We start from the raw sequence: 57,671 nt of genomic DNA, 5'->3' as shown, positions 1-57,671 counted from the left end.
ATTTCGCGTATTCCACTGCATAGCAGTGGCTGACGGTGAACCGTTAATACGCCATCCTATAAAGAAGGTTGCGCGCGAGAGTAACGACGTACAAAGATCAGAGGCTGTTCAATACCTTCTTCATCCTTGCTATGCCCTCTGTGATGTCATCCTCACTTGCGGCATATGACATCCTGAATGAACCTTCTCCGCAAGGACCGAATGCCCTTCCAGGTGTTACTGCGACATGACCTTCCTGCAACAACTTCTTCGCTACAGTGTTCGAATCAACGTCCTTGTCCAATCTGGGGAAGAGATAGAATGCCCCATCAGGCTTGTTGCACTCGAGATCCTTGATCTCTGACAGGAGATCCAATGCTAGGTCACGGCGTTTCTTGAATTCCTTGACCATGGCATCCCTGGCTTCCTGCGGACCCTCTATCGCCTCTATGGCAGCTTGCTGTACGAATGATGTGCAACACGTGATGGAATGCGTCTGCAATTTATTGATGGATTTGATGTCATCGGCGATGAGCCAACCTATCCTCCACCCTGTCATGGCATACGTCTTCGATAGACCGGATACGGTGTATGTGCGCTCCCACATGCCTGGCAAGGATGCCAATGACACGTGCTTTCCGCTGTAGATGATGTGTTCATAGATCTCGTCCGCCAGGACTATGATGTCCTTTTCTACACAGATCTCCGCTATCGCTTTCAACGTGTCCTCGGGTTGGACCGCACCAGTCGGATTCGATGGTGAGTTGATTATGATCGCTTTCGTCTTCGGAGTGATCGCGGCACGTACCCTCTCGGGGTCGATCACATAGCCCTCGTTGAAATATGTGGGCACATAGACAGGTTTAGCACCTGCCAGAAGGACCACCGCCTCATACGACACCCATGCTGGATCAGGTATCAGGACCTCGTCCCCGGGATCCAGATATGCCAGTGCCCACATGAATATGGCCTGTTTGGTAGGCGTCACAAGGACATTCTGCGGTCCGCAAGGTATGCCGTTCTTGGCCCTTGTAGAATCTGCGATATCCTTCCTGAGTTCGGGCAATCCCATAGAGGGAGTATAATGTGTGAATCCTTTGTGTAGCGAATCGACAGCTGCATCAATGACATTTCCTGGCGTGGTGAAGTCTGGCTCCCCCAGAGAAAATGAGATGATGTCATCGATACCGCTTGCTTTCATCTCGCTAACGAGATTTGATATTGCCACGGTACCCGATGGAGGGACCGCCTGTAGCCTCTGCGAAACCATGATCTCACCGTAATTACTACTGTGTAATCATATCAGTGATAAATAACCTTGAGCCACAATATCGCTATTTTATAGCGTTGGATGGCATATCCATACTGACAGGATCAGGTCATGAGGTCCTTGAGGTGTCCGTTCTTTATCGAATCCCTGATCTCCATAGCGATCCTTCCGCCTGTACTCAGGCCGGGATAGATCAGATCGGCATACGGTGAACCTGAGATGAACGGGTTCGTACCTGCGACGATTCTTGTCGAGATCTCGAAGACCTTGAATTCCAGCTTATCGTTGACGACTGTTTCGAGACAGAATGGTCCCCACATTCCGCCGAACAACTCATATGATCTCTCGACAGCATTCTCCGCCATGGCGAACGCCTTCGGAAGGAGTGATTCCCTTATAACCGCAGGAGTGTTCCCTGTGACCACGAATGATGGATAGAGGCCGTGACGTTTCGCATCCTCGATCGAACCCAGTTTGTACATCTCATCGATGTTACTCTCATCACGCCTGTCGATCGATAGCATCTCCAACGATCCACCTCTCTTCAGCTTGTAACCATCATCCTTGAACGGCGAGTAGAAGAAGTGCAAATAGTACCTGGTACCGAGACAGTATTCCTGGATCGAATATGGCATACTGTTATCGATGGACATCTTGAAATCAGGATAATCCTTAGCGATGAAGTAACCCATTCCCCCTTTGGCTCCATGGTATTTGACCATCACAGGTTCGGTTATCTCCCTAGCATCAGTGAAGATGCGTGGCATGTTGATCCCTGCGGAGGTGAGCCATTGTCTCTCCATGTCTCTGTTCGACTCCCATTGCAGGACGGAACGGTTGCAGTAGACGGGCACCTCATAGTCTTCGAATCTCTTCGGACCCATGTATTCGACGAATGAACCGTGAGGGATGATGATGACATTCTTCTCGTAGAGTTCATCGACCCTCGCCTCCATGTCCTCGAAATCCTTGTACTTGATTATCTCATCGGGCTTCGCCAATGGGAATGCGTCATAATATTTGGTGTCGTGTTTTATGGTGAGACCCAAAGTCTTGAATCCCATCTTACGTGCCCCGTGGAAGATCTGCAAGGACGAATGCGAACAAAGCGTCGCTATCGTAATATCATCAGGATCATAAGTGTCCAAAATCTCGTCGATTCTCTTCTTTGGGACCATGACGTCTTATCGTGTTCATCAATATAAACGTAATCGTTCATGGATTCAACGATCGAACGCGATTATCGGCCCCTTATGAGAAGTATTTGTCCAGTATCTCTTGTACGCCATCGGACATTTCGCCCTTGGATACTATATCGGCGACATCCTTCAATTCATCAACGGCATTCGCCACCGCAACACCCGTACCAGCCCATTCGATCATCGCGATATCGTTCTTGTTATCGCCGAACGCGATGACGTCCTCACGATCGATATCGAGGTGCTCGCATACCATCCTGAGTCCGTGTGATTTATCCACGCCTTTCGGCATCACTTCTATGACATATGCGCTGGATTGTGTGACAGACAAGGATGGGTGCATCGCAGAAATATCATCGATTATCCCTGATGTCTCCGATGGATCGGCGATTATCACGATCTTAGGTGCGGGACTGAGATCCATCTTCAGAAGATCGCCGAAACGTATCTCGGCGGATCTTGAATCCATATCGCTCCTGAGCATGGGGCTGTCACGATCCGTGAGGATCGTATCACCATGGTATGTCTGCACATAACGTCCGTGATCATAGCAATATCCGATCACGTCCCTCATAATGTCGACATCGATATCGATCTCAACAGAAGAACCATCCTCCTGCACGACTACGGAACCGTTGTAAGATATGATCGAACAATCCAACCCCATATCTTTGATGAGATCCCTCTGCGTACATGTCATCCTCCCGGATGCTATCGCAATATGTGCGCCCTGTTCATTTGCACGTCTTAGTGCATCGACCACGCCCTTGGTCGGCCTCTTATCGACACCCAAAAGAGTACCGTCAAGATCAGTGGCGACGAGTCTGTACCCCACCATGTTCACACCTAGTCTATGGATGCGATTAAACCGATCGGATATAAATCGACGACCCCTCAAAATTCTTTATATATTGATAAATGCAAAGCGGTATCGAGCATAGCACAATGCTTCTCTGAAAGGAGTCGATACAATGGAGATTGAAGAAATAACACCCCACATAGAAGAGATCAAAAGGGTGCTGAATGAGAAAGTCGACGATGAGGAACTCATAAAGGAGTTCAGAAAATACACTGAGACATACCGTATGTCCCCAGAAGAAGCTAAGAGAGGGATTATCAGGAAGCACGGTGGACCGACGATCGAATTCGTTACCGCCGATGCGGTCGTCAAGAAGATCGGTGATCTCACAGGCAACGAACAGAATGTGGACATAGTGGCGAAGGTGCTCACCTCCGAGAAGAGAGAGATCAACGCCAGAGGCTCGGTGAAGAAGATCGTTTCCGTTTTCATTGGTGACGATACCGGAAAGACATCCTTGACCATATGGGATGGTAATGCCGATCTCGAAAAAGGTGAGACGTACAGATTCAAAGGCTGTTATTCGAAGAAATGGAATGACAGGGTACAACTGAATCTCGGACAGAAGGGAGCTGTAGAGAGGTCGGATGTGAAGGTTGATGTCATCAACGATATGCAATCCGAGGATACGACCCCGCAGGAGAAGAAGATCGGTGATCTCACAGGCAACGAACCCAATGTCAATATCGTTGCCAAGGTGGTCTACGTTGAGAAGAAAGATATCACCGTCAAGGGCGTGCCCAAGAACATATCATCAGGGATAATCGGTGACGAGAGCGGTAGCGCATCGTTCACCGTCTGGGAGAACCCTCCGGAACTCGAGAAGGGAGCGGTCTACAGATTCAATGGGTGCTATACAAGGAAATGGAACGATAAGGTCCAGATAAACATAGGACAGAGGGGCACCATAACAAGGGCCGATGATGTCAAGATCGACCTTCCAGAAAGGAATCTCTCCCTTTCTGTTTCAGAGATAAAGATCGGAGAGATAAAGGAGAATTCAGGAAGCGTCACAGTCACAGGACGCATACTCACATCTGAATCAAGACAGGTGACAGTGAAAGGAGAACCGAAGACAGTATACTCCGGACTAATCGCCGATGACACCGGCAAGATACAGTTCTCCGCATGGAATGATTATGGTCTGAAGGAAGGAGAGACCGTCTGCGTCAAGAACGCGTACATTCGCTCATGGCAAGGCATACCCCAATTGAACCTCGGGGACAGATGTGAGGTCTGCAGAGTGGATGATACATTCGATGACACTGCCATCGGAACAAGCACAGAAAGGACGATCGGGGACATACTCAAGAATGGAGGCGGATTGGACATCACGCTCAGAGGTACGGTCGTCGACATAAAGGCAGGTAGCGGATTGATCAAGAGATGCCCCATCTGCAACCGTTCGATACTTGATACAGGGTGTTCTGCGCACGGGATGCAGGACGAACCGATCCCCGACCTCAGGATGAAACTCTCCGTAGATGATGGAACGGGTTCGATAAGTGCGATAATGAACCGCGATATAACTGAAAAACTTACTGATATCACGCTAAAAATGGCCATCGACCTCTCAAAGGCACGCGGCCCTGGTATGGTCGCTACAGAGATGGCTCCAAAGATCCTTATGAAGAGGATAAAGATACGTGGCAATGTCAAGATAGATGACTTCGGCCCTACGATGATCGTCACCGAGGCAGAACCCGACAAGGTGGATATCGAGGCGGAAGCGACCAAACTCCTCAAAGAAGTGGAGGCTAAAATATGATGGCTAGAGAAGCTGCGTGGAGAATATTCCCTGGCGAATTGACAGCATCCACGATAGAGAGGAAAGGGAATGATGAGAAATCACCGACATACGTATTGAGCCCTCTCGGTGCGATGATCAACAGAGTCATGATCGCTGGTGTGCTCACAGAAGTGGAGAACAAAGGCTCAGAGGATGAACCTCTTTGGAACGGAAGGATCAATGACCCGACCGGCAACTACTACATAAGTGTCGGTAGGTACCAACCTGAGGCTGCCGCCACCATGGCAACGTTGGAGACGCCATCGCTTGTCGCTGTCGTCGGCAAGGTGAGGACATACACCTCGAATGATGGTCGTGTGTTCATATCCATACGTCCCGAGCGTATCGTCAACATCACAGAAGAGGAACGTTATGCATGGATGCTCGATGCGTCCAAGTCATTATGGGAGAGGCTGCTCAACATCAAGAAGGCACTTTCCGATCCGAATGCAAGTGTGGATTCGCTCAAGCAGATGGGATTCGATGATCATGATGCCGAAAGCATCACGATGGCACTCGACACCTATGGTGTGCCTGATTCGTCAAGATATCTGAAGATCATACAGACCGCACTCAGATTCCTGTTGCCGAACAATGAGGTTGACTTCGGACTTCCAGAGAATGAGAGTGACATACCCGATGAGATCGACATCCCCAACAATTCGTTGAAATCTTCGGACTTCGGGAACGATGCCGAAAGCAAAGAGGACATCATACTGAGGATATTGCAGGAACTCGACAATGACTCACGTGGTGTTCCTGTCGATGAGATCAAGAGACGTGCGGAGGCCGAAGGCATCACGGAAACAGAGGTTGAAGAACTCTCCAGCGCACTCATGGATAAGGGGTTGGTGTACGAACCCAATCTGAATTATCTTAAGATAATCTGAACCGATGGGGCTCTATGCCCCATCACAACAATTCATAATCCGAGAATTGATCGCGCGAAGTATAGAGTATGACGGATATCGCCACACCTATCAGGAATTGTGCGACCGAAATGAACATTATTATCGCATTTTCAAGTCTTGGTACGAATAGAGGGCCGATCAATATCGTGAATGAAGAGGCCAATGCAAAAGAGAATGCCCAGACGAAATGTGAGCGGTGAAGACAAAGATACATGGACATCAGAGAGAACACGCCGGTTATCAGGTGGCATGCTCCAACGTTCTGAAGCGAAAGCACGAAATCCAATCTCGTAATACCCAGTGTTTTGATGATCTCATCCCAACGCTCTTGACCGGCAAGGAACTTGATGACATCCGCAACATTATCTGAGAAGAATAACTCTGGTACCGATAATAGTATCGAGAATACGCCATACATCCCAAGGAGTACCGTCACCCAATTCAGCCTGATCTCGGATGATGTGTGGAATAATGGTCTAAAATCATGGATGTTGGTATCATAAACTATCCTTATGCCGCATTCTGGACAGTATTTGTAATATTTTGACAGCTCCTTCCCACAATTCGAACAGAAAATATGGGTCCCGTCATCATCATCCATGCTTAGCACTAGAACATTTATTGAATAAATATTGTCTGACAAATATCCTATTTAAAGGAAGAAAAATGAGAGAGGGTTGCTCTCTCAAAATGTTTGTTTCTTGAACGCGTCACTACACGAACAATACAGTACTACGAACACCACACCTATGATCAATCCTATTACTGAAGCGGCGGATAAGGCTGTGGAAATCACCATTCCCACCAGACCGGGTATGTATGCCTTCTTTGTGAAGCATGAGTATGCTGGAATGATGGTAATTATGCCGATGATCACACCGAAATAACCCATGTAGGTGAATACATCTCTCATAAAACTCTCCGCACCAGCCAAATCTGTTACAACACCCATGTCTATGAGCTGTTGTGCCGTTTCAGGCCAACTTGGATCCGTAATCACCTGTTCCATTAACGAATCGATGGACACTAGGAATACGATACCTCCGATGATTGCTAGCACCGCATAGACGATGCAACAAATACCGATGACCTTCAAACGGTTATTCATCGAGTTCTCTTTCATAGAAGCATATGGATTCATAGTTACTGGAGCATCAGACCTTTCGACCTGCGCACCGCAACTCTTACAGAACATAGCCCCATCATCTAATTCAGCACCGCAATGGACGCAAAATTTCAGATCACTGTTATCTGTCATGATAGATATCTCATGCAAATCCTTGGAAATATAATTTATCACATATCAGATTCAATAGAATATCGCCGAAGCGTAACCGACAACGGATTCCTTTTGATAATTCAATGCATCATATGAATCGGAATAACAAAGTAACTTGCCGTTTGCAGGAGATATCGCTTCGATCATCGCTGAGATGGGGCCGTATCCACAAGCAGTGACACCACTTCTTATCACATCGTATATCCCGTTGATATCCATAGAGCAGATGCGATCGATCAACGCGTGATCGTTCACAGATGCTATCGGTTTGGGAACATAATGGGACATATCACTCGATGCTATCACGATCACATCCATACCCTTACATGCCTCACGTACCAATCTCCCGATACGTTTGGCAGATTCGATGCTTTGATCGCTCATTATCAACGGAACGATCTTTGCATTTGGATCGATATATTGGATGAACGGTACTTCCACCTCGATCGAATGTTCGAATCTGTGTGCCTCTGCTACCACAGGGATGTCCTCTGACAGCTTATCTATGATACGAAGATCGACATCGCATTCCCCGAATGGTGTGAGATAAGGTTCATCACATAACGCACTATCGAAAGGTATCCCGTAATGATCCGGACCGATGATCACGTATGCATCCGGCAACCCATCCTCTGCGATCTTTCTGTAGGCATGGGCGGCATTCATACCGGAACATGAATATCCTGCGTGAGGGACGAGCGCACCTTTTATCATCCTTTTATCATCAGAACTGCCTATTTCCCCAGGGCCCAACTCGTGGCGAAAACAACCAGAGATACTTTCCTTTAATGCTGATTTATCTGCTGGATAGAATTTCCCAGCAACTGCAGGATACCTCATAGAATGAAAATATGGTTTGAGAAGGAAAAAGTTTGTGTGCTCTGACTTCAAAGCTTGGATTCGAAATCTTCGATTTCCATTGTGAAGTCAGCAGGATCTTTCAAGTCTCCCCTTGCGAGAAGTACTTCCCTTGTAAGGACCCAATAGATGCATGCGAGTGCACGCCTTCCCTTGTTGTTCGTAGGGACGACGAGATCGACATTCCTTGTCTCGTTGTTTGCATCGCACATTGCAATGATCGGGATTCCGATATCGATTGCCTCTTTGAGTGCCTGTTTGTCTGCTGCGGGATCGGTACAGAGGATGACCTCGGGCTCAACGAATCCAGCGTTCATAGGGTTTGTGAGCGTTCCAGGGACGAAACGACCTGCGAATGCGGGTGCTCCGATTGCCTTTGAGAATTCTCTTGCAGGCCTCTGTCCATACTGCCTTGCCGATACAACGAGGATTCTCTTGGGATCGAAACGTGCAAGGAACTTTGCCGTTGCCCTGATCCTGTCGTCCGTTTTCTTGACGTCAAGGACATAAAGTCCATCCTGCCTGACCTTGTAGATGAAATCCTTCATGTCAGCGCTTTTCTGCTGTGTGCCGATGTGTACGCCGGATGTCAGATAGATATCCTCTGCGACCAATAAGTCGGTGTTCTCCGCTTCACTCATGTGTAAACCTCATTCTCTAATGACTGTGATAGGGACCAAGTCCTTATCGTATTCCAGCATGGCGATGTCGATTGGATCCAGCATACCTGCTGGAACATCTACGAGAACGGGTGCACCGAACGAAATTTGAAGCGCTCTTGCACCGATAATCCTTGCCTTCTCAAACCTAGTGTACTTCATAGTTCACCATACCGGAGTATGTCAGATATTAGGGTCTTACTTATAAAGCTTACTGTATTTACAAGCGCCCCATATCCTTATTACTCTATTAGTAGTGAACAACACATCCGATAAAACTGTGTCGTTATCGGAGAACTGTGCGACGGATTATTATCTTATGAGACACTGCAAGGTCGATGACGAGTGAACTCACCGTTTGTGCAGCGGCCTTCTTGAGGAATAAAGGGAAGACAGTGGTCGCAGAGAACGAATTCCTGATGGGGATGTCCATGGACTACCACTGGATGCCGTACGGTGACGCCAAGAAACTATTGGATATACTCATCAGATCGGATATATTCAAGAAGAATGGTGAATATCTCAAAGCTTCGTTCGAATTATCAGATGTGGATGTGCCTGTGGCATATAGGCCATCCGAATCGTTGATGGAGAGCATCAGATCATCGAAAGTTGTTACGACTCCCAAGAAAGAACCCCCTAAGAAAGGGCCGGTGCCCGAGAATCTACTACCCTTGTTGATCTCCGAAGCTATAGATGCCCATATGGATAAGAGGGATTTCATGTCGGCGGCCAACGCACTTCAAAAAGGATTGAACATCGACATCCTTGCCGCAGGACTGATCATACTCAGGGATGTCGGTGTCGATATAGGTCATCTGACCGACCGCGTATATGCCGCGGTATCGAAGAAGTGAATCACTTCTTCTTGATGAAATCGCTCAGCGTCATCTTGGTGTTCTGACCGCCACCGATCCTTCCGCCCGTCGATACGGATTCTGTAAGTTTGATGTCCAATGCCTTCTCAAGCTTCTTGAGCATCTTGTCATCAGGCACGAGGTCATTGGATTCGATCTTTGCGAGTGTACCTTTCTTCTCAAGTATAGAGGCTGCGAACTCCTCGAGATCCATGCCCTTGGCAATGCGGGCCTTCCTTATCTCGCCGCCATAGTCATCGATCAGTTCGACCGATTCAGAACCACGATAGACGTCCTTGACCTGCATGCGCTGCTCACGTCTCTGGAGCCTCTGTTCAATGACCTGTGCACTTGGAGCAGGTGCTGACCCTCTTGTAGGCGAACCCCTGCGTTCATCACCGAACTTAGAACAATTCGGACAGACTTCGAGCTTGGTACCTTCGATGAATACCGGTTTTGTGACCGGCACTTCCTTGCCGCACATTTCACAGATCATGACCTCACCTATGTGCCAACTTGTAATTTAATACTACGGTCATACACATCGGGGATTTAGCAATACTATTATAATGGCTTACGGATAGACCGTTGCTAGAACGGTGATATCATGGGTGATCTTCAGGCCGATGAATTGACGTCCGAATTGAAAGCGAAGATATTGACTCTCGAAGAGAAAAATGTCAGACTTATGGAGGACCTTCAGAATGCGGAGAACGACAAACGCTTCGCAGAAAGTGAATTGTTCAGGACACAGAAGGATCTCACTAAGGTGAGGTCTGAACTTGAAAGGATGAAGACCCCTCCGCTGATAATCGGTACGCTGAAGGATGTCCTTCCGGACAACCGCGTGGTAGTGAAAAGCACCACAGGACCTGATTTCGTCGTCGGCGTATCCACATATTGTGCGCAGGAGGACCTTATCGCAGGTGCAAGGGTTTCACTCAACAAACAATCACTTGCAGTGATGAATGTCCTTCCACAATCTTTGGATCCTGTCGTCACAGGTGCTGAGATCATCGATAAACCGAACATCACCTACTCCGACGTTGGAGGTCTTGATAAGCAACTCCTCGAATTGCGTGAGGCCGTGGAGGATCCGTTGCTCAGACCTGAACTCTATGCCAAGGTCGGTATAGAGCCGCCTAAAGGAGTATTGCTCGTAGGTCCACCGGGAACTGGTAAGACCCTGATGGCAAAGGCTGTCGCGAATGCGACCCAAGCCACATTCATCAGACTTGTGGGTTCGGAACTCGTACAGAAATACATCGGAGAGGGTGCAAGGCTCGTCCGTGAACTGTTCGAACTCGCGAAAGAGAAAGCTCCAAGCATCGTTTTCATCGATGAATTGGATTCTGTAGGTGCGAAGAGGCTTGATTCAGCCACATCCGGGGACAGAGAGGTGCAGAGGACACTCATGCAACTCCTTTCCGAATTGGATGGATTCACTCCGATGAGCAATGTTAAGATCATCGGTGCAACGAACAGACCCGATATACTCGATGACGCATTATTGAGACCGGGAAGATTCGACCGTATCGTTGAGATCGGACTCCCTGACATCGATGGAAGGGAACAGATATTCAAGATCCACATCGCACACATGAACATCGAAGGCGACATATCAGCAAGGAATCTCGCTGAGGCCACAGAAGGTGTGTCTGGTGCGGAGATCAAATCCATCTGTACAGAAGCAGGTATGCTGACGATAAGGGATGGTCGTGATTGCATCACGATGTCCGACTTCATAAAGGCTAAAGAGAAGGTCTTGGAAGTCGGAAGGAACAAGGTCAAACAGGCTCCAGCATATATGTTCGGATGAACACATATCGATGGGGTCCCGAGATAGATTCTCGGAATCCCATTATATGCTGGTATCAATCATTATCCTCGGGATCGATATCCTCTCCGCCGAAGAATTCCAACTGTGTGGCGGAATAGATCTCTTCCAATCCCGTATTCTCCACTGCGGACACAGCACGTATCTGTCCGAATATACCAACACTCTCCACTGCCTTGAACAGCTCCATGCCAACGACGGTCTGAGGATTGGCATCGTTGTCCAAGAGATCGTCATATAACGAGTCGGAATTCTCGAACCACGAGATCATCCTGTCCCTATCCTCATCCTTCATGAGATCCGCCTTGGTCAGTATATTGATCACAGGCAATTGAAGTCTGAACTCAACAAGTGATGATAACACCATATTAGATACGAAACCATTCGATGTCTTGCAGAGCATGGGATCGGAAAGATACACGACCATCGATTTCTCTTTACCGAATGCCTCTACGATGACATTCGATGACTCACGGAATGCGAACAGCTCCAATTGACCCGGCGTGTCCACCAATACGTACTCCGTTCTGACACCATCCAACAAATCCGTGATCTTCTTAATGTTTACAGCCATCAGATCCGCTGCAACGATCTGTGCTCCATTCGGTCCAAGGTTATACTCTCCCATGACCTCATCCAAAGCCACCCATTCCCTGATGTCTATGTCCGCGTCATACGGTAACATATCCACTCCGGGATCGAGATTTATCGTCATGCAGTCGATGCCGTTGTTACCAAGCCAATCCCTGTATGATTTGACCAGTGTGCTCTTTCCGCTTCCCGCTGTACCAACGAAATAAACGAATCTCAAAACCATCACTCCTTATGTTTGATCTGTCTTCTCAACCTTCTTCCAGGTATCGGTTTGGCAGCCTGTGAGGATAACATGTCTATCTTGGTCTTCTTGGAATTCACATTACCGATCGTGCCTCTGGATGCTCTGTCCAGATCACTTTGCGATATTCCCAATTCCATGAGTTCCTCACGGACCTCCTTGGCCCTGTCATGATCCTTCATGTTCAATAATACAAGATATGAGTGCGCAACGGACATCAGGAACATCTCGTTGACGTCCCCCATCTGAGCGACTGTGTAGAGATTGTCATATGCGCCTTTCAAATCATCCAGAAGATCATCGTAATCGTTCGGATCGCGCGTCATCGACCTGAACATGTATGCCTGCGCCAGATTCTCACATGTTCTCTTGTCCTTGATCGCCACGGCATCCAATGCAGGGATGATCACATTCATCTCCTCAAGGAATCCCTCTGGGATCTCTGGACTCTTCGTCTGACGGTATTTCGCACGGTTCAATAATGCGTACGCATATGCATCCTTGTGCCCTTCATACCCTTTAATGATGTTCACAGCCTCATCCATAAGTGCTGATGCTTCCTCGGGATGGTTCTTCCTCTCCTCCGATTCTGCTACGAACCCCATTGAGTCGGCCAATTCGATGAGCCTTGCCGATGTTATAGGTGCCGTCTTAAGGAGCCTTCTCCTCTCCTCCAATGCGGATGACATGTATTCTTCCGCTTCCTGCATCCTGTTGTTCTTGGAGACAATGAGTCTGAGCGAATCGTATATCGTTGCGAGAAGATATGGATCATCACCGACGTCACCTCTAGCGAAACATTCCTTGGTAAGTTCCAATGCCTCCTTGAATGCTTTCTCGGAATTGATGAGATCCTTCCTCATCATGCATATGAAACCGTAGTTGACCTTCATTGAGGCTACTTCCACCGTCCTACTGTCACCGACCTGATCCAAGCCATTGGAGTAGATGTCCATGGCTTCCTTGTTATCACCACGTGCTATGGCGAATGCAGCACAGATGGATACCTGGTTGAAGTATCTCGCACGCATCCGCTCATCCCCGTCATTGGCAAGTCTGAGCATGAGCGAAAGGACCTCCTTGGCAAGGTCCTCGGCCTTGATCTCCCTCCCCGTTTCGCTGTATCTGTCCGAAAGTAATGATAATGCATCTACCTTCGCAAGATCATCGGTGGCTTCACCCACAGCCTTCAATGCGCTTCTCACAGACGGTTCCAGCTCATAATACTCGCCTGTATCCGAAGTGACCGTCTCTATGTCTCCATTCGATAGGAAATTCATTATGATCTTGGTCTCTCCGCAATCAGAACATATGACGGATGTCTCATAGCCGGATCTAAGTTCTGCGACCTTTCCGCACTTGGGGCATGTAAATTCAACCTCTTCTCCGCTCATCGGTTGCAGTAATACGACAGAACATTAATAGTTATCACAAAAGTGAGTATGAGCCTCTCTTGATGGTCGAGAGGACCACTGCCCAGTAGGGCAGTAAGATGTTTCATCCGAAGATCTTCTTCTTCCTTCCGGTCTTCTTCTCAGAAGTACCTGCCGTATCGTCGAGTTTCTTCAGAAGTTCCTTCTCCATCTCAGACACCTTCTTAGGGACATCGATCCTGACGCGGACGAACATGTCTCCGCGCATGGTACTGTTGATCTTCGGCATACCCAATCCAGACATCCTCAGGACCGAGTTGACCTGCGTACCAGCAGGGATCTTCAGCATGACAGCCTCACCATTTATGGTATTGATCTGAACCTCTCCTCCGAGAACGAGTTTCGGATATGTCGTGGTCACACCGGTCCAAAGGTTGGAACCATCACGTTGGAACATGGCATTCTCCTTCAGATGTACGACCACGAACAGATCTCCGGGCCTTCCTCCGAGATAACCTGCATCACCGGCACCAGCGACACGTATCCTCTGGTCATCGTCGATACCTGCAGGCACCTTGACCGAGATTTTCGATTTCTTGGAGATGCGCCCCTGTCCGCGACATGACGGACACTTCTCTCTAGCGGACTGTCCCGTACCATTACAGTTCGGACACTCGGATATCGATGACATCTGACCGAAAGGCGTCCTCTTGATGGATTGGATCTGTCCTCTTCCGCCACACTGCTTACAGGTCTCCGTCACACCGCCCTTGGCCCCCGTGCCGTTACACTCAGTACAGTTGACGGTGTGCGGTACAGTGATCTCGACCTCCTTCCCTTTGAACGCGTCTTCGAGAGATATCTCGATATCGTATCTGAGAGAATCCCCGGAGCGGGGCCCGGTACGCTGTTGTTGCCTACCGAACCCGCCACCGAAGATGGATCCGAAGATATCCCCGAAGATATCGTTGATATCGTCCTGGTGAGTGAAGTCTCCCCAGCTGAATCCGCCCTGTCCGAATTGCCCGTTGACACCTGCATGACCGTACTGATCATACATCTTACGTTTCTCGGAATCCATCAGGACCTCGTACGCCTCGGATATCTCCTTGAACTTCTCTTCAGCGACCTCTTTCGGCTCCTTGGATACGTCCGGGTGATATTGACGTGCCAACTTACGGTAGGCACTCTTTATCTCGTCTGGCGTTGCGGTCTTCTCGACACCCAATACTTCGTAGTAGTCTCTTGGCATATTCTTCACTGGTCGTCCACTATCTTATAATCGGCGTCGACGAAGTCCCCGTCCGATTTCTTGGCATCAGATTCCTGACTCTGCTGTTGTTGCTGAGCACCGCCACCGCAGTTGCATCCGCCCTGCTGCTGTTCTCCAGCCTGCTGGTAGACCCTCTGCGAGATCGGCTCCATAGCCTTGTAGAGATCGTCGAGTTTCTTCTTGATCTCTGCCGCATCTCCGGATTTGTCAGCGTTCTCGAGATCGCTGATCGCGGATTCGACCTTCGACCTCTCCTCGTTCGTGACCTTGTCACCGAGTTCATCGAGTGTCTTCTTCACTGAGTAGATTGCTGTCTCAGCCTGATTCTTGACCTCGATCTCCTCACGCTTCTTCTTATCCGCATCTGCGAACTGTTCAGCCTGCTTGACCATCTCATCGATCTCTTCCTTCGAGAGCTTGTTGGATGATGCGATCGTGATCTTCTGCTCTTTACCAGTACCCTTGTCCTTTGCAGAGACGTTGATGATACCGTTCGCGTCGATATCGAAGGTCACTTCGATCTGAGGTACACCGCGAGGTGCTGGGGGTATTCCATCGAGAGTGAATCTGCCGAGTGATGTGTTGTCGGCGGCCATCTCCCTCTCACCCTGGACCACGTGGATCTCGACAGAGGGCTGATTGTCCTGTGCGGTCGAGAAGACCTGTGATTTCTTCGTTGGGATCGTCGTGTTCCTGTCGATGAGCTTCGTAGAGATTCCACCGAGTGTCTCGATACCGAGTGACAACGGCGTGACATCGAGAAGGAGAACATCCTTCACATCTCCGGAGAGGACTGCTCCCTGGATAGCTGCACCCATACTGACACACTCCATCGGGTCGATACCGCGCTGGATCTTCGGTCCTACGATGCTCTCGACGAAGTTCTGCACGATAGGCATCCTCGTAGGTCCACCTACCATGATGATCTTGTCGACATTATCGACTGTAAGTGATGCATCATTCAATGCCTGCATGATCGGGCCTTTACAGCGTGATACGATCGGTGTCACGATCTCCTCGAGCTTTGCACGTGTGATCGTCTGGACCAAGTGCTTCGGTCCGCTTGCATCGGATGCGATGAACGGAAGGTTGACCTCGGTCTGCATCGTTGTGGACAGTTCGATCTTGGCCTTCTCACATGCCTCACGTACCCTCCAGAACGCCATGTTGTCCTTCGTGAGATCGATTCCGGATTCCTTCTGGAATTCCCCGATGACGTATTTGGTGAGAGCCTCATCCATATCGGATCCACCGAGTTTGGTATCTCCTGATGTGGACATGACCTCGAAGACTCCGTCACTGAAGTCCATGATCGTGACATCGAGTGTTCCTCCACCGAGATCGAACACGAGGATCTTCTGTGATGTGTTACCCTTGTCGAGACCGTATGCGAGTGCTGCGGCCGTCGGCTCGTTGATGATACGTACGACATCCAATCCTGCGATCGCACCAGCATCCTTCGTTGCCTGCCTCTGATTGTCATCGAAGTATGCAGGTACGGTGATGACTGCCTTGTCTATGGTCTCACCGAGATATGCCTCAGCATCCCTCTTGATCTTCTGGAGGATGAATGCGGAGATCTGCTGAGGGGTGTACTCTTTACCGAGTGCAACGACCTTCTCGGATGTTCCCATCTTCCTCTTCACGTTCTTGATCGTACCGTCTGGATTAGTTACGGCCTGTCTCCTTGCGGGTTCTCCGACAAGAAGCTGACCATCCTTTGTGAATGCTACATATGAGGGGAAAGCTTTCCCTCCAACGCTTGCTCCTTCTGCGCTAGGGATCATGCTCGGCCTTCCGCCTTCCATAACAGAGGCGGCAGAGTTGCTTGTTCCCAAATCGATACCGATTATTCTTGACATCTTACTCACCTTCTATTTTTTCTTCTTCTTGTTTTTTCTTGGTCACTTTGACCTTGGAGTACCTGAGTACCTTGTTCCCAAGGCGATACCCCTTTTGGAATACCTCTGCGATATTCCCATCCTCATCACCATCGACGACACAGAGTGCCTCGTGGCAATTAGGGTCAAATTTCCCGTCTGTAGGAATCTCTGTCAGTCCTTTGGATTCGAGGGCCTTCATCAGATTCTGGCGTATACCTCTGACACCTATCACGAAATCGTTTTCTCCGTCCGCGTGTTCGAGAGCGCGATCCAGATCGTCCACTATCGACAACATGTCCGTAATTAGGCCTGCTGTAGCGAAGGTCCTGAACTCCTCGTTCTCACGCTGAGTCCTCTTACGGAAGTTATCGTAGTCTGCCTGTAGCCTCTGAGCCAACTGGAGATACTCGCCGGACTTGTTCTCGGACTCCTCCAGCTTCTTCTTTAGCTCTTCGACCTCGTCGACAGCCTTCTCTTTCTTCTCTTTCTTTTCCTCCTTTACAGTCATCCATTCACCTTTCAATGTTGAGATAATGATACAGGGGGCTCGAAGCCCCCTATGGAATATGTTTAATCGTCTTCCATTTTGGGCATCGAACCTGCTGCTCCCGGAGGACCTGCAGGTGCAGGCATGCTGCGTGATGCGATGACGTCGGCGATCCTGAGGATCATGACGGCTGCGTCCGTTGCGGAGTTGATTGCCTGTTTTCCGATCCTGTATGGTTCGATTACGTTGAGTGCGAACATATCCTCCACCTTTCCGGAGAAGGGGTTCAGTCCTGCATACTTGTTGCCTGCCTTGTGCTGTTTCCTCATCTCGATGAGTATATCGATCGGATCGAGACCTGCGTTCTCTGCAAGTGTTGTGGGGATTGACTCCATAGCAGATGCGAATGCATCGATTGCGATCTGCTCCCTTCCACCGACGGACTGAGCATAGCTCCTGAGCTGCATTGCGATCTCGACTGCTGTCGAACCGCCACCCGTGACCATCATTCCATCCTCGATTGCGACCTTTACGACGGACCATGCATCGATGAGTGATCTCTCGATCTCGTCCACGACGTGCTTGGTTCCACCTCTGATTAGGATTGTGACGGATTTTGCATCCTTGAGATCGCTGACGTATGTCATGTCGTTGTCACCGACTTTCTTGACCTCGACGAGTCCTGCTGCTCCGAGATCGGATTTGTCGAGCTCTGAGATCTTGTTGATGATGTTAGCACCGGTGGATGCTGCGAGCTTCTCCATGTCGCTCTTCTTCACACGCCTTGCTGCATAGATTCCCTCTTTTGCAAGGAAGTGCTGTGCAAGGTCGTCGATACCTTTCTGGCAGAAGACGACGTTTGCTCCGACCTCTTTGACCTTCTCGACCATTCTCCTGAGCATGTTCTCTTCCTCGAGGAGGAAGTCATTGAGCTTGGATGGGTCTGTGATCTGGATCTTTGCATCGATCTCTGTCTTCTTGACCTCGAATGCTGCATCGATGAGTGCGATCTTCGGGTTCTTGATGGATTTGGGCATTGCTGAGTGCACAGGCTCCTTGTCGATGATGAGTCCTTTCACGAGCTCTGTCTCATCCATTGATGAACCGGTCTTCTTGACTGTCTGAATGTTGTTGAGGTCGACTGTGTATCCGTCCTTGGTCTTCTCTGCGATCGTCTTGACTGCGTCTACGACGAGATCGGAGAAGAAGTCCTTGGATGCGTTGACCTGTTTACTGTTCATCGAGACCTCTGCAATCTGCTTGAGCAACTTGTCGTCGTCGTATGAGACCTTCTTCGAGATGTCGATCAGGATCTTCTGTGCCTCTGCGTTTGCAAGCCTGTATCCGCTTGCGATGATCGTCGGGTGAACGTTCGCATCGACCATGTCGACTGCTTTCTTGAGGAGTTCACCTGCAAGGATGACGGACGTTGTCGTACCGTCCCCTACTTCCTGATCCTGTGTCTTTGCGACCTCGACGAGCATCTTTGCTGCGGGGTGCTGAACATCGATCTCTTTGAGGATGGTCACTCCGTCATTTGTGATGACGACATCTCCCATCGAATCAACGAGCATCTTATCCATACCCCTGGGGCCCAAGCTGCTCCTGACTGCATCGGAGATCGTCCTTGCTGCTGCGATATTGTTGAACTGAGCGTCTTTTCCTTTGTCCCTCTTGGTTCCTTCCTTGAGGATCACGATAGGTGTGTTACCCATTCCCATGATTGATTGCCTCCATATTTTGGATTACTAATTGTGGTTAAAGTTTGTTCTTCTATATAAGGATTGCTTACTATAACATCATACATGATGATAGATGTTCAACATGTAGAATTGGTCAAGAGAGTGGCGATCTATACAATGATCTGATGAACTTGCGACCACTCATTCTATAATGGGATCGCGTATATCTGACCATGGATTCCATCCCCTTCCAGACCGAAGGATTCACCTTAGAGAGAACGGATGACAAAGGATACATCCTTGATTGCATGAAAGGGACGATACTATCATCCGTCAACGAGACCGAGAGAGAATTGAATGCGTTATGGATACAGAACACATTGATGGTCGTCGCTTTCAATCTGAAGGATCCGAGGAATGAAGCATTCATACTCATGCATGGGAACAAGAGAGCAGGTATGTTATGGCTAGGAAGATCCAACGATCAGTTCACGTGTGAACCCATAGGATATGTGCTCGGCGTGTTCATAGAAGAGGGATTCAGAAGGAAAGGGTTGGGAAAGGAATTGATCGCATCCGCAGAGATATGGTGCAAGGAGAATGGTCTTCTGTCCCTCAGCCTCAATGTGAGCGCGACCAACACCGCAGCCAGAGCGTTATATGACGATTGTGGATTCTCAGAGCAATCCGTTGTCATGAGGAAAGAATTGTACAAGAAGTGATGGATGCGCATCCCATCATTTTCCATTCTGTACGTTCACTGCTTCGGATAAACAGAATTACCCTGAAGTTACAGAACCGAATCTGATGATTCGTTCTACAAAACTATTATAAAAAGAAAGTCCAATGCTGTGGCAGGTAATATAAATGGACGGCAGACCAAATATTGTCATCGCAACCTCAGCACTTGCCATCATAGGCGGCATCGTTGCGATCGCATCATTTGTATGCGGTTTCTACGACCATACTGATAACCTGTTCGGCAGCATGGGACTCGGACTCTTGATAACAGTCCTCTTCTTCGCTGAGGCAGGATTCCTTTATTCAGATGGTAAAGGGAACCACTACTCATTCCTGTTTATGAGCTTTGCCAATGCTATCGCAATTATTGCGGGCATATACTTCGGAGCAATCAATCTTTGGTTCGGTGTCGCACTCGTGATATTGGCTATCCTCACCATCATCCTCGGATCCGGAAAGGCGACCGAGAAATGGATGGCGCTTGACAGGATCTGAAACCCATTCATCGATTCCATCCGACGGATGGAATCGATACAATCTTCTTTACAACTATTATTGTAGAATAATAGAAAATGCGTAATTGTTTTATCAAGGATATTCAATCGACATCCGATGGATGAGAAATACACATTCGCATTAAGGAAAATCGCCCTTTTAGGCGGTATCGACGACTTAATCGCGATATCCTCACGTGAATTGGGTGACGCACTGAACATGAGTCAACAATCCGCTTCTAAAAGGATTCTAGAACTATTGGATGAGAAACTCATAACGCGTGACCTAGGTGCAAGGAAACAACGCATAAAGCTCACGGAGAGAGGTGTTGATGCCCTCAAGGAAGAATATAACGAATATCGTCGTATCTTCGAATTGGAGGACCATATCTTCATCCATGGTGCGGTCACATCCGGAATGGGCGAAGGCGGATACTACATCTGCCAAGAAGGCTACATGAAACAGTTCGAGAGCGTGCTCGGATTCAAGCCATACGAAGGCACGTTGAACCTAACCATAGACAAAGAGGACATTGGGAAACTGGACCTCATTCGCAGTACGTCCGGATACGTCATCCATGGATTCACAAGTGATGGCAGGAGTTTCGGAGATGTCATCGCATACAAAGCGAAGATCAAGAACATAGACTGTGCAGTCGTCGTTCCTGAGAGATCACATTACAAAGAAGTGATAGAGATTATCTGTCATTATCATCTCAGAAGGACATTGAGCCTCGTCGATAACGACCGTATCGATCTTAGAGTGGAATTATGAATGGATGGGCGACAGCCCACCCATGATCAAACGAGTTTCTTCATGACGGACCTGAACAGACAGAGTCCGTCGCCTTCCTCGGAATCGTATCCTCTGGTCCAATCCGGATGCGTGAACCTTGTGAGTACACGTTCAGGGTGAGGCATCATACCGAGCACATTACCTGCAGGGTTACAGATACCTGCGATGTCTGACGGCGAACCGTTGGGATTCCATGGATATTCAGCATCCTCTCCGTTCTCGCCCACGTATCTGAAGACGATCTGATCGTTCTCCTCCAATCTGTCGACGAATCTGGGATCCATGCTCAACAATTTACCCTCAGCATGTGCGGACGGTATCATGAGCACCTTCTTCTTCGGGATCTCCGATGTGAATATGCATTTTCCGCGATTGTCGTTCCTCAACAACGTAGGGCGACATTCGAATCTTGCAGAATCATTGGTGTACAATGCGGCAGTCGGTTCTGGTGACATTACATCATCCAACGCTGGGAGCAGACCCAATTCCACAAGGATCTGGAATCCGTTGCATACTCCCAACACAGGTTTCTCGGATTCAACGAATCTCCTTATCTGCGGGCCTATGGCGGACCTTATCCTGGCAGCGAATATCGCGCCTGCCCTCACATAATCCCCGGCAGAGAATCCTCCAGGGAATGCGAGTATGTCGTAATCCTCGACATCCCTCTTGAGCTCGGATGGGGATTGGCCTGTCAATTGTTTGAGATGGACCTTCTCAGGCGAGGCTCCGACCATCTTGAACGCCTCATACATCTCATCCTCACAGTTCGTACCCTCGATCCTGAGGACACATACCCTGACATCTTCTGGCCTCATTGATAACCGCCTCCCATAAGATTCCACATGGGTTCATTCCATGCTCTGCTGATCTCATCCAATGACAGATCTATCTTCGAATCGTTCACGATGAACCTGTCGCCACCTGTGATTCCGATGCATACGGCATCCGGACCCATGATACTCTCGAATTCCTTGGCATCCTTCTCGGACACCTCGGCCAACCAACGGGTGTTGCTCTCTGAGAAGAGTTTTCTCTCCATGCACATGTCCCCCATAGCAGTGAGGTCGAGTCTCAGACCGATGCCTCCGGAGATGCACATCTCTGCTGCGGCCACTGCGAGACCTCCGTCCGAACAGTCATGACATGCTTTGACGAGTTCTTTGTCCATGGAGTCCAGCATCTTATCCATCATGAGCTTCAGATGATCGGCATCGACACCAGGCACATCCCCGCCCTTACCTCCGAATTTACGGAAGAAGAGTGATGCGCCCATCTCATCCTTCGTCCTACCTACGAGATACAATCTATCTCCTTCGGACTTCATATCCGCGGTAACAGCTTTCCTGATGTCATCGATGAGCCCACAACCCAATATCATCGGTGTCGGCAATATGCCCACTCCTCCGGGCGCCTCGTTGTAGAGACTGACGTTACCGGATGGTATCGGGAGATTGAGATCCCTGCACAACTCTCCGAGACCTCTTACGGCCTCTCTGAACTCCCCAAGCCTCTCAGGCTTCTCGGGATTTCCGAAGTTCAGACAATCGGTGAGAGCATTAGGTCTCGCCCCCACTGCTATGATGTTACGGCATGCCTCATCCACTGAGGCCCTTCCGCCGTTGTATGGATTCTCGGCCGTAAACCATGGGTTGCAACCCACTGCGGCAGCCAGACCCTTGTATCTTCCAGGGACGGGCATGAGCACGGATGCATCTCCAGGCCCTGTCCTGTTCAGTTTTCCTACCATCGGATGTATGACCGTGGATGCTCTGACCTCATGATCGTATTGACGGATCGCCCATTCCTTGGATGCGATGTTGAGATCGGACAGCATCGCTAACATCGTAGCGTTATCAGCCCTCGCGGATGGGAATACCTCATCATCCTTCGTTGACACCTTAGGGATCGTGTACGGCCTGTTGTATACCGGCCCTCCGGTGAGGAATTCGAGATCCATGTCGAATATCATCTGACCGTTCCAGAACAGACGCGTATGCTTCGTATCGGTGGTCCTGGCGATTGGTGTTGCAAGGACATCCCACATATCAAAGATCTCGAGCACTTTGTCCACATTCTCAGGTTTGCAGGTGACCATCATACGCTCCTGGGATTCCGAGACCCAAATCTCCCATGGCGCAAGGCCGTCCTCCTTCAACGGGACCTTGTCGAGATCGACATCGGCTCCGCATCCTCCTGCGTCCAATGACATCTCTCCGACGACGCAACTGAGCCCTCCTCCTCCAAGATCCTTCATGCCTGTTATCAGACCTTTCTTGTTGACCTCGAGACATGCGTGGATGGTCGGTTCCTTCGTTATCGGATCGCCGAGCTGCACAGCACCCCTTGAATCCTCGTCTGATGTCGATGTCAGATCCGCCGATGCGAATGTGACTCCGTGTATGCCGTCCCTTCCGGTACGTCCGCCGAGGAGTATCATCACATCCCCGGGCCCGGAAGCGTAGTTCACGCCCAACTCATCCCTCTTGACTATGCCCAAACATGCTACGTTCACCAGGCAGTTGCCTGTGTATCTATCATCAAAGAAGAAACCACCGGAGATTGTCGGCACACCTACGCGGTTACCATAATCCCTGATGCCTGATACGACACCATTCACCAGATAGTGAGGGTGTTTCATCCCTTTCGGGATCTCCTTCTTCGTGTCTATCGGCCCGAAGCACAATGGATCGACGAGACCGATCGGTTGTGCTCCCATACAGACGACATCCCTAAGGATACCTCCGATACCTGTCGCGGCACCGCCATAAGGCTCTATCGCTGATGGGTGATTGTGACTCTCGATCCTCAACGCATAACCATAATCGTCATCGAAGACCATCACTCCGGCATCTCCTCTCGAAAGGATGTCCGGACGGTCGATGGAGAATATGAACTCCTTCAGTATGGGTTTGGAGCTCTTGTAACAACAGTGCTCACTCCATGCCTGTCCCAATGATTGGAGCTCCACATCCGTTGGGTTCCTGCCTTCTTTCTTGAAATAATCCACGATCGTCCTCATCTCATCCACTGAAAGGGCCAACCCCATCGTGGACGATATCTCCTGCAACTCCTCATCCGTCGCATCAAGTATGTTGACGTCGAAGAGCGAGAATGGAACATCACGTTTGGTCATCAATCTCTCAACGGACATCTGATCATCTCAAAATGACTCTGTAATTCTGAATGACCGGGTTCGCAAGAAGTTTCCTGCACATCTCCTCACCGGCCTCGACCGCCTTCTCTGGGGTCATGTCAAGTTCGATGTCGAAGACCTTGACCGATCTAACGGACTCCACTCCCTCGAAACCTAGGGATTCCAGGGTCTTCATCGTGTTCTTACCTTCAGGGTCGGCAACCCCTTTCTTCAATTCGATTCTGATCTCGATTTGGGCCATCGTGTAACTGTACGCGTGCGATTATAATAATGATTTGTGCCCAAGGCACACTCATATGGCGCCTGGATTCGTCTTTATGAAGAACTCGGACACGTCCCAATCATTATCCTCCTGGACCCTCTGATCCTTGTCCAACCTCACGCCCAGCGATATCGCCACTTCCTTGAGGTAACGCTTCGCCTCAGGAGAGCCTTCGAATTCCTCGACCTTCGCTCCGGATATGGTCATCTTGCCCTTGAACGAGCCGATTATCTTAGTTCCTCTGAATATGACGTTGCTCGTGGAATTCATGTCACGTTTGATCATATCCCTGAGATAGACGTGCAGGTTGTCCTGTGTGTTGAGAAGGAACATATCGTTACGGATCATGTCGATCGGCTTTCCGCAATCCTCCTTCAGCATCCAATAGACTGTCGGACTATCGCGCATGAAGAATCCCTTCACCAGGAATCCCTCATCCTCCAATCTCTTCAATATGCCCCTCACGATTGGCATCCTCTGACCTATCATCGATGCCAACAGTTCTGCACTGAATATCCCGAAGTCGGAGAACATCAGCTTCACTATCTCCGTCATAGCCTCGTTCTTATCCATCTTCGGTTCCTTCAGTACGTTGTAGGCCGACGATGAATCCTGATATATCACGGATGCATGGAACAATGAATTGATCGCCTCCACAGTCCTCTCCTCGGAGAATGGGGAGTTGTTCACGATCTCCTTCCTCGATACAGGCTGACGATCCTCTATGATCGCCAATATCGCCCTCATGGTCTCATCCACTGGACTGTCCTTGGCGGAACGGTACATAGCTGCGAACCTAGGCATGGTGTATCCGTTGTATGATGGGATCAGGAACGTCCTTATGATGTCCCCGCGTTCCATCTGCTTCTTCATGGATGTCCTGTCCTTCACTCTCGTCAACAGTTCCGCATCCGTCCTGATGTATCCGCGAGCCTCTATCGCACTCGATACCGTGAGATATTTCTCACCCTGTACCACATGCTGTTTCCTGAATACATAGCTCAAGAGCTGTGCTTCGCTCAATGTATGGTCGTTGAAACGTCCTTTCGCGTAGAAACCATTGACGAAACGGTATCCATTCTCCTTGAGGGCCTTCTCCATATCCCTATCGATATCCGCCACATCCTTGGAGAGGATCTCTCTGATACGGACTATGTCCGTGCCCTTCATATTGAAGAATCTCATGAAATTGTCAATACCTTTCAAAACGTCAGATAGCATCGATGGATCGTCCATGTCCATGGATCTGATCTCCACACATCCGGACATCTCCCAGACCTCCAAAGCCCCGACCACGTGACTGTCCCTCACGAGAGGATAGATCCACTTATCCCCATAACGTGAGGATATCTCCGCCCATTTCGATGCGAGATCCGGATCGAATAGCGAATAGACGCGGATGCTGTCATCGATCGGGATCTGATCGCTTATCTTCGGTATCTCCTCGGGCATGATCAGCATGGGCGTCTGTCCCTCTCCGACGAGGATCGTCTGTGCGCCTATCGATGTGGCGATCGATGTTGCCTCATCCATCGGCACGCCTGTCATATATCTCAATGCTGAGGCGGGCATCGGGCCGTATGCGCGTATGGCCTGCATTATCAATTTGGGGATCGGATCCGAATCCACCTCGGCGGGATGGTATACCTCATAATCGTTCTCGGTACCCCAATCCTCCTTCTCACCGAATGCACGAATGACCTTCAGCGCCTTATCGAGACGGAATATGGATGCTTTCACCATCTCCTTGTCCTGTCCCGTCTCGCTGACCAGTTGACGGAGTGTTGCCGAGCCCATCCCTGATATGGTCTTCAACAACTGTTCATCCTCTGGGAGTATGGGTTCGTGATTCAGACTTGCCAACATGTCGCCTGTCTCCGCCTTGACGTATCTGACCTTACCTCTCAGGAATCTTCCGAGCAGGACCTCTCCGCTCATACGCATCCTGTACCATTCCTTGAGATCGAAATCATCCACCCTGTTGAACACATCGATCTCGCTGCCGGCTGAATCGTAGTATTCGAAGAACTCGGATATGTCCTTGAACCTCGGGCATTTGTAGAATCTGTATCTCTCTACCGTTTCGTAATCGTATACATTGTCCTTTCCGGCCTTCAATCTCATGTGGTCGATCTTTCTCATGTACTGATCGTTCTCAGAGATCAGGAATCTCCCGCAGACCAATTCCTCATCAGCTACCAAAGCTTCCAACGACCTCTTCACACGTGATTCAGACATCGAGAGCGCATATGCGATCTCCTGCATCGTTGCAGGTGCGAAACAATCTAGGAATCTCACTATTATGCGATCGGCCGATTCGTCCTCGTCGGCGAATCCGTCAAGATATCTTGCGAATTCCCACTTGTTGTTGCCTGAAATATCCACCCTCGTTATCAGATACATCGATTCCAATTTCCTCATGCATCTGAATGCGATGTCCTCATCGACACCAGATTTCATCGAGATCTCGCTAAGCGATAGGGCCTCGTCCGTCAATGCTCCCAAGACCTTCTCGTCATCCTCTGTGAGCTCCTTCTGTTTCCTCGTTGCAGTGGCATAATATGGGATCTCTTCTGACAGCATTATGTGCGGATCGTCCAAGAACACCGTCCCTATGCTGCCCTCTCTGAACAATTCCCTGATCCATCCGTCCACCGTCTTCTTATCCACGTCAGAGTAGGAGTAGATGTTCCTGCCTCTCTCCCTCATGGCCTGTAACGGCCCGGTACGCGATAGGACGGATAATATGTCGGATTTCTCTGTGATGCGCCCGACCTTCTCCCTGAAGTATGGGACGACCTGATCCTCATCGAACTCGAACTCTCTGATGCTATCTCCCATCGCACGATAGAGCACTTTCCTGTGCAACTCCCTCAGCAACGCTGAACGATCCTCCATCAGGACTATGTCCGAGAATCCTGACAGTATGACGGAGTGTGCGAATGGGGATGGTGTGCCGTTGTATGAGACGGTGGAGAGACGCATCTCCCCATCCTCGATCATCTTCAGGACGACCTGTGCATTCTTTATGTCCATGTCATCCTCGAGCACTTCCCTATACGTCTCTTCGATGACAGGCATGTTATCCATATCAGCCAATGCCTCCAACAGATAGGATGACCTTGTCTGCTGTCTGTTCACTGAGATCGGACGGCCCATATAGTTCCTCAGGATCATGAAACTCCTTGCGGCGGTATGCCTGAATCTAAGTTTGAATATCTCAGAATCCTTAATCGCTTTCCTGAGTATCACTTCGATGTCGTTGGATGATAGCATCGATGGGACCTTGCTTATGTCTATCTTCCTTGACATGCCGATCATGAAGTTGTCATCAGACATGGTCACGGATACGTTGACGCCTATGGCATTGGATATCCTGTATGCGTATCCCCTGGAGAGGGCATCGTTCACCCTCCTGCCGAAGGGGAAATGGAATATTAGTCTCTGATTGTCCGATGGGTCGATGTACTCCTCGATGATCAGATTCCTATCATCTGGTATGCTTCCTGCGACCGCTTTCTGTTCCCTGAAGTATGATATGATGGATCTCGCACATCCATCATCTATATCGAAATCGTTGACGAGTTCCTCTTTCAGATCATCCTCGTCCCTCCCAAGGTTCTCGACCATCTCTCCTCTGAACCTTGCTACATCCATGGATAGGTCGAAACTTCTCGGAAGCATCTCGCCCGCCCATGACGGTACCGTTGGCTTCCTTCCTATGGCTTCCTTGACGTATGCGGTCATCCCCTTGGAACGGACGAATTCGAATGACCTGCCCCCGAGAACGAATATATCTCTTGCAGATAACCTCTCTACGAATTTCTCAGATAGTTCTCCCACCATGGAACCATGGTTGGTTATGACACGATAGTTAGCCTCCTCAGGTATGGTACCGAGGTTCATGAAATAGATCATCCTCGTGCCTTTCTTCCTGCCGAAGACATTCTCTTCCTCATCGTACCATATCTTCGAGTACACGCCTTCGTACTCATCCTTGCTCCCAAGGTATCTCAGAACGGAGATGAACTTCTCCTTGGGCAGGCTGCGATAACAATACGAACCTTTGATGACCCTATATGCATCGTCCACATCCCAACGGGCGCTCAGACTCATCCCCACGACCGCCTGCGAGAGGACATCCAGACAATTCTCTGGTATGCCTACGCGATCGATATCGCTGCGATGTGCCGCACGGCACATCACTGCGCACTCGACGAGATCGTCCGGGTCGAAGACAAGGAGTCTCCCCTTCGCGATCTTTCCGAAACTGTGACCGGAACGTCCGATCCTCTGCAGACCCTTGGCCACGGATTTGGGCGACCCTATCTGACAGACTAGGTCCACAGAACCGATATCTATTCCCAATTCGAGAGACGTGGATGAGACCACGCATTTGATCTCACCATGCTTCAGTCTCTCCTCCACATCCAACCTCGCTTCCTTGGATAGCGAGCTGTGATGCACCTCTACGTTATCCAAACCACGTTCCTTCAGTTTGTAGACGACGCTCTCGGCACCGGATCTCGTGTTCGTGAAGACCAATGTGGTCTCATGCTGATCCACCAGTTCCTTGAGTGTATCATACATCATCGAATTGACGATGTCCGATGAATGCGTGGTCACGTCATCCGTTGGACATATCACCTTCAGATCGAGAACTTTCTTCATACTCGATTCGATGAACGTCACATCCCTGGTCTCTCCGTTCTCATCACAACCGACGAGATACCCTGCGATCGCTTCCATAGGTGCCATGGTAGCTGACAGACCGATCCTCGTGAAATCCGTCGTACAGTATTCTCTGAGGCGTTCCATCGTCAATGACAGGAACGCACCCCTCTTCGAATCACAGATATCATGGATCTCGTCCAAGATCACCCACTCGATATTCTGGAAGCTCTCCTTGAACTTCGGCGCCTCCAGGATCAATGCCAATGATTCCGGTGTTGTTATGAGGATGTGCGGAGGGTGCTTCACCATCTTCTGCCTATCATATTGTGATGTATCCCCCGATCTCACTGCAACGCGTATGTTGGGGATGTTCATCCCGTGAGCTTCGGCGACCTCCCTCATCTCCGCCAATGGAGTATTGAGATTCCTGTTGACATCATTGGCGAGTGCCTTGAGAGGAGATATGTAGATACAATATACGCGCTCCTCCAACCTTCCTTCGGAAGCATAACGTGTCAACGCATTGATTATGCTCATGAAGGCCGTGAGCGTCTTACCAGAACCTGTAGGGGATGATACCAATACATCCTTCCTCTGGTGGATCACAGGGATGGCACGTGCCTGCGGTTCCGTAAGGTTATCGAACCTCTCATTGAACCATGTGGAGACCAACGGTTCCATCAGGCTCATGACCTCTTCCTTAGTGTATGTCTTGTCTACGCGTTGCATAACATCACTCGATAATCCGATGCCCCTAGACGTAACCTCTTATTTATGTTTCGGAAAGAAAACGTCCATCCTCGTTTGAAATTCGATTCATATCGGTAAACCACCACCCCAGACGTCCATTAAACGTATCTACTATGACGCATACAGCAATACTGATGAATACTGCACTCATTCTCGCGGGAGGGGTCGGGAAAAGGCTCGGTAAGGATATACCGAAACAATTCCTGAAAGTGAATGGGAAGCCTATACTAGCATACACTGCTCAAGTATTCCAAAACCATGATGAGATCGATAGGATCGTCGTCGTATGTGTATCTGGATGGGGAGATGAAGTCGAGAATATCAAGACGACCTATGGATTGGATAAGATCATCCGCATCATACCTGGTGGGGACAACAGTATGCAATCGATCTCGAACGGCATCTTCGGTATAGAGGATATCACATCCCCGGATGACATAGTGATCATACACGATTCCGTACGTCCGCTCATCTGCAAGGAGATAATATCGGATTGCATCGCGGTCTGCAAGAAACATGGGAACGGTTGTGCATCAATACCTGTACAAGAGACCATCGTTCGGACCGATGATCGCATATCAGGTAACACCAACATAGATCGTTCCAACGTCATGAGGGTACAGACGCCACAGGCGTACAGATACGATCTCGTCAGTAAATTGTATAAGGATGCGTATGAAGCGGGCATCGAGGACTCCGTATACACGAATACACTGATGTTGCACTTCGGACATCCGATCTACTTCGCAAGGGGATCCGTGTTCAACCTCAAGATAACGATGGTTAACGATATCGATCTGTTCAGCATCGTACTTGATTACTTCTCATCGAAGAAAGGTCATCAATCGTCCTCATGAGTCCCTCATCCAACGAATATGACGGTTCCCATCCTGTGGACCTTATCTTCGATATGTCCAACACCGCCTTGGTCGCTTTGGAATAACCACGGGATTCCACCTCGTCAGGCATATCGAACACAACATCCACGCCTGCGATCTCCGATACCCTCTTCGCCAATGACAGCAACGTCACATCCGAATCCTTACCGGAGACGTTGTATGCATTCTTCGACTCTCCGTTGAAGAAGAGATGCAACATAGCATCCACAGCATCCATGACGTAACAATACGAGAATAACTGTGTCCCTTTACTTTTCAGCACGATATCCTGCCCGGATACGGCTTTGAACAGGAACTGCGTCATTGCCTTCGAATCATCAGGACGTACCGAAGGCCCGTATATGCGACTTAGACGAGGTATGACGAAATCCAGATCCTTCTGTGACCCATATGCTTGACATAAGGCCTCGCCTACGCGTTTGGATTCATTATATCCTGAACGAACGGAACTGCAATCTATGTATCCGCAATATGATTCGTCGAATGCATCCACGTCCCCTCTGTTCTCCCCATATATCTCCACGGATGATGCGAATACGAATCTCCCATCGCCTGCATCCGATGCCATGTCCAGGAGATTCTTGAGTCCAATCACATTCGTCTCGATCGTACCGATCGGATCTAACGAATATGCTCTAGGGTGCGTATTGCTGGCGCAATGGAACACGGTATCGCACACAATATCGCCCACAGGTTTGTTCACATCGTGTGAAACCAATCTAAGATGCTCAGAACATTCGGGGAATGCCTGTTTCAATCCATCCATTCCCCTTGACATGGCCACGACTTGGAAATCGTATTCCGATGCCTTGGATACCAACACATCGGTCAGTACGGAACCTATCATACCAGAAGCGCCTGTGACAAGCACATCCCTTCCAGACAGACGTCCCCATGGGTAATCCTTAACGAGTATGCGACCGAGATCGTTCATGTATCCGTCGGTTCTGATCATCAGTGATCGAATGTACGTACTGATATTTGTCAAACATCATAACATATCTCACCCTCATGGGCTGATATCTAAATTGTCTGAACTTTATTATATCCGTAGACGACTGCATCATACGTGCAGAAGATTGATAGAGAGAGACTCTTCGGCGTTCGTCACACGTCTGAATATGAGAATGCTTCATCGAAGTACATATTCACACCATTGAGCAGAGCACTATCGCTCATTATCGTGAGAACACCTGCCACTCCGAATCAAGTAACCATTTTCTGGGGACTCCTGATGATCGCATCATCAATACTATTGATGTTCGGAGACAGGACCCTCAATACTATCGGCGGAATAGGTTGGGTCATCGCCTATGCCCTTGATTACACTGATGGAGATATTGCGCGCTACAAGGACATGAGGTCCAGAAGAGGAGGTTTTCAAGATCGTGTCAATCATAGGACTACCTACCCACTCCTGATGTTCTGCGCAGGTTTCGGCGTATGGTACGGCGGAAGTTCTGGATTTCTTAACATCTCTATAGATCCAGCGATCTACCTCATCCTTGGTTTCACAGCTGGCCTCGGCATGGTATCCATAGTCGATCTGGGGGCGAATTACAACAGCTGCTGCCCAGAGACTGCATTAGAGCGTGATGAAGGGTCAGCGGCTGTTGAAGGGAAGCACTTCAAGAATCAAAAACTCTTCAGATTAATAATGAATCTAAATCCTCTGACGTTCACTAACATGAAGATATTACTCCCTATATTCGCCGTATTAGGTCTCATGGACGTCTTCGTCATATTCTACGGCATATTCTACCCTATGGCCGCGTTCGGAAGATATGTTATGCTCTACAGGATGGTTCCTGGGGTCGTCAAGAAAGGATGAATATACGCTCACCGTATATCGCGCGAGGGGATCCGATGTATCCATACACAACACACGGCCTATCAGACAGTTCTATATCTCCGCCATCGTCCCACCTCGTATCCCCTGCGTGTGAGTAGAACAACTCGGACGAATAATCCATGCCAGATGCTATTATCTGTGTAACTAAATGATCGAAATGCGAATGATTGACCAAGGATACGCCAAAATTGATCACCATCCCTCCCCTCGATTTGAAGATTGCAGCTGATGAGAACCCATCATCAGACACGTAACCGAGGTTCTTAGCGTCCGCGATACCTGAGATATCTATACCGAATGTGACCTCATTCATATAGAATTGTAATGCATCCCTCAATGTTTCATCACATCCTTCCGTAGCATATGCTCTCTTCTGCAGATCGTTGAATGCCACATCATTGACGCCAGCAAATAACAGACCGTATCCTGTTGTTAACTCTATATCGGAATAGTTCGGCCCATAGGATACATATCTGCCAAGACAGCCCGATTCATTGATCAGTATCCCTCCTCTATCCAACCAATCTATGATTGGACAATCGTCCGTACCATCATACAGTATGTGAGGGAATGCCCCAGATGCGAATAACAATGCTGTTCTCCCAGGATCATGCGTCCTTATGACCTCCAAGACCTCTTTAGCATCACAGCAGATGGAATCTATGCCACGCATCTTGAGTTGTTTCGATAGGTCCTCGACCATCTCCTCCTGCATGAATTTGGACGTTATAGAAGCGTACGAATCGTCCAGATACATCACGACCCTTTCAATGAAGAAATCGCCCGTCGCACTGAATGCGACCGTATTCGTAGTGGAACCTATCACGGAATGATACTTGTAGTGCAAAACATCCCCGTCCCTATCAAAAGAAACGTCATGTGAATACGGCTCTGGTGCAAATGATATCAGCATACCAGATATAACTATGACCACCACGACGAATGGCAACAACGGCATCTTCCTATCTTTCAGCATACCGCCTCCGTACACATTCCAAGAGAGGTACCGCCACCACAGTGTAAGCGACCACACTTTTGAACCAATTGTATGAGAGTGTGGAATCTATAGGGCGAAGTATGGAAACGAACGATTCTAACAGATCAGAACCGATGTACCCTTCATGAACATAGAGGACGCTGCTCCATGTCGAATATGAGATGAAAGCGAACCCCGATAATATCAAAAAAGCGATGATGACGATGATGTTGGACCTATAGGACATCAACAATGCCATAGGCAACAGGACAAGATAATATTGAATATTACCTGGATTCAGGAGTGTCATCGACGTCAATACCGCATTTGTGACAATAAGTGCCGTGATAGATGCCTTATCGGATAATGCCATCAATGCGGATGCTACGAATGACGCGAAAAGAATGAATGGTACCAAGTTAAGTGTGGAATTGTATCCAGTACCAGTGTCGTATGCGCGATTCGTAAGCCACATCATCGCCTCATCCAACTGACCATTGAGGATCACGGGAATGAATAACACTAGTGCCGTGACCGCCATGGCGCAGATGTACTGTGCCGTATACCTCATCGATTGTGATTGAACATATGAATAACCGATCATCAGGACACATAGGAATATCCCGTATGGTTTTGTCATGAGGGACAACGCGATCATCACCCCTGCCCACGAAGGGCGCCTCTCTACCATACACAACAAGGCCAACAACAAAAGTAGGATCTCCAGATTCTCGAACATCATGCGGATCGAGGATATCACTATCGTGAATGGGCACAGGAACCATATCGTAAACATCCAGAATGCACGTTTCTCCCCGTACAACCTCATGCCTATCCTGAACAGTACTATAGCCACCAAGAGGTCGAAGATGAACAATACTGTCTTGATCGCCATGGCATAACCGAACGATGGTAACGTGTTCGTCCAGTCCAACACCATGTTCGGGCCCACTAATTCTGGGACGTATTCGCCCAATGGTATACCTAACAATCCGACAACGGATGTCACTGCCGACAACACATATCCCCAGACGGGCGTGTAATAGTACCCGGGTAACCCATATAGTCCCTCATTGGAGAATAGATTCTCAGAGACGATGACCCAATAGTTCACGTCGGTAGGGTATGTGAAGAATGCACCTACTACATATCTGATGATGAGTCCAATGATTGCTACTATGAATAGATCCCTGCCGATCCTGCTTCGAAGGAAATCGGACATATTGGAGAATAAACGGAATGTAATATTGGATGTCTGGTCGCACATCATTCAAAACCTCTGAAGGAATCCTGGGAGGAATGTCTCCATCATCCTCTTCTCGTCATCATTGAACATGAATCTGAACATAATGATCAGATATATGCCAAAACTGAGGGTGGCGGACAGTAATATCGCCATCCATGTCGACGGAAGTGTGTAGAATTGTCTTATGAGCAATCCTATCGCTACCGCCACGATGAATGACAGATATGCCGATGTCAAAGAGTGAACATATTTGTCATGAGTATCCGCCGTCAATTTGGATGCATATGAAGGGTAGAATATCATCTTCAACAACACCATCGATATCGTCCATGCTATACATGCGCCCAATGTGCCCCATCCGATCTCGATGAATACTATCGCCATAATCACATTGAGCACCCCCAATACGACCGTCATCAAAGCCAAATGGCGTAGACGTGCGTAGACGATTGGTACGCATATCATAGCGCTGGACACACATACCGCCACTTCAACTGGTAACATCACATAGAGCATCGGGTATATGTCGTCATATCCACTACCGATCCATACTTGTATGACCTGAGGTGTGAACAGAACTGCGTAAGCTATCGGGAATGCCATCAGAAGCCCTATGAATTTGGAGAACACCTTCAAGGTCCGTATCATGCCGTCCGTATCCTTGTTCGCATAAGACCTATATATCAACGGTATGACAGACGCCGAAACAGCTGTACATGCAGTATTGATCATCGACAATATGTTGGCGGCCACAGAGAAAGAACCCTGTGCCTCACTACCGATCATCACATTGACAACGACCATCGATGTTTGGATGAAGAGCAATGCTCCCAATTCGGCAATGACTGCCCATAGACCGAGCCTACCCATCTTACTGAGGAGCTCACGATCATAGTACTCACGAGAGAACTTGATGGTCGGACACACCTTTTTGAGAGAGGCGAGCATGATTAGAAGAAACACCACTATCGCAACTATGTATGATATTCCAACAAATGTCAAGGATGGCGTATCAAGATAGAACAGGAGTACGACTAAGCCGACCTGTAGCAAACATTGGATGATCCTGCCGACGTATGTTATGTACATCTTGTTGTACGCCATGAAGACGCTGCCCATGCATGCACTGAACGACAGCATGAGTGTGGATGTGATTATCATGAAGAAAGTGAGTTGGACGCTGAGATCTGATGTGTCCCCTATGTTGAAAATGAATGGAGCCACCACAGACAGTATGATGACTACGGGCATCAGCATGGCAACACATTTAGCCATGCCGATCACGGATGATGTAAAAGTCCTGTTGACAGCATCTGAATCTCCATTCTGTACAGAAATTGCTGTATAACGCGTGAATGCATCCGCCAGTGAATCGGACATCGCTAGGAAATATGTCGTCACTGACGTTATCAGCGGGATTATGGCGTATGTCGCCATCCCCAATGACCCTATGTAGTAAGGGACCATCAGGAATCCGGTCAAAGCCATGACGATCGTACGTATGATGTTGACCGACACATTGATCGAGACCCTACTGGAGAATGGATCGTACCCTTCCTGCATCACATCCCCTCCAAGATATTCCGATCCTCAATGTGAATGAGGCCCAAGATTTCAAATTACGCTTAGATCTCCTCTGTCTTTACCTTCACAGAAAGATTTCCAGTGCGTATGTATTCCAATATACGTTTATAATCATCTATGTAGTCTATCTCAGCCCAGAAGAAATCGCTGACGTCCCTTACATGGACAGGTACCTCTGTTATGTATTCGTACAATGCGTTCTCCCACCACAGGTCGTATCTTTCCTGCTCCACCAGCTCCTCCAGATTCTTCCTGAAACTAGGTATGACATTACGCTTCAATCTAGCTATACCGACATATTCGGTATCACGATCCTCTATAGGCAAATCCTTTCCATATGATACCAATAATCCATCGTTGACCTTGAAGAAATAGTCTCCAACGCTTGCGCGTGACATATCTGCCAACATCACCACGTCATTGTCATCGGCCAATAGTGAATCGTAGATGCCTTCACCCCAGAAAACATCCGCGTTCGCAAGGATCAGGTCGTCCTCTCCCAAGAACTCTCTAGCGAACCATAGTGACGCCATACTGTTCGTAACACGAAAGAATGGATTCTCGTAGAAACGTACATCACGGCCCTTCAATGCTTTACGGACCTCGCCGCCCTCGAAACCGATCACCACTGCAACCTCTATTCCCTTAGAGATCAACATATCAATTGTACGTGTAATCAAGGGGACACCATCCACCTCCAAAGTGCTTTTGGGTTTATTCACGGATCTGCTTATCCTGCTTCCAACACCCGCTGCCATCAAGATTGCCTTCATTGTAGTATCTCCTTCAAAGCCGATATCAGTACATCATAATCAGTTTTATCCAAATTTCCGATGTGCCCAACACGTAACATGTGAGCTTTCAATTCCCCACCGCTAGGCGTGACGGTGATACCATATCCATCATTGAGTCTCTTGTAGACTTCCATCGCATCACCATCGAACAATATCGGCGTAACCGCATTGGAAAGAGGATATGTCGGAATCCTTAGTCCTATGTCCATTGCACATTGACGGAAGTATTCCGCAAGTGTTCTTGTCCTACGTATCTTCTCATCGATACCGATGTCATCGACCATATGGAGCATATCATTCAGACAAAGTAATGTTCCGACAGCAGGTGTAAATGGTGTCTGACCGCGCTCTTGATCCAATATGTGGTGCTTCAGATCCAAATAATACGTGGGCGATTTTATGGTTATTGCCCTTTCACTGTATGCCCTCGGACTGAGAACGACCATAGATATCCCTGGTTCCAATGCCAACGCCTTCTGGGAACTGATGATCAGTGCATCGATTCCGTATTTCGACATGCTTATCTCATCTGCCAAAAAAGCACTTATTGCATCCACGATCAAGTACATCCCATTCGCCTTACAGAATTCGGACAACAGAGCAATATCGTACAATTGCCCTGTGGACGTCTCATCAAGATTCACTAGAAGTGCGGTGTAACCCATCCCATTGAACTCTTCAAGATGCTCTTTGGTGAATGTCTCCCCTGTGCTCAGTGCAATCTGGTCATATGGGATACCATGGACATCGCATATCTCTGTGAATCTTCTTCCGAAACCTCCGCCGTTTATTACCAATGCCTTGTCAGATGGTGTCAGAAGACATGATACGGCTGCCTCCATGGCACCAGTACCAGATGCGGTCAGAAACGCGACCTTACAATCATCATCCGCATCCAGGAGCCTTTTCAATACCCTTTCTGAATCCAACATTATCCTTGAAAAATCATCGGTTCTGAAGTACGGGAGCTGCTTCCCTGACCGCTCCAGTGTATCAGGGTACATCATCACGGGTCCGACGGTGAATAGCCTCATACTATGCATCCATCATGCCAACACTAATGTAACATATATAAACTACGCATAGCGTGCAACATCAATTCCCGCCCTGGAACTCATGATGAGTGTGATGGGTGCTGGACAACGTGATGATATGAATGATACACAATCCACTCTGCTGACGATGTATGAGGACATCAGGAAGATATTGGAAGCCAACGGCATCACATTCTACATACACTTCGGTACTGCCATAGGAGCATTGAGGCACAACGGATTCATACCATGGGATGATGACATCGACCTTGCAGTATGGGAAGAGGACCTCGACAAGGTGAATAGGATACTCTCCGAACAACTAGACGAGGAACGTTACTACTACCACGTACCATCTGCAGATACACACCCCCATGTAATCGCGAAATCGGATGATTTCGAGAATGATCTGCAGATGAGGAAACTCCCATTCATAGACATTTTTCCGATATCCAAGTATCCTTCGGAAAAGATCAGACAGGCCCTCTGTAACGCATTCATATGGGGCAACGTCTGTTCAATATGGACAATAGATCACGTAGATTCCATCCATATTCATAAGATGATCTCATGGATACCGAACGTCTTCAAACATCTAGCAGATATGATCGTCAACAAGGATTCCGATCTCACTGTCATCTATGCGACTGAATTCAAGGACTATATCTTCAAAGGGGAAACTTATGGAAATCCTGTCATGCATGTATTTGAGACTACTAATGCACCACTCCCAGAGAGATACGATGAGATACTCTCGTCGATATATGGGGACTATATGACCCCTCCGCCAGAAAGTGAACGTAAAGGCGCAGGCGGATTCCCGTGCGGGGCATATAAAGATTATATCATGAAGAAACAAAGAAAAGAATGACCATACGTCACAGTTTCTTCGTACTGGCGACCGGTTCCCATGCGTTCAGGTCACAATTGCCGTCCTTGACGTATTTCTTGGCCTTGATACGGCAATATAGTTCCATCATGACCGATGCGAACATCTTGATCGGATGGAATCCGAGATCGCGGATGGTGTCAAATATCGCCTCCACAAGCATCCTTGGATCCCTGGATGGATTGTAGAAATTGCTCTTCTCCACCATTATGGATTGTCCTATGTTGACGCGCAACCTCTGTTTTATGAAATCGGATACGGTCTCCGGCCCCCTGTTGTACACGGTCGCATCAGGAGCATATACAGACACATAACCTGCCGATTCCACAGCTACTCTGATGAAATCCTCATCCGATTGATATTGTGTCGGCAACTCTATGCCCACATCACGATATGCTATCAACTCACCGATCTTAGGACATCTAGATGCGATGTTATGATGCAATGACCACACCATATTGGATGCGAAACCTGCCAATGTCTTCTTGGAATTGAGCGGTATCGGATGTCCGCCAACCAATCCCACCTTCTCATCCCTGAACGGTTCCAGCAGTTTCTGAAGACTGTGCTCAGAAGCGAATGCGTTATCCGCATTCAACATGACGATCAGTTCCGTATCCTTTGCCTTGAGATAGCAGTTCACAGCGGAATTCTTACCTTCCCTCTTCTCCTGCCTCATCAATACGACCTCAGGATACTCCTTGGAAAGTGATGTCACTATCTCATCCGTACCATCTGTACTGGCGCTGGATACCACGATCACCTTGTCCAATGTGAAACCTGATAATTCCTGGTCGAAGATGGACCTTATCGACCTCTCTATAGCACCCGCTTCATTGTACGCGCAAATGCCGATAGTGAATGCCAGGTCCTCGCTCATGCGAATACCCATAACAAAAACAGTATTTAGGCACTATCATCAGTGACGACAGGGTCTTCCTGTATGAGCGAACGATGGCGATAGATGTAGTACAGTATCAACAGGATGCCTATGTACTGTATGACATTTCCAGCCATCGCAAATATCTCCATATATGTCAACGGAAGGCTTCCGCACAACGCTTTGGTCGCTGCTATGACGGAATCCACTGATATCAGATCGGTGAACACGGCCAATGGCAGGAGCAATGATGTCAAAGCGCTCACCGACTGCATGAAACCTCCGACGGATATCAATCCCCATGATCCCATCAGACCCTTTGGCATGACCATGATACAATAGACTAGGAATGGGAACAGTGACACCACATACTGTGGGTTCGGAGGATAGATGAATACGACGGCCAAAGAGATCAAGGAATACCACATGAATCTGTTGATCGGGTCGCCATCCTGTGGTTGCTTGATCAGTCTTATTCCTAATATCAAGGACACGACCATGGAGACGGCACCGACAATGACCGCACTGTAGCTGATAAGATAGTCCAATATCTCGCTCTCGGATGATACTGTCGCACGATCGGTAATGAAACTGAATGCGGACATGATGTTTCCATCCATGATGTGCGGGAACATTATCACCAAGGTCATAATCAATGCACCACTGAATGCCTTCGCGACATTCATCATGCTTTCCTTCCTATCCGCTCCTTTCGAGAATGCATAACCTACGATCGGGAAGAATATGAACGCTGGGAAGAACTTGTTGAGAACTGCGATGGCGAAACATGCTCCGGCAGACATTGAATGGTTCTTGCGTAGCAGAACTATCGAGAGAAGGACCATGGTCGCAGAGACTATATCCGGCATACCCAAGACCGTGTATGCCGCGAATATGGTCGGACAGAGGAACGTCAACAGGAATGCCACTTGCGCCTTCCTCTTATTTTTCGTAACATCGTCCACCAACCAGTACATCATGTATGCCAATGCCACATCGAATAGCAGAAGGATTACTTTGTACGACATCATGAATCCGACAGATGTCACATTAGCACTGAAATCCATGTAATTTCCATTCTCGAAACCGATGAAATCCATCACTCTGATGCCCAATTCCCCGATGTTGAAGAAGAATGAATCGAACATCGACACAAACCCCAGGATGTAACCCCAGACTGGAGTGTAGTAATAACCTCTGAGACCGTAGAGCCCCTCGCCCATCTGTATGTTCCTGGTTACGATGGCCCAATAGTTCGTATCGAATGTGTATGCCAAAGTCATCATCGATATCTTGATGATCAGACCGATCGCAAGCATTGCGAGGATCGGATGTTTCATGTTGAAGAAGGAATCCTCCAACTTCGATGTGTCAAACATTGAAGGCCCCTCCGCGTATGGTGTATATGCCACCTATATACAGGTAGGCAACATCTCCCATGCCTTCGAATGTGCCGTTAACCGTCCCTCTGCATGCATTCCCGGTCACGTGCTCTACGATTGCGGTGTCTGAACGTACCCCTGAAGCTATTATCTGTCCGATATCTGCCATCTGTTCCAAGGATGAACAACCTGCGATGACACATATCTCGCCCATACCATGTTTCACGAACGACACCGAAGCGTAACCATCCTGCTCATATCCAATGCTAAGGTCCGAGGACGATATCTTCATCCCATATGTGACACGGCTGTTCTGTAACGACAAGGACTCTCTGAAACCATTCTGTATCTCATTCTTTGCGACGAATATGTCACTTACATTGATACAATCGTTAGAATTGAAGAATAACATCTGATTGTTAGGCACCATGACGAGCCCATCATCAGAATGATAATATCTTCCGACCTCCGAGCCCACCCAATAGAGATGCCCTCCGTTCGATATCCATTTCAACAGGATGTCGTTCTCATCACCTGTGTAGACCGATTGCGGCAAGGCATATGATGACACCAGGATCGCATGCTTATTCGGTGATGCCATCGTATCGTTAAGATAATCATACAACCCTTTGGAATCGGAACAGATGGTCTTTACGCCCCTTGCCTCCAATTGCTTGGAGTATTGTTCCGCCAAATATGGCTGATCGAATATGTAACGAAGATTGTTATCCTTCATCTGTCCGTAGTGTGAGTCGTATCTCTCGTCCTTGAAGATGAGGACATCATCCACCTTATCTGCATCGGAGAATAGGATCGCATCGAATCTTGATGATCCGGATGATGTTACCGAATACTGCACCTTCGTTCCATCCGATGATGCATTCACATCATACTCGTATATGTCTACAGCGTAGATGCTACATTCGCCGATTATGATGATGGCGCAGAAAATAACCCCGATCAACAGGAACACATCCACACGTTTAGACATGGGAGCGTCTATCCACATACAGATATTTTAACTCTAAATAGTAGGCGATAGAAAATATAAACCTGCAGACAGATAACGTCATATGAGAGACATATTCAAGATTGCACTAGTGATGGTCGCAGTAGCGATAGTCATAGTACCTATGTTCGATGAACCGTCATCAGGTGGCGATAGTTTCTCTGCATCGATCGAAGGATATGTCAAAGTCAATGGCGTACTCGCCTATAACGACTCGATAGAGATCACCATCCACTACCCTCTGACAGCACCTGCATCGGAATACACGAAGAAGAGTGTGATAGGATTGGATGATAGCGGACATTTCAGGATTGATGGGATACCTCGCGATACCTATGCATCATCCTGTCTCATCTCATTCACATTGAACGGATATTCCATCAGTAATCTTCCATCGCAGATCCAAAGCACGAGCGAAGTGATAGATGGTCAAGTATGCTACCGCCTATCCTCGACGATCGGCAAATTGGACGGCAATACCACATACACACTTGGAGACAACGATCTCTATTCGATATCCATGTTCAGATCCTATGGTTCCGTCAATGGGAGGATCGTCACGGATACGACCACGCCTGTCGGATTGAACAGTGCATCCGTTTCGATAGAAACGAAAGGCGGCGCCACGGTTGCGACTGCGAGGACATCGGATGGAGGTTACTTCAACATCGATAAATGTTCTACGGGGTCGTATGTCATCATCGTCAAGATGAATGGTTACAAGACATACTCAAGCGACATAGTCATAGAACAGACGAAATCCACAGACCTTGGCGAGATCCGTATGTCCAGTGACAACGGTCTCTTCGGAATGGATTTCAATCACGTATTGATGTCGCTTGCCGCAATCATAACGATAGCGATAGTGCTGTTCACCACGGTCTACATGATCCACAGCAAGAGGAAATGATACGGATTCATCTCCTCAGCGATGATCTGACGTTCTCGTAAAGGCTATCGCCGTTAGAATCCATGGCAACAACCAATGGTCCTAAACGATTGGAATCGAATCTCCATATGGATTCTGCCATACCGAGGTCCTTCCATTCCACACCATCCACTTTGGACAGTCCTTCAGCCAACGTGACTGCCGCTCCGCCTGTCGCTGCGAGATAGACACATCCGCATTCCTTCATCGTCTCCGCCACCTCGGACGACATTCCGCCTTTGCCGATTATCGCACGGACGCCGAATTCCTTTATGAACCTAGGTTCCAAGGAATTCATCCTTGCACTTGTCGTAGGTCCTGCTGCGATCAATTCGTAACCGTCATCCCTCTCGAGTATGATCGGTCCGCAATGATACAATGTGCAACCGTACAGGCATTCAGGCACGTCCTTGCCATCATCAAGATACTCGAGGGCACGGATATGTGCTTCATCCCTTGCGGTGATGACCTGGCCTGAAACGTATACGATGTCTCCGGCCTTCAATGAGCGCACTGTCGATTCGTCAAGAGGACTCTGAAGATATCTCATCATTCACCCTCCTGCATGTATTCCACCGTTCCATTCGGCATGATCCTTGCAGTAGCTCTCCTCGTGGCCCAACATCCTATGTTGACAGCCACTGGAAGACTTGCTGTGTGACAGCATGCCTTCTTTATCCTGACAGCGAGGACCGTGGAATTTCCTCCCAGGCCCATAGGTCCAAGGCCGCTCTCATTGAGCTTTATGAACAGTTCCTCCTCCAACGCATCCAACACAGGATCGAGATTCCTCTTGTCTATAGGCATCAGCAATGCTTCCTTCGCCATTGATACGCAAGTATCTGACATCCCGCCTATCCCGACACCCACTATGGATGGTGGACATGGGCGACCGCCTGCATTGAGAACGGTGTCGATGATGAATCTCTTCACGCCGTCCACACCTTCGGATGGATTCAGCATGGCCAACCTGGTCATATTCTCCGAACCAGCACCCTTCGGTAGAACGGTGATCTCCATGAAATCATCATCCGTCGGATGATAATGTATTATGGGCATGCCCTCTCCGAGATTGTCCCCTGTGTTCTCCCTTGTCAATGGATCCACTGCGTTAGGCCTGAGAGGTATCTCTTTGGTCGCTCTCCTTATGCCGTTGGCGATCTCGTCGCGTACGGATGTGTCGAATCTTCCAGAAACATAGAATATGGGGACACCAGTGTCTTGACACATCGGTTTTCCAAGGAACTCTGCCTTCTTCACGTTGTCCATGATGCAACCGAGTTGAGAATATGCAATCTCATTCGTCTCCCATCCCGCGGCCGCTTCGAGAGCCCATCCGATATCATGCGATAATCTAGTGTTTGATAAACGAAGAAGTTTAACGACGACATCCTCCACTGTTTCTGGCAATACTATCATGATGTCGGCATCATACAGATACACGGATAAAACCGTGTCCATCCGTAACGGGATTATGACAGAATGGATATGCTTCAGAATCCGTATCTCTGAGCATATGCACAATGATACTTACCGACGGATATGTACAGCGACAGATCCCCGTGCACACCAGAGAGCGTGAATCTATCGGACAACCCCCTGTTGAATTCGGATTCGTGATAATCGATCACTTTGGTCCTATAATTGAGCCCGGATGCTATCGATATTGCCACATCATGTATCTGCCTTGAAGTGAACTCCCCTCCAAATACGACGATCTGACCCTTTCCGCATTCAACGAATGTGACTGAATTGTAACCTCCATCGCAGTAACCTACGCCCAATGCCATCCTATCTTTGATAGCATCCGCATTCGGGGAATACAGAGTGATCATCGACTCATACGAGAACTCCTTGCGTAATTTCGAACTGGAAAGAGCACCCTCAGATGATTTGGAAAGATCTGTCGTCCCTATCATGGTTTGACACATGTCGATCTTCGATATTCCGTTCGATGATGAGGAATATGATCCTATCACATTCCCTGCCCAATATAGATATCCTCCTCCCTCGATCCACTTCATGAGGATGTTGTCCTCAAAGAGGATATCGGGTATCGCACCGGATATCATCACCAATCCTTTACCAGCGATCGTACCGTCCGATATGTCCTTCACAAGGGCATCCCTCAATTGGATGGTGTTGACTATGGTGACATCCGTCACACCTCTGAACCTCAGATTCTTGGTAAGTTGATCGATGTAGTATGATTGTGTGAAGAACTGTGAACCGACTGCAGTGATTCTTTGCTCATTGACATTGGATGCGTATGATGGATCGTAATACATACGAACGCTCTCGACCCCGCTCATACCGCCATCATCCATCAATATGGCCTGATGCACGAATGCGCCATTCGCATTCACCGAATAATCCACAGAATCCCCAGAGATCGTTGCAGAGGATGAGAATCCACGATCGGATGGAAGATATGCATAGGCCTCCCCTGCGATTATGATAACCATTATCACTACCACTGCAACAACGGAGAATGACATCTTCTTCATTCCGGCTCCTCCTTCATGATGCGCATCTTCTCCGCTATGGCCCTGAATCTTGGGTATCTTTCACCGAACAGATCGGATACCGCATACAGTACGAACAACCAAAGCATGACCGCCCAAGCTATCGCCGTGACCACACCAATCGGCATCGATGACGAATACCCTATGGTCGTAAGGAATGCTACGGATATGTCGCTCAACCACGCGGGATCGACGACCCCGAAATAGACCGATGCCATCGCTAACAATGACGGACCGACTGAGAAGAACGCATCGATTATCAAAAGTATCGACATCCATGAGAATAACTTCCCGTATGATCTCCTGTCATCAGATATCATGGCGAAGAGGATGATCGGTGCCATGAACGATGGCGCGTACTGGTATCCTCTGCTGATGATCGTAGCTGCTGCCAACAAGGTTCCTCCGTAAAGATAGAGGTACCTGTCAAGATCCTCAGTCCTTCTCTTCATCCCGATGAATGACCATACCATCAGCACGATCATCAATAACAGCATCAGGGTCAATCTTACGGATACGAGGGTGTTGTACCACTCATACTCCGTCACGGTGTTCATCCTTCCTGTGAAGAATCCGAACACGATATCCATCTCGCCATTGAGGAACTGCGGTGTCAACAGTATAATCGTAACGATCAATGCACCGACAGCCGCCATGACCGTTCTCTTGATCGCTCCTGCATTGTCATATCTTGCGAACAGATATGCTACGAAAAGAAGAAGGCAGACACCTGGGAATAACTTCAACCATACCGCCAAACCAAATGATAATCCTGCAAGTAACGACCTATCCTCACGTAGCAATTGTACAGTGAGGAGGAACAATAATGTCGATATCGTATCGAACTGCCCCTGAACGGATGACATATAGATGACGATGGGACAGAAGCACCACATGGCGGCAGCGGTAAGACCTTTGTTCTCGCTCTTGGTGAAATCTGATACTATCTTGAACAAGATGTATCCGACGATCAGATCGCAGATCACCAATGGCATCTTGGTAGCCAATGCTATCTCTGGTGACACGATCCATGCCTTCATTGCTGTCGTCTCCAACGGCAACAATGATTCGAATACATCCCCGAAGAACGGGATCAATCCGAATGTCTGTATCACCATATCCACGAATGATAACAAATAACCCCAGATCGGAGTGTAATAGTTCCCGTCCAGACCATATATCCCATTCCCAGAATTGACCGTCTGCATGATCCTTGGCCAATACTCAGGGTCCCCGAGATGTGAAAGGAAAAGCGTTGCGACCAGATGCAATATGAATGATATTACCAGAATGGTTGCCAATTTCCCTTTCGTGGTCATGTTTTGGAACATTGCCTAAGTATCCCCATCCTTCAATAAAAACCATCTTGCGAAATCCGTTGTATTCGTCATGAATTTCAAAAAGGAACGATTGATCCCGAAGTTGTCTAGGACTTTATGACTTCATGGTCGTTCCGCTTCTCTGAAATTACAACAAAGACATGTGCAACTTCACAACAGATATGAACGTGAAGCGGATCTTTGCGTAGAATCGAATATAGGGGTGAAATGTGAACGACAATCGCACACTTAAGAGTCTAGAACCTCGATACGAACAGATGAAAGTGCTCGTTTTCATGCGTAAGGGTGCTCGTTCTAACCCTAACTTATATAATACAAGATTAGAATAGACATGGGCTATCGGGAAAAGGTCCTACGGATGATGGAACTCTTCCCAATCGCGGAGAGGTTATAGATTGACCGAGTACATCAGAGCAAGGGCTCCTCTGAGAATTGGTATCGCCGGGGGTGGCACGGATGTGGATCCGTATGCATCGACCAACGGCGGATGTGTATTCAACACCACGATCAACAAGTACGCATACTGCACCTTAGTTCCACGTGAAGACGACATAATGAAGGTCAAATCACGTTATTTCGGCAGATACAAGACACGTCTCAACCACGTTCCGTTGAAATTCGATGGAAATATGGATCTGGCGAAAGCAGTGGCCAATCATTTCGAATTGGATCAAGGATTCACCATAGATATCCACTCGGACGTACCATCAGGATCCGGACTCGGCGGTTCTTCCACTATGATCGTTGCCATCATCGCCGCTGTTGCGGAATGGAAAGGCGTAAAGATGACGAATCATGAGATGGCCGATCTCGCATACAGGCTTGAGAGAGAGGATATCGGCCTCAAAGGTGGGAAACAGGACCAGTATGCCGCAGTCTTCGGAGGATTCAACCTCATAGACTTCGGAAAGGATGAGGTCAATGTCAATCCGGTCGAGATCGATGAAAGGATCATCGATGAGCTCCAATGCCGTTCAGTGATGTGCTTCACAGGCATGTCCAGGGAATCCGCGAAGATCATAGATTCACAGGTCAAGGCATTCAAGAACAATCAGAACACGGATGCGCTGGATCAATCCAAGAGATTGGCCAAGGACATATGCGAGTCCATAAGGAAAGGAAAACTGGACGAGGCAGGTACACTCCTTGACGAATCCTGGCAGTATAAGAAACAATTCTCCAACAATGTTACCAATCGTAACATAAACTCCCTGTACAACATTGCGAAGTCACAAGGCGCGATCGGAGGCAAAGTCTCTGGTGCAGGAGGGGGAGGCTTCATGTATTTCATTTGTGAATACGATAAGAAAGCGATAGTGGCCCAAGAACTCAAGAAACACGGCGCAGAGATCACCGATTTCATGTTCGAGCCCAACGGCGTGAAGACATGGAGGTTCAAGAATGAATGATTATATCGAGAATGAACTGAGAAAGAGCTCCGAGACCATCTCTAAGATCGATCCAACAGAGATCAGGAAAGCGGCGGATATCATCATTGAGTCGCTCAGGAATGGCGGTCAAGTTATCTTCATGGGCAATGGAGGTTCATCCGCTGATGCGCAGCACATCGCCGCGGAATTCTCTGGAAAATATATGTTTGACAGACCTGCGATGGCAGGGGTGTGTCTCTCCAACATAGCTCCAGTGACTGCGATCGGTAACGATTATTCATACGATCTCGTCTTCAAGAGACAGGTTGAAGCGATCTGCAGGAAAGGAGATGTTGTCGTCGGCTTGAGTACATCAGGCAATTCCAAGAACGTCATCCTTGCGATGGAGGCTGCCAAGGAAAGGGGAGCCAAAACACTCTCGTTCACTGGTGATGGTGGAAAGATGAGGGAGATCGCGGATCACGCAGTAGTGATACCTTCCAAAGAGACCCCTCATATCCAAGAAGGTTATCTTGTCGCATGCCACACCATGTGTGGCATCGTTGAGAAAGAGATGTTCAATCTCTGATCGATGGGATCAGTTCTTCCCATCGTCCCCGCACAACAGCTTGTCACAGACTCTAGCGCAGAGCTTACCGAGTCTACCCATCTGGTGGAATGTCGTGACAACGACCTTAGGACTTATGTGGGATTCACCGGCCGCTCTCTTACCAAAATCATATTTAATAGTGGATATCTTGAGATCTCTGGGGCCGTATTTCAGAAGATCCATCAGGACCTTCCATCCTTTCCTCTCCACATCGTTCCAATGTTCCTTTATGACAGGAACGAAGACATCGCATCTGCCCGCGTAGAGGCCCGACATGACATCAGTGGTTATGCTCTTCCTCAGTCTGAAAAGATACAGATCGGCCATGATGTTGAACGCCCAGGATCCCACCCAACGGACGAATCCCAATGCGAATCTGTCATTCCTCGTACCTACGCAGAGATCATAACCTTCCTCCATCTTCGCATACATGTCGCCTAGTGCTGACGGAGGGTGTTGGAAGTCACAGTCGATCGTCATGAAATAATCTGTACCGCATTCGACGATACCCTGGAAGCAGCTTATCGCAAGGCCCCTGTCGTTAGGATCCCTTGTGACCAATTTGGTCTTAGGATCGTTGAGCTCCTCTATGAGCTCCTTGGATCTGTCCGTGGAGTTATCATCCATGAAGAAGATGTAGAAATCGGGATAGAGTTCCCTGATGGCTTTCGCCATGTTGACTATGTTTTTCTCTTCATTATAGGTCGGAATGATAACTGAACACGTCCCTGCCATCTGCTTACCTTCAATCGCACTATGAAGATACACTATTATAATGTTGAGCCGTGAAATCCGAACGGCATCATCCTTTCTTAAAGATGAGGTATTTGCTGAATATCCAATTGAGTACGATCTCGATCACGCTTGTGACGATCTTCGCCAAGAAACCATCCGTACCGAAGAGACTCTGATTCAATCCGATGTTGTACAACAGAGGGAACAGGAGTATGGCGATTATCCCAGTGAATATCCTCGCTCCGACGAATGAACCGAACTCTTTGATGACCTTCCTACTCTCCAAGGATCTCGATTCGAACACGTACCACTTGTTCACGACGAACGCGAACGATACACCGACTATCCATGATAGGATGTTGGAGACATTGATATCCAATCCTATCCACACGAATGCGGCATAGGCCAACCAGTTCACGACAGTGGTGAGAACGCCGAATATCAGGTAGAGGATCACTTCCTTGTGTTCCCTGAACGTCCTATTGCACTGTTCGTATAGATGCATCGTGGATGAATTGCCTCTGCCCTATTTAACAGAATAACATCATTCGTTATCGAACGAACATGTGGCTGTAAGAAAGCGTTTAATAATTGATAACAACATGAATGAGGCATCTGTGTCAGGTTAACCCTGATACGATGGAGTTCGAAATAATGACTGGACTTGAGTTCCTTACGATCATCGTCTTGGCATTCGCCGTAGTCATGGTCTTGGCAGGTCTCTTCACCACTGGATTCGGATACGGGAAGAGCAGGGTCGCTGGTGTGATCATGCTCATCATGGGAATCGCCGTCGGAATCATATGGGCGCTCCTCGCTGGTAACGGCGATCTTGTGGAACCCATCTTCGATGTCGATGTGTGGGATGTATTCTGGAATGGATTCGTCAACCTTGTAGGTATCCTTATCGGTGCACTCGTCGCTGTAGGAATATTCCTTGTAGCGATATTGAAGAGTTAAACAAGGCCCGTATGGGCCTCATCTTTCCCTCTTTTAGTATATAGAATATAGAAATATGGTGGGGGTTGCCCCCGACCAGAATCAGTTTACGTAGTCGAGCCAAGCTTCGTACTTGGGATCCTTTCCGCGAACGATGTCTGCGAACTTGCTGCGGATCTCCTTCGCGACGGGACCGATCTCTCCTGAGCCGATGGGCCTCTCATCCATGTAGGTCACAGGTGCGACCTCTGCTGCGGTACCTGTCATCCAGACCTCGTCCGCTGTGAGAAGCTCGATCCTGCTGATGTTCGTCTCTTCGACCGTGTAGCCGAGATCCCTTGCGACCTGAATGATCGAATTCCTCGTTATTCCCTGAAGGATACTGTTCGATGGATCGGGAGTTTGGATCTTGCCCTGTCTGTAGATGAAGATGTTCTCTCCGGTACATTCTGCGATGTATCCGTTCGAATTGAGCATGACAGCCTCGGATGCTCCGTGTGAAAGTGCCTCCTTCTTGGCAAGGCATGATGTGATGTATGCTCCGTTGACCTTAGCACCTGCAGGTGAACAAAGGTTGTCCGGCCTCTGCCATGAGGATGTTACGATCTTAGCACCCTTATCAGCGCCTTTCCCAAGATATTCTCCCATGTGGACCGCTGTTACGGACATGGATACAGGAACATTCGTCGGATTGATTCCGACCTCCTCTCCAGAGAGGAAGATGCATGGTTTCACATAATCCACGTCCTTGTTCTCTCTGACCGTCTGTTTAATGGCTTCTGCGATATCATCGAAACCGTATTTCTTGCCATCGAATACGAGTTCGATGCCAACGACCTTACATCCGTCCATGAGTCTCTTGACGTGATCCTTGAGCCTGAAGATGGCGGGTCCTTTCGGTGTGTTGTAAACACGGATTCCTTCGAATACACCTGTACCGTAGTTGAGTGCGTGCGCAAGGACATGAACCTTCGCGTCTGCCCAGTTGACCATCTTTCCGTTAAGCCAAATCTTGTCAGTCTTGTCCATTTTCACCATCTTCCGTTAAGCACGATAATGCCTATGAATACTGATTTTAATAGTTATATATATGTTCTATCCGCGAACTTGTTCTCAAGCATCTATTATATCGTTGACAGCGTCGACGAATGTATAATCGCCATCGACCTTGATGGGCTTGACCCCTATGTTCCTGCCGAACTCGATATCCTTGTCCGAATCGCCGACCATGAACGAATATCTTGGATCTATGCCGTATTTCTCGATCGCTTTCAAGCCCAACATCGGTTTCGGTTTACGGCAATCGCATCCGGCATCGGGAAGATGCGGACAGTAGAAGATATCGTCTATCACACCTCCTCCGGTAGCAAGGAGGTCCTCACGCAACTTGTCGTGAATCGCGTCCAATCCCTTCTCGTCGACCATACCTCTGCCGATGACGGATTGGTTGGTCACCATTATCACCAGAAAACCAGACCTATTCAATGATGCTATAGCATTCGAGACACCTGGAAGCAATCTGATATCCTCTGGTCTGGAACAATGGCCCACATCATCATTGATGGTATCATCCCTATCGATGAACACCGCTTTCCTCTTGTATGCGGTGCGGTCGATGGCTCCCTCGATACTCATCCCATCGGGTATGATCGCTCCATCACCGATGACGGTATCCTTCAACATGGCCCCTTTACCTACGATGCAACCTTTTCCGAGGATGCTGCCCTCTATCCTAGCACCGTGTATGTTACAATGCGACATGATCAGGGAATCGGATATCGTGGAATCCTTGACGATACAATCACCATGGATGACGGTGTCCTTCACACAGCATGCCGATACCTTCGATCTTGAACCTGAGTAGAATGTTCCTGATATCTCACATGAATCTACCGATGAATCATCAGGGCTCTCTTTCCTTGCCGCGGTCTCAAGATTCGCGTGGAAGAGGTCGTATGGCCTTCCCACATCCCTCCAATGCCCATCCATCCTGTGTCCCTGCAATCTGTATCCATTCTCCAGAAGTATCGGGAACAGATCCTTGGATAGATCGAACGGTTCCCCCTTCGGAACGAATCTCAGGACATCCTTGTTGAACACGTACACTCCGGCGTTGATGAGGTTAGAGAATGCTTCCTCCTTCTTCGGCTTCTCCTTGAATCTTGTTATCCTTCCGTCATCGTCCAACCCTACGATGCCGAACTGTGTTGGATCGCTCACTGTGGTCAACGCTATGGTCACAGATGCATCATGTTCGAAATGATCCCTTATCTCCTTCCCGACATCTATATCTATGAACACATCGCCGTTGACGGCTATGAACACGTCATCCAACCTATCCTCCAGGAGTTTCACCGCACCGGCGGTACCCATAGGATGGTCCTCGTAGGAATATGTGATGCTTATCCCCTGTCTGCTCCCATCGCCTATGGCAGAAGTCATGTACTCCGATTTGTAACCGCATGCGAGTATGACGTCCGTTATCCCTTCCTTAGCGATGGAATCGATGAAATATTCCAAACAAGGTTTATCCAGCACAGGCAATATCGGCTTAGGGCAATTATCCGTCAACGGTCTCAATCTTGTCCCTTTGCCTCCGACCATTATCACGGCCTGACGTACCTTCGGGGTCATTCAGCCACTCTCACAACGTTGATGTTCTCTGGAACGCCCAATGACCTTGCGACAGGACCGCATTTCGTCCTGAGGATGAAGACCTTCGGCATCCCTGCATCCTGATCGGACAATGATTCGTAATTGGCCATACCCTTGCATATCATCATGTCCGCCCTGTCGAGTTCCTCCTTCAGATCATCCTTCGCCTTGGAGAGCACCGCACCTACCGCGAACGTTCCCGTGGATACCGTACGATCCAATATCTTGTCAAGACCGATACGCTCTGCATCCTCCATGGTGACATCGTTCAGGATCCTCTCTCCCCTCACGACACCTACGACGCGGACGCCCATCCTCTGTATCTCCCTTATCAGCAATTTATCGAATTGAGATTCTCCGCAATTGTCGAAGAAATAAAGGACAGATTTTGAATCTGTCAACAATTCCTTCATGCGTGCCGTATCATCGGAACCTATCCCTTGATCCAAGAGCTTCTTGAATACCGCACGGAATTCCTCCGGGGATGACAATGATACTCCGAAATCCATTATGTTCCCGATGACAGCAACCCTGACCGCTGCAGAGAACCTATCCTCTGCCGAATCGACATATCCCATCACCTGATCGAGATATTCCTCGGCTATCCTGTCCGCATCCAACTTTATCTTGATGTATGGATCGGCACCCATCACCTCATACACCGACCTGTGCACCTCTGTAGCTACCTCTGCTGAATTCCTTCCGACAGCATATTCCTTGGCGTATGCCCTCAATGCTGCACCTACAGCTTCGGATTCGCATCCGTTTTCCAACAATCTTGCTTGAAAAAGCACCCTCTTCATCAAACATGGTACGCAATCAGGTGTTAGCTTCATATGATTCCATATGACCGCACCGATAATAAGACTCGCGACGATGGGAACAATAATATTGGGACATGGCCTTGTGCAGGATACATGTCGACGGCGTCGAACACATCGAACGATGGAGCATATTTGGCATCCAAACGTTTCATAGACACCTTGGAGAACCTTCTATCCATGGACTATCCTCGCTTCACGAACGTGGAGAAGATATGTATCGTGGATCCGGACGTCACATCATCGGCTGCCATGGTCCTGAGTGAATTCGCCAACGATTGTGGTAGGATGCCTGTCCCTCTTATCAAAGGCTCCAACATACCAGCATGGGTCGATGATCACACATGTGCTATCGTCACATCATACTACGATGATGATCAAACGGTAAGGTGCATAGAGGAACTCATCAGAAGAAACACCAGGATCGTCTGCATCTCCAAAAGAGGAGAGGCGTCCCAATTATGCGACGATGAGGACATCCAATTCATGGAACTCCAGGACGGCCTCACGCTCCAAGAAGCGGTAGGGAGCATGGTCACGATGATCTCGTGCATACTCCAGGGATCCGATGTATGCGGATCCAAGGATCCGATGACGAGATCCATAGGATTCCTGAAGGAACATATCCCGTTACCAAGAAGGACGAAGAAAGAACTGACATCGATCATCAAGAACATCCGTGGGAACAATGTTCTTCTCATCAGCCTCTCCGATCTCAGAGGATCGTCCGCGGTCTGGAAGTCTTACCTGAGTGCGACGATCGGAGAGCCGATATTCAACACGGAACTGCCTGAATTCGACCACAATGAGATCGTGGGATGGTGCAACGAGAATGTGAATGCCGAGAACATGCTAGCCGTGGTCATCTACAACTACAGTATCCATCTTCTGGATGTGATCGTCGAATCCGCTACCGATGTCATCGCAGATAGCGGTAGGAACATACTGATGATACGTGTGGATGGTTCCAACGCCATCGAGAGGAATCTCTACGGCATCATGATGAGCTACCACATCGCCCAATATCTGGAGGGACAGATATGAGGGAATTGACAGCGTATGAGCAATTACATGGTTTCTTAGATGATCTGGAATCGTCCCTTGACATGGACCTTCCGGACTTCGATTGCGACAACATCGTGCTCTGCGGGATGGGAGGGTCGGCTATAAGCGGAAGCATAACCGCGGACATTTTCAACGGATTCTCCAAGAAATACATACACACGCTCAGGAACCCGATCATCCCTGATTGGATGGATGAACGCACGCTTGCTGTAATATCATCATACTCCGGCAATACACTCGAGACCATACGCATGTATGAACGTGCTAGAGCACAAGGATGCACATTGATCGTGATAACAGCGGGGGGAAGACTTAAGGAGATGGCAGAGAAGGATGGCAATCTCCTCATGACCGTCAAACCAGGGATGGATCCAAGACATTCCATCGGATTCATGATAGGTTACCTAGCATGCATAATGAAACACACGGGAACGGACCTCATAGATCAATTCAAGGGAGCGATCCCTGAATTGAAAAGATATCGCGATGAACTGGAGGAAGGGAGTCGCGTCATCGGATTGTCATCATCGCTGAAGGACAAGGTCACGATGCTCCTGTTCGACGGTGGGATGAAATCCGTAGCTCTCAGATGGAAATCCGAACTCACCGAGAACGGCAAATACATAGCGATGACGAAACCGTTATCTGACCTATCAGATCCGAATGTCTGCAATGACTTCGCGCACAATGCGTTACATGCGGTGATATTCGCGAAGGATGTCGGAGAGGATTCGTTCGCAGGAAAGGCGATGCAGCTCTTGGACTCCAAATCTGTAGGATATGATGTCCTGAAAGCTCCATCGGATTCCATAATAATCAACATATTATCTATGATAATGCTCGGCGACTATACGTCGGTCAAGATGGCCAATGACAGGGGTGCGGACCCAAGGGATGTATGGCCGATAATGAAACTCAAGAAACTCCTTAACGAAAGGATGAATGATAGATGATCTGCACTTTCGATCATGTGTTCAGGTGATAGGATGAGGATGTTCGGCACGAATGGTATACGCGGGATAGCCAATGCGGATATGAATCCCGAACTTGCGATACAGGTCGGGAAAGCGATTGGGTCTGTGTTAGACAATGGCCCATTAGCCATAGCTACGGATCCAAGGACATCATCGCAGATGATCAAATACGCCATATGCTCCGGCCTTATGGCGACCGGTATCGACATCATCGACCTTGGCGTCATACCAACCCCTGCACTGCAATATTATGTGAAGACACACACAGGCGTGAGGGGAGGGGTCATGATCACCGCATCACACAATCCTCCAGAATACAACGGTATCAAATGCATAGCGGAGGATGGGACGGAATTCACCAAGGAACAGGAATCCATGGTCGAGGATGCGTATGATACGGACATACAGTGCGTCCAATGGGATTGTATCGGACAGATAGTGTCGGTCGATGGCGCAGGAGAGACCTATGTCGATGCTGTGATCTCACGCGTGGATGCGGAATCCATAAGGAAAGCAAAACTCAAGGTCGTCCTGGATTGCTCCAACGGTGCAGCCTGTGAGACTACGCCTCTGATGATGAAGAAACTCGGCGTCGATGCTGTGCTTTTGAACTGCATGATGGACGGGACCTTCCCCGGTCATGAGAGCGAACCGACCGAATCCAATCTATCCGAACTCATAGAGGTGACCGGCAGAACGGATGCTGTCGTGGGCATGGCCCATGATGGGGATGCCGACCGTTGCGTATTCGTTTCGAACACAGGAAGATATCTTCCAGGAGACCTTAGTCTGGCTCTCATCGCTCAACATAGGGTCGTGACCAATGGTGGCGGCAAGGTTTACGCACCTGTGAGCACATCATCAACCGTCAAAGATGTCGTAGAATCATCCGGCGGGGAATTCCATTATACCGCTGTAGGATCGCCGATCGTGGCAAGGGCGATGATGGAGAATGGGGGGATCTTCGGCGGAGAGGATAACGGAGGTTTGATCTTCCCTGAACATCAGTACTGTCGCGACGGTGCGATGGGTATGGCCACGATATTGGAGATCATCGCCAAAGAGGGTCCATTGGACGATCTGATATCCAAGATGCCAAGATACCATTCACTAAAATTGACCGTGAGATGTCCGAACGAGAGGAAAGAACTCGTGGCAAAGAGGATCGCCGAGGTTGCCGAAGGGAATGTCACAACGCTTGACGGCATTAGGATAGATTATGATGACGGGTGGGTCCTCATAAGAGCATCAGGGACAGAA

At 48.6% G+C, this 57,671-nt stretch carries 54 protein-coding genes (1 of these 54 running past the window's edge); 17 read left to right on the top strand and 37 right to left on the bottom strand.

The window, feature by feature from the left end; genetic code table 11:
- Positions 1-97: 97 nt before the first annotated feature.
- The 3 genes from ACI2NF_RS03240 to ACI2NF_RS03230 form a co-directional block, all read right to left on the bottom strand.
- Complete coding sequence (locus ACI2NF_RS03240) at positions 98-1,249, bottom strand: pyridoxal phosphate-dependent aminotransferase (protein WP_400152577.1); 1,152 nt, start codon at positions 1,247-1,249, stop codon at positions 98-100.
- A 104-nt stretch (positions 1,250-1,353) separates the two neighbouring features.
- On the bottom strand, positions 1,354-2,427 hold the full coding sequence (locus ACI2NF_RS03235) for a formate--phosphoribosylaminoimidazolecarboxamide ligase (RefSeq protein ID WP_400205193.1): 1,074 nt from the start codon (positions 2,425-2,427) through the stop codon (positions 1,354-1,356).
- A 73-nt stretch (positions 2,428-2,500) separates the two neighbouring features.
- Positions 2,501-3,286 carry a Cof-type HAD-IIB family hydrolase gene (locus tag ACI2NF_RS03230; protein ID WP_400195857.1) on the bottom strand — a complete coding sequence of 262 codons (786 nt, stop codon included), beginning with the start codon at positions 3,284-3,286 and terminating at the stop codon, positions 2,501-2,503.
- Between the two features lie 133 nt (positions 3,287-3,419).
- Between ACI2NF_RS03230 and ACI2NF_RS03225 the strand changes: the two genes are divergently transcribed.
- Positions 3,420-5,075, top strand: a complete 1,656-nt coding sequence (locus tag ACI2NF_RS03225; protein WP_177971778.1) for a hypothetical protein — start codon at positions 3,420-3,422, stop codon at positions 5,073-5,075.
- Positions 5,072-5,986 (top strand): RPA family protein, encoded by a 915-nt coding sequence (locus tag ACI2NF_RS03220; protein WP_400151387.1) that lies wholly within the window; start codon positions 5,072-5,074, stop codon positions 5,984-5,986. The genes ACI2NF_RS03225 and ACI2NF_RS03220 overlap by 4 nt, the downstream gene beginning before the upstream one ends.
- A 22-nt stretch (positions 5,987-6,008) precedes the next feature.
- Here ACI2NF_RS03220 and ACI2NF_RS07420 read toward each other — a convergent pair whose 3' ends face one another.
- The 5 genes from ACI2NF_RS07420 to ACI2NF_RS03190 form a co-directional block, all read right to left on the bottom strand.
- The gene (locus tag ACI2NF_RS07420) at positions 6,009-6,608 is read right to left on the bottom strand and encodes a zinc ribbon domain-containing protein (protein WP_400152573.1); all 600 of its coding nucleotides are present in this window, start codon (positions 6,606-6,608) and stop codon (positions 6,009-6,011) included.
- Between the two features lie 84 nt (positions 6,609-6,692).
- Entirely contained in the window at positions 6,693-7,265 is a 573-nt protein-coding gene (locus ACI2NF_RS03205) for a zinc-ribbon domain-containing protein (protein WP_400150469.1), read from the bottom strand.
- A 51-nt stretch (positions 7,266-7,316) separates the two neighbouring features.
- Complete coding sequence (amrB, locus tag ACI2NF_RS03200; RefSeq protein ID WP_400206731.1) at positions 7,317-8,126, bottom strand: AmmeMemoRadiSam system protein B; 810 nt, start codon at positions 8,124-8,126, stop codon at positions 7,317-7,319.
- 47 nt (positions 8,127-8,173) lie between these two features.
- Entirely contained in the window at positions 8,174-8,785 is a 612-nt protein-coding gene (rpsB, locus tag ACI2NF_RS03195) for a 30S ribosomal protein S2 (protein WP_177971783.1), read from the bottom strand.
- Positions 8,786-8,794: 9 nt separating this feature from the next.
- Positions 8,795-8,965 carry a DNA-directed RNA polymerase subunit K gene (locus ACI2NF_RS03190; RefSeq protein WP_177971784.1) on the bottom strand — a complete coding sequence of 57 codons (171 nt, stop codon included), beginning with the start codon at positions 8,963-8,965 and terminating at the stop codon, positions 8,795-8,797.
- A 176-nt stretch (positions 8,966-9,141) separates the two neighbouring features.
- On the opposite strand from ACI2NF_RS03190, the gene ACI2NF_RS03185 reads away from it, so the two are divergent.
- On the top strand, positions 9,142-9,660 hold the full coding sequence (locus ACI2NF_RS03185) for a DUF2240 family protein (protein ID WP_400150471.1): 519 nt from the start codon (positions 9,142-9,144) through the stop codon (positions 9,658-9,660).
- A 1-nt stretch (position 9,661) separates the two neighbouring features.
- Here the strand turns inward: ACI2NF_RS03185 and ACI2NF_RS03180 are convergent, their stop codons facing one another.
- Positions 9,662-10,156, bottom strand: coding sequence for a multiprotein bridging factor aMBF1 (locus ACI2NF_RS03180; RefSeq protein WP_400146160.1), 495 nt, complete (start codon positions 10,154-10,156; stop codon positions 9,662-9,664).
- 111 nt (positions 10,157-10,267) lie between these two features.
- Here ACI2NF_RS03180 and ACI2NF_RS03175 point away from each other — a divergent pair, with 111 nt between their 5' ends.
- A complete protein-coding gene (locus ACI2NF_RS03175; RefSeq protein ID WP_177971786.1) occupies positions 10,268-11,479 on the top strand; it encodes a proteasome-activating nucleotidase in 1,212 nt (403 codons plus the stop codon).
- A 55-nt stretch (positions 11,480-11,534) separates the two neighbouring features.
- On the opposite strand, the gene ACI2NF_RS03170 is transcribed toward ACI2NF_RS03175, so the two are convergent.
- The 6 genes from ACI2NF_RS03170 to thsB all read right to left on the bottom strand — a co-directional run bounded on the left by ACI2NF_RS03170 (position 11,535) and on the right by thsB (position 19,069).
- Complete coding sequence (locus ACI2NF_RS03170; RefSeq protein ID WP_177971787.1) at positions 11,535-12,308, bottom strand: ATP/GTP-binding protein; 774 nt, start codon at positions 12,306-12,308, stop codon at positions 11,535-11,537.
- Between the two features lie 5 nt (positions 12,309-12,313).
- The gene (locus ACI2NF_RS03165; protein WP_400211055.1) at positions 12,314-13,726 is read right to left on the bottom strand and encodes a hypothetical protein; all 1,413 of its coding nucleotides are present in this window, start codon (positions 13,724-13,726) and stop codon (positions 12,314-12,316) included.
- Positions 13,727-13,829: 103 nt separating this feature from the next.
- Entirely contained in the window at positions 13,830-14,957 is a 1,128-nt protein-coding gene (gene dnaJ / locus ACI2NF_RS03160; RefSeq protein WP_400151395.1) for a molecular chaperone DnaJ, read from the bottom strand.
- A gap of 5 nt (positions 14,958-14,962) precedes the next feature.
- Complete coding sequence (dnaK, locus tag ACI2NF_RS03155) at positions 14,963-16,840, bottom strand: molecular chaperone DnaK (protein WP_400153049.1); 1,878 nt, start codon at positions 16,838-16,840, stop codon at positions 14,963-14,965.
- A 1-nt stretch (position 16,841) separates the two neighbouring features.
- A complete protein-coding gene (locus ACI2NF_RS03150) occupies positions 16,842-17,369 on the bottom strand; it encodes a nucleotide exchange factor GrpE (RefSeq protein ID WP_400211054.1) in 528 nt (175 codons plus the stop codon).
- 62 nt (positions 17,370-17,431) lie between these two features.
- The gene (gene thsB / locus ACI2NF_RS03145; protein WP_400211053.1) at positions 17,432-19,069 is read right to left on the bottom strand and encodes a thermosome subunit beta; all 1,638 of its coding nucleotides are present in this window, start codon (positions 19,067-19,069) and stop codon (positions 17,432-17,434) included.
- 194 nt (positions 19,070-19,263) lie between these two features.
- On the opposite strand from thsB, the gene ACI2NF_RS03140 reads away from it, so the two are divergent.
- The 3 genes from ACI2NF_RS03140 to ACI2NF_RS03130 all read left to right on the top strand — a co-directional run bounded on the left by ACI2NF_RS03140 (position 19,264) and on the right by ACI2NF_RS03130 (position 21,040).
- Positions 19,264-19,752 carry a GNAT family N-acetyltransferase gene (locus ACI2NF_RS03140; RefSeq protein WP_400151396.1) on the top strand — a complete coding sequence of 163 codons (489 nt, stop codon included), beginning with the start codon at positions 19,264-19,266 and terminating at the stop codon, positions 19,750-19,752.
- 145 nt (positions 19,753-19,897) lie between these two features.
- Entirely contained in the window at positions 19,898-20,266 is a 369-nt protein-coding gene (locus ACI2NF_RS03135) for a hypothetical protein (RefSeq protein WP_400150476.1), read from the top strand.
- A gap of 117 nt (positions 20,267-20,383) precedes the next feature.
- A complete protein-coding gene (locus ACI2NF_RS03130) occupies positions 20,384-21,040 on the top strand; it encodes a DUF120 domain-containing protein (protein ID WP_177971795.1) in 657 nt (218 codons plus the stop codon).
- Positions 21,041-21,066: 26 nt separating this feature from the next.
- Here ACI2NF_RS03130 and purQ read toward each other — a convergent pair whose 3' ends face one another.
- From purQ to ACI2NF_RS03110, 4 genes are read right to left on the bottom strand one after another with little or no spacing between them, the layout of a single operon-like run.
- The gene (gene purQ, locus ACI2NF_RS03125) at positions 21,067-21,879 is read right to left on the bottom strand and encodes a phosphoribosylformylglycinamidine synthase subunit PurQ (protein ID WP_400196733.1); all 813 of its coding nucleotides are present in this window, start codon (positions 21,877-21,879) and stop codon (positions 21,067-21,069) included.
- Entirely contained in the window at positions 21,876-24,215 is a 2,340-nt protein-coding gene (purL, locus tag ACI2NF_RS03120) for a phosphoribosylformylglycinamidine synthase subunit PurL (RefSeq protein WP_400211052.1), read from the bottom strand. Before purL ends, purQ begins: the two co-directional genes overlap by 4 nt.
- Before the next feature lie 4 nt (positions 24,216-24,219).
- Positions 24,220-24,459, bottom strand: coding sequence for a phosphoribosylformylglycinamidine synthase subunit PurS (gene purS, locus ACI2NF_RS03115; protein ID WP_400146179.1), 240 nt, complete (start codon positions 24,457-24,459; stop codon positions 24,220-24,222).
- 51 nt (positions 24,460-24,510) lie between these two features.
- Complete coding sequence (locus ACI2NF_RS03110) at positions 24,511-29,883, bottom strand: ATP-dependent helicase (protein ID WP_400211051.1); 5,373 nt, start codon at positions 29,881-29,883, stop codon at positions 24,511-24,513.
- Positions 29,884-30,017: 134 nt separating this feature from the next.
- Between ACI2NF_RS03110 and ACI2NF_RS03105 the strand changes: the two genes are divergently transcribed.
- On the top strand, positions 30,018-30,761 hold the full coding sequence (locus ACI2NF_RS03105; RefSeq protein WP_400205178.1) for a 2-C-methyl-D-erythritol 4-phosphate cytidylyltransferase: 744 nt from the start codon (positions 30,018-30,020) through the stop codon (positions 30,759-30,761).
- Here the strand turns inward: ACI2NF_RS03105 and ACI2NF_RS03100 are convergent.
- Positions 30,706-31,758, bottom strand: coding sequence for an NAD-dependent epimerase/dehydratase family protein (locus ACI2NF_RS03100; RefSeq protein ID WP_400196737.1), 1,053 nt, complete (start codon positions 31,756-31,758; stop codon positions 30,706-30,708). The genes ACI2NF_RS03105 and ACI2NF_RS03100 overlap by 56 nt on opposite strands.
- 114 nt (positions 31,759-31,872) lie before the next feature.
- On the opposite strand from ACI2NF_RS03100, the gene ACI2NF_RS03095 reads away from it, so the two are divergent.
- Positions 31,873-32,634 carry a CDP-alcohol phosphatidyltransferase family protein gene (locus ACI2NF_RS03095; protein WP_400152559.1) on the top strand — a complete coding sequence of 254 codons (762 nt, stop codon included), beginning with the start codon at positions 31,873-31,875 and terminating at the stop codon, positions 32,632-32,634.
- Here ACI2NF_RS03095 and ACI2NF_RS03090 read toward each other — a convergent pair.
- The 5 genes from ACI2NF_RS03090 to ACI2NF_RS03070 all read right to left on the bottom strand — a co-directional run bounded on the left by ACI2NF_RS03090 (position 32,621) and on the right by ACI2NF_RS03070 (position 38,289).
- Positions 32,621-33,631 (bottom strand): hypothetical protein, encoded by a 1,011-nt coding sequence (locus tag ACI2NF_RS03090; protein WP_177971574.1) that lies wholly within the window; start codon positions 33,629-33,631, stop codon positions 32,621-32,623. The genes ACI2NF_RS03095 and ACI2NF_RS03090 overlap by 14 nt on opposite strands.
- Complete coding sequence (locus ACI2NF_RS03085; protein WP_400211050.1) at positions 33,618-34,898, bottom strand: hypothetical protein; 1,281 nt, start codon at positions 34,896-34,898, stop codon at positions 33,618-33,620. Before ACI2NF_RS03085 ends, ACI2NF_RS03090 begins: the two co-directional genes overlap by 14 nt.
- Positions 34,899-34,901: 3 nt before the next feature.
- Complete coding sequence (locus tag ACI2NF_RS03080) at positions 34,902-36,440, bottom strand: lipopolysaccharide biosynthesis protein (RefSeq protein WP_400153040.1); 1,539 nt, start codon at positions 36,438-36,440, stop codon at positions 34,902-34,904.
- A gap of 62 nt (positions 36,441-36,502) precedes the next feature.
- Positions 36,503-37,234, bottom strand: coding sequence for a phosphocholine cytidylyltransferase family protein (locus tag ACI2NF_RS03075; RefSeq protein ID WP_177971577.1), 732 nt, complete (start codon positions 37,232-37,234; stop codon positions 36,503-36,505).
- The gene (locus ACI2NF_RS03070; RefSeq protein ID WP_400146195.1) at positions 37,231-38,289 is read right to left on the bottom strand and encodes a pyridoxal-phosphate-dependent aminotransferase family protein; all 1,059 of its coding nucleotides are present in this window, start codon (positions 38,287-38,289) and stop codon (positions 37,231-37,233) included. The genes ACI2NF_RS03075 and ACI2NF_RS03070 overlap by 4 nt, the downstream gene beginning before the upstream one ends.
- A gap of 118 nt (positions 38,290-38,407) precedes the next feature.
- Here ACI2NF_RS03070 and ACI2NF_RS03065 point away from each other — a divergent pair, with 118 nt between their 5' ends.
- A complete protein-coding gene (locus ACI2NF_RS03065; protein ID WP_400153039.1) occupies positions 38,408-39,160 on the top strand; it encodes a phosphorylcholine transferase LicD in 753 nt (250 codons plus the stop codon).
- Positions 39,161-39,167: 7 nt separating this feature from the next.
- On the opposite strand, the gene ACI2NF_RS03060 is transcribed toward ACI2NF_RS03065, so the two are convergent.
- From ACI2NF_RS03060 to ACI2NF_RS03050, 3 genes are read right to left on the bottom strand one after another with little or no spacing between them, the layout of a single operon-like run.
- On the bottom strand, positions 39,168-40,058 hold the full coding sequence (locus tag ACI2NF_RS03060) for a glycosyltransferase (RefSeq protein WP_177971580.1): 891 nt from the start codon (positions 40,056-40,058) through the stop codon (positions 39,168-39,170).
- Positions 40,059-40,084: 26 nt separating this feature from the next.
- A complete protein-coding gene (locus ACI2NF_RS03055; RefSeq protein ID WP_400153037.1) occupies positions 40,085-41,437 on the bottom strand; it encodes a hypothetical protein in 1,353 nt (450 codons plus the stop codon).
- A complete protein-coding gene (locus ACI2NF_RS03050) occupies positions 41,430-42,431 on the bottom strand; it encodes a hypothetical protein (RefSeq protein ID WP_400211049.1) in 1,002 nt (333 codons plus the stop codon). Before ACI2NF_RS03050 ends, ACI2NF_RS03055 begins: the two co-directional genes overlap by 8 nt.
- 82 nt (positions 42,432-42,513) lie before the next feature.
- Here ACI2NF_RS03050 and ACI2NF_RS03045 point away from each other — a divergent pair, with 82 nt between their 5' ends.
- The gene (locus tag ACI2NF_RS03045; RefSeq protein ID WP_400211048.1) at positions 42,514-43,359 is read left to right on the top strand and encodes a carboxypeptidase-like regulatory domain-containing protein; all 846 of its coding nucleotides are present in this window, start codon (positions 42,514-42,516) and stop codon (positions 43,357-43,359) included.
- A gap of 7 nt (positions 43,360-43,366) precedes the next feature.
- Here the strand turns inward: ACI2NF_RS03045 and ACI2NF_RS03040 are convergent, their stop codons facing one another.
- From ACI2NF_RS03040 to ACI2NF_RS03025, 4 genes are read right to left on the bottom strand one after another with little or no spacing between them, the layout of a single operon-like run.
- Positions 43,367-43,930, bottom strand: a complete 564-nt coding sequence (locus ACI2NF_RS03040; protein ID WP_400153036.1) for a FumA C-terminus/TtdB family hydratase beta subunit — start codon at positions 43,928-43,930, stop codon at positions 43,367-43,369.
- Positions 43,927-44,838, bottom strand: a complete 912-nt coding sequence (locus ACI2NF_RS03035; RefSeq protein WP_400211047.1) for a fumarate hydratase — start codon at positions 44,836-44,838, stop codon at positions 43,927-43,929. Before ACI2NF_RS03035 ends, ACI2NF_RS03040 begins: the two co-directional genes overlap by 4 nt.
- Positions 44,839-44,870: 32 nt before the next feature.
- A complete protein-coding gene (locus tag ACI2NF_RS03030; protein WP_400153034.1) occupies positions 44,871-45,884 on the bottom strand; it encodes a hypothetical protein in 1,014 nt (337 codons plus the stop codon).
- Positions 45,881-47,233: a glycosyltransferase 87 family protein gene (locus ACI2NF_RS03025; protein ID WP_400152549.1), complete on the bottom strand. Its 1,353-nt coding sequence runs from the start codon at positions 47,231-47,233 to the stop codon at positions 45,881-45,883. Before ACI2NF_RS03025 ends, ACI2NF_RS03030 begins: the two co-directional genes overlap by 4 nt.
- A 404-nt stretch (positions 47,234-47,637) precedes the next feature.
- Between ACI2NF_RS03025 and ACI2NF_RS03020 the strand changes: the two genes are divergently transcribed.
- Both ACI2NF_RS03020 and ACI2NF_RS03015 read left to right on the top strand, forming a co-directional pair.
- On the top strand, positions 47,638-48,651 hold the full coding sequence (locus ACI2NF_RS03020) for a GHMP family kinase ATP-binding protein (protein ID WP_400146212.1): 1,014 nt from the start codon (positions 47,638-47,640) through the stop codon (positions 48,649-48,651).
- Positions 48,644-49,201 carry an SIS domain-containing protein gene (locus ACI2NF_RS03015; RefSeq protein WP_400211046.1) on the top strand — a complete coding sequence of 186 codons (558 nt, stop codon included), beginning with the start codon at positions 48,644-48,646 and terminating at the stop codon, positions 49,199-49,201. Before ACI2NF_RS03020 ends, ACI2NF_RS03015 begins: the two co-directional genes overlap by 8 nt.
- Before the next feature lie 9 nt (positions 49,202-49,210).
- Here the strand turns inward: ACI2NF_RS03015 and ACI2NF_RS03010 are convergent, their stop codons facing one another.
- Both ACI2NF_RS03010 and ACI2NF_RS03005 read right to left on the bottom strand, forming a co-directional pair.
- Positions 49,211-49,957: a glycosyltransferase gene (locus tag ACI2NF_RS03010; RefSeq protein WP_400146215.1), complete on the bottom strand. Its 747-nt coding sequence runs from the start codon at positions 49,955-49,957 to the stop codon at positions 49,211-49,213.
- A 67-nt stretch (positions 49,958-50,024) separates the two neighbouring features.
- Complete coding sequence (locus ACI2NF_RS03005) at positions 50,025-50,462, bottom strand: GtrA family protein (protein WP_177971590.1); 438 nt, start codon at positions 50,460-50,462, stop codon at positions 50,025-50,027.
- 101 nt (positions 50,463-50,563) lie between these two features.
- Between ACI2NF_RS03005 and ACI2NF_RS03000 the strand changes: the two genes are divergently transcribed.
- Entirely contained in the window at positions 50,564-50,917 is a 354-nt protein-coding gene (locus ACI2NF_RS03000) for a hypothetical protein (protein WP_400206755.1), read from the top strand.
- 81 nt (positions 50,918-50,998) lie between these two features.
- Here ACI2NF_RS03000 and ACI2NF_RS02995 read toward each other — a convergent pair whose 3' ends face one another.
- The 3 genes from ACI2NF_RS02995 to ACI2NF_RS02985 form a co-directional block, all read right to left on the bottom strand.
- Positions 50,999-51,925 (bottom strand): branched-chain amino acid transaminase, encoded by a 927-nt coding sequence (locus ACI2NF_RS02995; RefSeq protein ID WP_400211045.1) that lies wholly within the window; start codon positions 51,923-51,925, stop codon positions 50,999-51,001.
- A gap of 84 nt (positions 51,926-52,009) precedes the next feature.
- A complete protein-coding gene (locus tag ACI2NF_RS02990) occupies positions 52,010-53,530 on the bottom strand; it encodes an HAD-IIIA family hydrolase (protein ID WP_400211044.1) in 1,521 nt (506 codons plus the stop codon).
- A complete protein-coding gene (locus ACI2NF_RS02985; RefSeq protein ID WP_400211043.1) occupies positions 53,527-54,387 on the bottom strand; it encodes a damage-control phosphatase ARMT1 family protein in 861 nt (286 codons plus the stop codon). Before ACI2NF_RS02985 ends, ACI2NF_RS02990 begins: the two co-directional genes overlap by 4 nt.
- Before the next feature lie 81 nt (positions 54,388-54,468).
- Here ACI2NF_RS02985 and ACI2NF_RS02980 point away from each other — a divergent pair, with 81 nt between their 5' ends.
- The 3 genes in view from ACI2NF_RS02980 to glmM are tightly spaced (at most 33 nt apart) and all read left to right on the top strand, a layout consistent with a single transcriptional unit that may run on beyond the window.
- Complete coding sequence (locus ACI2NF_RS02980; RefSeq protein WP_400205157.1) at positions 54,469-55,416, top strand: SIS domain-containing protein; 948 nt, start codon at positions 54,469-54,471, stop codon at positions 55,414-55,416.
- On the top strand, positions 55,413-56,390 hold the full coding sequence (locus tag ACI2NF_RS02975) for an SIS domain-containing protein (RefSeq protein WP_177971824.1): 978 nt from the start codon (positions 55,413-55,415) through the stop codon (positions 56,388-56,390). Before ACI2NF_RS02980 ends, ACI2NF_RS02975 begins: the two co-directional genes overlap by 4 nt.
- Before the next feature lie 33 nt (positions 56,391-56,423).
- Positions 56,424-57,671 carry the 5' portion of a phosphoglucosamine mutase gene (gene glmM, locus ACI2NF_RS02970; protein ID WP_400146224.1) on the top strand. 99 nt of this gene lie beyond the right edge of the window, so only the first 1,248 of its 1,347 coding nucleotides appear in the window; its start codon is at positions 56,424-56,426; its stop codon lies beyond the right edge, outside the window.

The organism is Candidatus Methanarcanum hacksteinii (assembly GCF_964305265.1).
GTDB lineage: Archaea > Thermoplasmatota > Thermoplasmata > Methanomassiliicoccales > Methanomethylophilaceae > Methanarcanum > Methanarcanum hacksteinii.
This window is presented reverse-complemented; position numbering and strand designations above follow the sequence as displayed.

What these genes read in the sequence shown, in the direction of transcription:
- ACI2NF_RS02985 (WP_400211043.1), bottom strand. Translation starts at nt 54,387, where the DNA reads ATGAAGCTAACACCTGATTGCGTACCATGTTTGATGAAGAGGGTGCTT.
- ACI2NF_RS03230 (WP_400195857.1), bottom strand. Translation starts at nt 3,286, where the DNA reads ATGGTGGGGTACAGACTCGTCGCCACTGATCTTGACGGTACTCTTTTG.
- ACI2NF_RS03235 (WP_400205193.1), bottom strand. Translation starts at nt 2,427, where the DNA reads ATGGTCCCAAAGAAGAGAATCGACGAGATTTTGGACACTTATGATCCT.
- ACI2NF_RS03065 (WP_400153039.1), top strand. Translation starts at nt 38,408, where the DNA reads ATGAATGATACACAATCCACTCTGCTGACGATGTATGAGGACATCAGG.
- ACI2NF_RS03040 (WP_400153036.1), bottom strand. Translation starts at nt 43,930, where the DNA reads ATGATGAGATATCTTCAGAGTCCTCTTGACGAATCGACAGTGCGCTCA.
- ACI2NF_RS03080 (WP_400153040.1), bottom strand. Translation starts at nt 36,440, where the DNA reads ATGCAGGAAGGGTACGATCCATTCTCCAGTAGGGTCTCGATCAATGTG.
- ACI2NF_RS03220 (WP_400151387.1), top strand. Translation starts at nt 5,072, where the DNA reads ATGATGGCTAGAGAAGCTGCGTGGAGAATATTCCCTGGCGAATTGACA.
- ACI2NF_RS03085 (WP_400211050.1), bottom strand. Translation starts at nt 34,898, where the DNA reads ATGTGCGACCAGACATCCAATATTACATTCCGTTTATTCTCCAATATG.
- ACI2NF_RS03010 (WP_400146215.1), bottom strand. Translation starts at nt 49,957, where the DNA reads ATGGCAGGGACGTGTTCAGTTATCATTCCGACCTATAATGAAGAGAAA.
- ACI2NF_RS03050 (WP_400211049.1), bottom strand. Translation starts at nt 42,431, where the DNA reads ATGTCTAAACGTGTGGATGTGTTCCTGTTGATCGGGGTTATTTTCTGC.
- ACI2NF_RS03060 (WP_177971580.1), bottom strand. Translation starts at nt 40,058, where the DNA reads ATGAGCGAGGACCTGGCATTCACTATCGGCATTTGCGCGTACAATGAA.
- ACI2NF_RS07420 (WP_400152573.1), bottom strand. Translation starts at nt 6,608, where the DNA reads ATGGATGATGATGACGGGACCCATATTTTCTGTTCGAATTGTGGGAAG.
- ACI2NF_RS03185 (WP_400150471.1), top strand. Translation starts at nt 9,142, where the DNA reads ATGACGAGTGAACTCACCGTTTGTGCAGCGGCCTTCTTGAGGAATAAA.
- ACI2NF_RS03000 (WP_400206755.1), top strand. Translation starts at nt 50,564, where the DNA reads ATGAGGCATCTGTGTCAGGTTAACCCTGATACGATGGAGTTCGAAATA.
- ACI2NF_RS03030 (WP_400153034.1), bottom strand. Translation starts at nt 45,884, where the DNA reads ATGAAGAAGATGTCATTCTCCGTTGTTGCAGTGGTAGTGATAATGGTT.
- ACI2NF_RS03035 (WP_400211047.1), bottom strand. Translation starts at nt 44,838, where the DNA reads ATGGACACGGTTTTATCCGTGTATCTGTATGATGCCGACATCATGATA.
- rpsB (WP_177971783.1), bottom strand. Translation starts at nt 8,785, where the DNA reads ATGAGTGAAGCGGAGAACACCGACTTATTGGTCGCAGAGGATATCTAT.
- ACI2NF_RS03225 (WP_177971778.1), top strand. Translation starts at nt 3,420, where the DNA reads ATGGAGATTGAAGAAATAACACCCCACATAGAAGAGATCAAAAGGGTG.
- purQ (WP_400196733.1), bottom strand. Translation starts at nt 21,879, where the DNA reads ATGAGGCCAGAAGATGTCAGGGTATGTGTCCTCAGGATCGAGGGTACG.
- dnaJ (WP_400151395.1), bottom strand. Translation starts at nt 14,957, where the DNA reads ATGCCAAGAGACTACTACGAAGTATTGGGTGTCGAGAAGACCGCAACG.
- ACI2NF_RS02995 (WP_400211045.1), bottom strand. Translation starts at nt 51,925, where the DNA reads ATGGACAAGACTGACAAGATTTGGCTTAACGGAAAGATGGTCAACTGG.
- ACI2NF_RS03130 (WP_177971795.1), top strand. Translation starts at nt 20,384, where the DNA reads ATGGATGAGAAATACACATTCGCATTAAGGAAAATCGCCCTTTTAGGC.
- ACI2NF_RS03100 (WP_400196737.1), bottom strand. Translation starts at nt 31,758, where the DNA reads ATGATCAGAACCGACGGATACATGAACGATCTCGGTCGCATACTCGTT.
- ACI2NF_RS03090 (WP_177971574.1), bottom strand. Translation starts at nt 33,631, where the DNA reads ATGCTGAAAGATAGGAAGATGCCGTTGTTGCCATTCGTCGTGGTGGTC.
- ACI2NF_RS03055 (WP_400153037.1), bottom strand. Translation starts at nt 41,437, where the DNA reads ATGTTTGACACATCGAAGTTGGAGGATTCCTTCTTCAACATGAAACAT.
- ACI2NF_RS03180 (WP_400146160.1), bottom strand. Translation starts at nt 10,156, where the DNA reads ATGATCTGTGAAATGTGCGGCAAGGAAGTGCCGGTCACAAAACCGGTA.
- ACI2NF_RS03165 (WP_400211055.1), bottom strand. Translation starts at nt 13,726, where the DNA reads ATGAGCGGAGAAGAGGTTGAATTTACATGCCCCAAGTGCGGAAAGGTC.
- ACI2NF_RS03140 (WP_400151396.1), top strand. Translation starts at nt 19,264, where the DNA reads ATGGATTCCATCCCCTTCCAGACCGAAGGATTCACCTTAGAGAGAACG.
- ACI2NF_RS02980 (WP_400205157.1), top strand. Translation starts at nt 54,469, where the DNA reads ATGTCGACGGCGTCGAACACATCGAACGATGGAGCATATTTGGCATCC.
- ACI2NF_RS03005 (WP_177971590.1), bottom strand. Translation starts at nt 50,462, where the DNA reads ATGCATCTATACGAACAGTGCAATAGGACGTTCAGGGAACACAAGGAA.
- ACI2NF_RS03075 (WP_177971577.1), bottom strand. Translation starts at nt 37,234, where the DNA reads ATGAAGGCAATCTTGATGGCAGCGGGTGTTGGAAGCAGGATAAGCAGA.
- purS (WP_400146179.1), bottom strand. Translation starts at nt 24,459, where the DNA reads ATGGCCCAAATCGAGATCAGAATCGAATTGAAGAAAGGGGTTGCCGAC.
- purL (WP_400211052.1), bottom strand. Translation starts at nt 24,215, where the DNA reads ATGTCCGTTGAGAGATTGATGACCAAACGTGATGTTCCATTCTCGCTC.
- ACI2NF_RS02990 (WP_400211044.1), bottom strand. Translation starts at nt 53,530, where the DNA reads ATGACCCCGAAGGTACGTCAGGCCGTGATAATGGTCGGAGGCAAAGGG.
- ACI2NF_RS03025 (WP_400152549.1), bottom strand. Translation starts at nt 47,233, where the DNA reads ATGTTCCAAAACATGACCACGAAAGGGAAATTGGCAACCATTCTGGTA.
- ACI2NF_RS03070 (WP_400146195.1), bottom strand. Translation starts at nt 38,289, where the DNA reads ATGAGGCTATTCACCGTCGGACCCGTGATGATGTACCCTGATACACTG.
- ACI2NF_RS02975 (WP_177971824.1), top strand. Translation starts at nt 55,413, where the DNA reads ATGAGGGAATTGACAGCGTATGAGCAATTACATGGTTTCTTAGATGAT.
- ACI2NF_RS03190 (WP_177971784.1), bottom strand. Translation starts at nt 8,965, where the DNA reads ATGAAGTACACTAGGTTTGAGAAGGCAAGGATTATCGGTGCAAGAGCG.
- thsB (WP_400211053.1), bottom strand. Translation starts at nt 19,069, where the DNA reads ATGGGAATGGGTAACACACCTATCGTGATCCTCAAGGAAGGAACCAAG.
- ACI2NF_RS03015 (WP_400211046.1), top strand. Translation starts at nt 48,644, where the DNA reads ATGAATGATTATATCGAGAATGAACTGAGAAAGAGCTCCGAGACCATC.
- ACI2NF_RS03205 (WP_400150469.1), bottom strand. Translation starts at nt 7,265, where the DNA reads ATGACAGATAACAGTGATCTGAAATTTTGCGTCCATTGCGGTGCTGAA.
- ACI2NF_RS03150 (WP_400211054.1), bottom strand. Translation starts at nt 17,369, where the DNA reads ATGACTGTAAAGGAGGAAAAGAAAGAGAAGAAAGAGAAGGCTGTCGAC.
- ACI2NF_RS03105 (WP_400205178.1), top strand. Translation starts at nt 30,018, where the DNA reads ATGACGCATACAGCAATACTGATGAATACTGCACTCATTCTCGCGGGA.
- ACI2NF_RS03175 (WP_177971786.1), top strand. Translation starts at nt 10,268, where the DNA reads ATGGGTGATCTTCAGGCCGATGAATTGACGTCCGAATTGAAAGCGAAG.
- ACI2NF_RS03240 (WP_400152577.1), bottom strand. Translation starts at nt 1,249, where the DNA reads ATGGTTTCGCAGAGGCTACAGGCGGTCCCTCCATCGGGTACCGTGGCA.
- dnaK (WP_400153049.1), bottom strand. Translation starts at nt 16,840, where the DNA reads ATGTCAAGAATAATCGGTATCGATTTGGGAACAAGCAACTCTGCCGCC.
- ACI2NF_RS03045 (WP_400211048.1), top strand. Translation starts at nt 42,514, where the DNA reads ATGAGAGACATATTCAAGATTGCACTAGTGATGGTCGCAGTAGCGATA.
- ACI2NF_RS03110 (WP_400211051.1), bottom strand. Translation starts at nt 29,883, where the DNA reads ATGCAACGCGTAGACAAGACATACACTAAGGAAGAGGTCATGAGCCTG.
- amrB (WP_400206731.1), bottom strand. Translation starts at nt 8,126, where the DNA reads ATGAGGTATCCTGCAGTTGCTGGGAAATTCTATCCAGCAGATAAATCA.
- ACI2NF_RS03135 (WP_400150476.1), top strand. Translation starts at nt 19,898, where the DNA reads ATGGACGGCAGACCAAATATTGTCATCGCAACCTCAGCACTTGCCATC.